The organism is Furfurilactobacillus sp. W61-4, from assembly GCF_057545565.1.
In genome coordinates, this window is the sequence record NZ_BAAJNZ010000002.1 from 1 (window position 1) to 57,671 (window position 57,671).

Genomic DNA, 57,671 nt, shown 5'->3' on the forward strand with positions numbered 1-57,671 from the left:
TGTATTGCTTCGAACCGAAGTTCAAAGACCCTACACATTTGATTCGTCGAAACGTTGTTCAGTTTTCAAAGATCTACCTGTCTGTTACCGAATTGGTCTGTATCAGACAACTTATTTAGAATACCAGTTTTTTGTTGCTCTGTCAACAACTTTCAATAAGTTATTTTCAAGCTGTATTGAATTGGTATATCCGCCGTTAAGAAGAAAAAACATTCATTTCCTTTTTGACGACGTTTATTAGAATACCAGTCCTGAACCTATGGGTCAATCATTTTGTTGCAATATCATTTGTTTTTAATGTTCCCCCATCAACTTCGACCAATCCCTTGTTGATTTCCAAGTAACTGCCCTCCCTCATTGTCCGACAAAACCATATCCTGAGACGCAAAAAGACACGCCTCAGCGTGTCTTTAAAAAAAAGGTACCGTTAATCTTGGTCAAGATTGTCTTCGGCTCGCATCGTTGGAAATAGTAGCACATCCCGAATTGATGGCGCATCGGTTAACAACATAACTAACCGATCAATCCCAATCCCTAAACCACCCGTCGGAGGCATACCATATTCCAATGCTTCAACAAAATCTTCATCAATCAATTGGGCCTCGTCGTCACCAGCATCATGTTCCTTCGCTTGGGCTTCGAAACGCTCGCGTTGATCAATCGGATCATTTAGTTCCGTAAAGGCGTTGGCGAACTCATTACCCATGATATAGAGTTCAAACCGGTCAGTAAACCGTGGATCATCTGGATTCTTTTTAGCCAGTGGTGAAATCTCAACCGGATGACCATAGATAAAGGTTGGCTGCACTAGCGTATCTTGAACCTTATCTTCAAAGAACTGGTTAATAATATGACCAACTGTCCAAAACGGTTCATAATGAATGCCATTCTCAGTGGCTAATTGGCGCGCCTGTTCAAGATCCATCGGCTGCCAAAAATTGATTCCCGTTTCGGCCTTAATGGCATCAACCATGTGGACGCGTTTGAATGGCTTGGCAAGATCAATTGTCGTTCCTTGATAGCTCACAACGGCATCTGCGGTCACCGCCTTGGCAGCAGCCTTAAAGATTCCCTCAGTTTCATCCATCACATCATGGAAGTCCCAATAAGCGACATAAGACTCTAACATCGTAAACTCAGGATTATGTTTGGTGTCAATACCTTCGTTACGGAACACACGGCCAATTTCATAAACCCGTTCCATGCCACCCACGATCAAGCGCTTTAGGTGCAATTCTAAGGCAATTCGTAAGTAAAGTTCAATATTTAACGCATTATGATGCGTGATAAATGGTCGCGCTGCCGCACCACCAGCAATATTATGCAATACCGGCGTTTCGACTTCTTGGAAATCCAATCCATCCAGATAATGACGAATAGCCGAAATGATTTTCGTCCGCTTCTTGAATCGATCAAAGCTATCATCATTAGCAATCAAGTCAAGGTACCGCTGCCGGTAAATTTGTTCTTGGTTGGTTAAACCGTGGAATTTATCAGGCAGTGGCCGTAGCGCCTTACTCAAGAAGGTTAACTCCTGGGCACGGACAGTCAACTCGCCCATATCCGTCTTAATGACATCACCTTTAATGCCGATAAAGTCACCGATATCCGCCCGTTTAAATACGTGGTACATCTCTTCGCCAATGACATCTTTACGAACATAAATTTGAATGCGTCCACTTCGATCCTTTAAATCGGCAAATCCCACTTTCCCCTTACCACGTTTAGAGACCATCCGGCCGGCAATCGTGACAACATGGTCTTCATCGGCTAGTGTTTCCTTGTCTTCTTCGCCAAACTGCTCATGTAATTGAGCAGCTAAATGCGTCCGATCGAATCGATGACCAAAAGGCTCAATCCCTTGATCGCGCAACTCTTGTAGCTTTTCGCGGCGCACGCGCATTTGATCATTCATCTCTGTATCTTGTTTTGCCACATTAATCCCTCACTTCTGTCAAATTAACACTGTCCCTATTTTACACTAAAAGTTAGCGCTGCCGAACACTTTCCGAAGTTTCCCGCGCTTGCCGATCAGCTAATTGCACCATAAATCGATCAAAGAGTTCCATCATTTCGCTTGCGGTTTCGGCATTATTCAAGGCAACTTTTGTTCGCGCGGAATGAGCGATCCCTTTCAGATAGTATCCAGCTTGACCGCGAAATTCGCGCGAACCGATGTGATCACCCTTTAGATCCACTAGTCGCTGCAAATGTTCCTTAGCGATGGCAATCTTTTTAGCTGCAGTGGGTTCTGGCAGCAACTCGCCCGTTTCCAGATAATGAGCCATCTGGCCTAAAACCCATGGATTACCTTCTGCGGCCCGGCCAACCATTGCCGCATCCGCCCCCACTTCTTCAATCATTTTCTTGGCATCTGCCGGCGTTTGTATATCACCATTGCCCATGAATGGAATATGAATCTGCTCGGCCACTTCGTGCAAGATATGCCAATCGGAATGACCTTCATAAAACTGATGACGAGTGCGTCCGTGCATCGCCAAGGCCGCAGCGCCACCACGCTCAGCCGCTAAAGCATTGTCCACCGCATAAAGATGATCGGGATCCCAACCGGTACGCATTTTGACGGTCACTGGCTTTTTAACCGCGTCTGTCACGTAAGAAACCATTTCATAAACTTTGTTGGGATCTAACAACCACCGCGCACCTGCATCTGTTTTAACGACCTTGTTAACCGGACAGCCCATATTGATATCGATAATGTCCGCCTCAGTCTGCTGGTCCACATATTGAGCGGCTTGGACTAAAGTTTCTTTTGTCCCGCCAAAGATCTGAATGCTCATCGGATGCTCAGCTTTCGAAACACTCATCATCGATAATGTTTTTTGATTCTGATACATAATGCCGCGATCCGAGATCATTTCGCAGACCACTAGACCGGCACCAAACTCCTTACAGATAACGCGAAAGGCTTGATTCGTCACCCCCGCCATTGGTGCAACCACAATTTGGTTGGGAATTTCAACGCCACCAATTTGCCATTTCATTTTCTCACCTCCACAATTCTAGGCCTGCTGTTCAGCAATAATTGCGGTCAAGTCTGCTTCACTAAACTGATAACGATTGCCACAAAAACGGCAGACCGCCTCAGCACCATGATCCTCATCGATCATGGCTTGCAACTCGTGAGCCGGCAAGCTACTCAAATCGGTAGCAAAGCGGTCTTTCGAACAGTCACACTGGAAAGCCACGGGAACTTTTTCCAAAACGTTTACCCGCGACTCGCCAAACAAGTCATTTAAAATATCTTCTGGTGTCTTCCCATCGCGTAGCAATTGGGAAACTAACGGCATATCTTTTAAAGATTGCTCGAGTTGAGTAATCGCCTGATCATCTGCCCCGGGTAGAACCTGAATCATAAAACCACCGGCCACCCCAATCGTATTGTCGTTTTCCACAAACACTGAGACACCAACTGCTGACGGGATTTGTTCCGACTGAGCTAAATAGTAGGTGAAATCATCGCCGATTTCCCCACTTACGAGGCCAACCTGCCCCGTGTAAGGTTGATCTAAGCCTAAATTTTTGGTGACTGATAGGAAACCATTGTGTCCCACGGCGCCACCAACATCGATATGTCCGGCCTCATTAAGAGGCAAATGGACGTGCGGATCGATAATATATCCTTTAACAGTTCCTTTGGCATCTGCATCGACCACAATTCCTTTTACTGGACCATCCCCAGCTACTTTAACGGTCATCGTTTCTTGCCCCTTCAATAAAGAAGTGCCGAGTAATAACGACGCCGTTAACGTCCGCCCTAACGCGGCCGAAGACGCGCTCCACGTGTCATGACGCCGTTGTGCTTCGGCAACGACTCCTGTACTGTTCACGGCATAGGCGCGAAAATTCCCGTCGTCAATTATACTTTTTACTAAATAATCGTTCATTTCAAACTCCCTCATTAATTGGCCATCACTCGCAGATGGCACCGCCAAAAATTTCTGAAAGCAAGTATACCGCACTCGATAAAAAAAGTCAGTTCCGCATGAACTAGTGCTTTGGTGATGCGACAAAAAAATATCCCGCCAAAATTGACGAGATATTTTTTCTGTAACCAACTTAAATTATTCGTTTGAATGTGAATCCGAGTCTGATTGCGCTGATGATGTTGGTGCCTCACTAGCAGATTCTGGTTGACTGGAAGCCGATTGTGGCGTGTTTGTCACCGTTGAATCACTGGTGGATGCACTGAGCGCATCATCATGAGCTGCTGCACGTTGCGCCTCACGCTGTTCGAGCGCACTCTTAGCTTGTTCAAAGGTGGCTGCTTCGGCATCAGCATTGGTCTGCTGAGCTTCTGGCATCTTACCCGTCTTAAACAAACTTAAGATCTGCTTCTCATCCAACGTTTCATATTTCAGCAGTGCTTCGGCAATCAACTTGTGCTGTTCACGGTGACTCTGAATGATATCGCGGGCTTCTTGATAACCTTCGCTCGTTAAACGACGAACTTCTTCATCAATCAGCGCAGCGGTCTCCTGTGAGTAAGGTGGTTGTTGACCATATTGAGCACCTAAGAATGGTTGACCATCACTTTCTAACGTAACCATCCCCAACTTATCACTCATCCCGTACTGAGTCACCATCGCACGAGCAATTCCGGTTGCCTGTTCGAAGTCATTAGATGCACCGGATGATTCAGAGTTGAAAATAATGGCTTCAGCAGCACGACCACCCATCAATCCGGCAATCTGCTCTTGGGCATCTTTTTTACTCATCAACATCTGGTCTTCGCGTGGCAACATAATTGCGTAACCGCCGGCGCGACCACGTGGGACAATCGTAACCTTATGCACAACTCGCGCATCGTTTAAGACCAGACCAACAATCGTGTGACCCGCTTCATGGAACGCCACCGTTCGCCGTTCTTGATCAGAGATAACCCGATCGTGTTTAGCCGGACCTGCAATAACTCGATCTTCGGCCTCATCTAAATCAGCGGCGTCAATCTGCGTCTTACCGCGACGGGCGGCCAACAATGCGGCTTCATTTAAAAGATTGGCCAAGTCGGCACCCACAAAACCAGGTGTCTGTTTTGCAATCTCTTTTAAGTCCACATTAGCGGCTAATGGTTTGCCCTTAGCATGTACTTTCAAAATTGCTTCACGACCCTTAACGTCGGGACGACCGACTAAGATCTTACGGTCAAAACGACCTGGCCGTAACAACGCCGGATCCAACACGTCAGACCGGTTTGTCGCGGCCATGACAATGACGCCTTCGTTGCCCGTGAATCCATCCATTTCAACTAACAACTGGTTCAACGTTTGCTCACGTTCATCATGACCACCGCCCATGCCAGTTCCCCGTTGACGACCAACTGCATCAATTTCGTCAATAAAGATGATCGATGGGGCACTCTTCTTAGCTTGGTCAAATAAGTCACGAACCCGGCTAGCTCCGACCCCGACAAACATTTCCACGAAATCAGAACCAGACATGGAGAAGAACGGTACGCCAGCTTCACCGGCAACGGCCTTAGCCAGCAACGTTTTCCCTGTACCAGGCGGGCCCTCAAGTAAGACCCCGGCTGGGATGTGAGCGCCTAGTGTCGTGAATTTATGCGGATCTTTCAAGAACTCAACCACTTCGACTAGTTCTTGCTTTTCCTCTTCTTCACCGGCAACATCACTGAACCGAATCGTATTACTCTTCGGGTCAGCAGGTTTAGCTTTGGATTTCCCAAAGCTTGCCACGCCGCCACGGCCACCAGCACCACCTTGGCCCGCCTGACCCATCATCATGTAAAAGAAGAAACCAATCAAGATGACAGGTAAAATTAAGCTGATTAAATTAATCCAAAAACCACTGGATTCTTCCGGCTTAGTATCCATCTTGACATTGTGCTTAGACGCCGCATCAGTTACCTGTTGGACACTAGCATTATTCTCCAAAATGGAACTGGTAAAGTTCTTGGCAGTCGTCGTTTGACTACTACCGATTCCTAGACCAGTACTGCCGGAACCAGAAACCTTTTGCGCCTTCCGGTACTCACCGGTGATTTTATAAACCCCACCGGCTGGTTGTACCTGAAAGTTTTTAACTTTGTTTTGCTTTAATTGTCGGACAAATTCGCTGGAACGAATGTTCTGGGTTTGAGATCCGGAGTTGTTGCCAAAAAAGAAATATAAAATTCCCATAAATGACAAGAAGATCACGATCCAAAACAAACTATTCCGAACCGGCCCATTTCGGCGTGTATTCATGCATTGCCTCCTGACGGCATAGACGTTATTCAGACCTCGTTCGAGGGTCTGAGCAGGGGTAATCCCTGTTGATGAAACATACTATATCACAATTGACCTATCTTGACCAAATAAAAATCACGCCTTTTTCGGCCAATTTTATCGGGTGCCAATTTTTTACTCGGGCTGGTCCCCTTCATACACAGATGGTTTTAAAACACCTACATATGGCAAATTGCGGTAAAACTCTTTGTAATCAAGGCCATAGCCAACCACGAATTCCTTTGGTAATTGAAAACCCACATAGTCGGCTTTAGCCGCTACCACTCGACCCTCAGGCTTATCAAGCAACGTGCAGACCTTGATATCCTTAGCCTGCCGCTGCTTCAACAGATCAATCAAGAACTGTAGCGTACGCCCAGTATCGATAATATCTTCCATAATGATGACATTACGCCCAGCGACATCAGCGCTAAGATCGTGGACCAATTGAATCTCACCGGCTGAAGCAACACCACCGTGATAACTGGAAACATCAATAAAGTCCACTTCGGCCATAATGTCCATCTCGCGCATCACATCAACCGTCCATAAGATCGCACCCTTTAGGACTGAAATTAAAATTGGCCGCTTATCTTGATAGTCCTCGGTGAGTTGCTGCCCCAGTCGGTGAGCCGCTTCCTTAATGTCCTCAACACTATAGAGTGTTTTTTCAATATCGTTATTCATCTGCTACTCCCCGTCTAGTTTTATCGACAATTCAATTAATGCGCCATCGGTATCAACAGCCACTTTTCGACCAACTAACCACAGCGGTCGTCCGGTGTTAGTCGTCACAATTAACTGCGATTGGCGTTGCTCCACAGGTACCTTTTGATCGATCAAAATTCGGCGAACCTGTTGATGATGTCCACCGTGCAAAGCCAACTGATCATTTTTCTTCGCCAACCGAATAACTAATGGCCACTCAGATGCCTTGACGCGAACATGAACGCTGTGATGCTGTGGTTGCATCGTCACGACTTGCTGGGCATCAACAGCGACCAGCCAGCCGCCAGTGTTTAAGGACTGTCGTTTGTTTAATGTTACCATAGTTTTATTTTCAAATTGAAGCGGCCGGTCAATTTTCTCAAGGCTTGTTCCTCGTCTTTGAAAGAAATAGTGGTCATAACGACGGACAAGTTGCCAATTTTTGTCTAAATTGAAATGGGTCTGCGGCGGACCACTAGTCAATCCGCGGGCGGCATTTTGCCAAGCACCAGTGGCAATATCAACCGGGCCTTGCTGTCGTAAGAAATCTTGTTTCAATAAAAAACTCGTCGGTAACTCATGGTGCACAACTTTGTCCACCTGACCACTGATTTCAGCCAAAATTGTTTGAGCTTGACCGCGTAAATAAAGCGTCATCTGCTGCTGATCCGCAATTGACTGACTAAAGTCGGCAACAAAACGCGGATTTTCTTGTTCGATCAGTGGCATGAGTTGATGGCGCACTCGATTGCGTGTCGCCACCAGCTCTTCGTTTGTCAAATCTTCAAAACTCCTAATCTGGTGATCGTTCACAAACGCCCTAAGTTTCGCCTTGGGCACACCTAACAAGGGGCGAATCAAATGTCCACTCGCAAAAGGACGTCGCCATTCAATGCCTAAGGTACTCGTAAATGACCGGCCCTCAATCATCGCCATCAGTGCTGTTTCAACTTGTTCATCTTGCTGATGCGCCGTTGCTAAAACATTGGCTTGATACTGCGACATAACTGTCCGGAAAAAATGGTAGCGCACCTGACGTGCAGCCGCTTCCAAGCCTGATTTAGGATGTGCTTGTTGTGGCCAGTGCTCGACAACTAACTTAATCTCACTACCAGCTAAGTACCGACGCAGATAGTCTTCTTCGAGGTCACTTTGAGCCCGTAACTGATGGTTGACGTGCGCCACCACTAACTGTGGCCGCTGTGATTTTGGTAGTTGACTGAACAGTGCCAGCAGGGCCATCGAATCAACACCGGTAGACACGGCTAAGACGACCGTATCCGTCGGCTGCCACAGATGATGTGTGCGATTAGCTTGCAAAAACAACTGCATCACTTCGTCGATATAGCTCCCCTCCTCAAATTATCTTTAGAAAAAAAGCATCACGGTTTTAAAAACCGCAACGCTTCAGTACACTGCTATTGCTTTAGCTACGGCGCCCACCGCGACCGCCTCGTTTGCCTTCAGTGTTGTGCTTTAAAGTTGCCAAGCGCTGCTCGCTATCCTTTAAAAAGCTCGCCATCATTCCATCGAAGCTGCTGTCAACCGGTTGCGACTTACGTCCACCCCGACTGCCATGCGCGTTGGCACTGTTTGACCGCTTAGGTGCTGAGGCATGAGGCCGGTCATGATGCGACTCAGTATTGGATGATTGTGTTTCAAGTGCTTTCATTGATAAGGCAATCTTGCCCTTGTCCATTGACATGACCTTAACACTAACCTCATCACCAACACTCAAGACATCATGAATGTCTTTGACATAATTATTCGAGACTTGACTAATGTGAACGAGGCCACTTTGATGATCGCCTAAATCGACAAACGCACCAAAATTAGTAATCCCCGTCACTTTCCCTGTCACCTTACTACCAACTTCCACTGCCATAGAAAAAATAGCCCTCCTGAGCACCTAAACCTACCGGTAAAATTAAAATTATTTTAACATAAAACAGTCGCAGGTATTCACTGCGGCTGTCGGTTTGCCCATTTTCAGTTAATTTTATTTCGAATTACTCGGCAGATTGTAGACAATTTCGCCGTCTTTCGAATATAAATATTTCGACCGAATCAGTTGCGTTAAATAGTCGTCGTTATGCAGCTGCTTCACCCTTTGATTCAGTTGACCATGTTCAGCCTTGGCAGTGCTCAATTGCTTTTGCGCGACCGTCGTTTGCTGATTAATTTGGTGAAGGCTGGCCAAATTTCTCCCATAGGCCCATACACACAAGACTAACGCGACAGCAAAACCAATTAAAATTCGAATAGCCCGAACACGACGTTGTTTACTCAAGGCTAATTTTTGAGCCTGATGAGCCACTTCACTAGCGCGTAAACGCTGTACATAATCGTTATTCAACTGATGAACCGTCTGTTTATCTTGCATGTCATGCCCCACCGTCAATGGTCAACTTCGACTACATTCAATCAACTTATTAACTAGAGTATAACAACGGCTAAAATAGATGTAAATGACAAAACCATTACACCTCAACGTTTCAAGGCATTTCTAGGGGAACGTACTTTCGTGATGCAATTAAAATTGTAATTATGATTCTTCATTAAAGTCTCGAGCATACGCCTCATCGATGACTTTATACATCTTATCAGCATCATCTTTTTTAACAATTTCCATCAAATTTAATACTTGGATGGTCAGGGTTTTATTGCCAAACGAAATAACTAACTTATCATTCACATTAACATTACTGGATGACTTCGCTTTGTTTCCATTAATTGTAATTCGGCCTTGGTCAGCAATTTCCTTCGCCACTGTTCGCCGTTTAATTACACGTGATAATTTCAAAAATTTATCTAATCGCATCTTTCACCTCGTCAAATTCTGACTTAATTTCGTTTTGCTAGTTTTAACAATCGTCTTCCGCCGGGCAAGGTTAACCACTCTCGCATCGAAAACAATTGGCCCCACAACGCTAGTCCAACAAACACGCTTATCCCCAGTGTCACACAAATTGCCACCATCAAAATAGCTGACCCACGCGTCAGTGGCAGCCATGACTGGCACAGCCAACTGGTCAAACCTGCCAGTCCGCCCATTGCCCCCACAATCCCCGCTAATTTGCGAACGAAGCTGCCCTGGGTCAACGCTAGTCTCATCGATGTTGGACTACCTAACCATAATATTAACATCATTGTCGCCAAACTAATCACGGTCAGCCAACTAGCGCCATTAATTCCCCACATGAAAACGGCCCAATAGTTGAAACAGCCCTTGACAATGAGGCCGGCAATCAACGCAACTAGCGACAGTCGATACTGATTCATACTCTGCAAAATGCTATTATACGTGCTGATTAAGCTCGCAAAAATGATACTGATACAATAAATCGCTAAGGCTAGGCTACCAGTCTCACTGCCAAAAAGGACTAAGTTTATGAGTGGCATGAGCACGACTAGCCCGATTGTAGCAGCAGCGGATAGTGCCAGGCTAATGTGGATCAACATGGTTAGCGTCGTTTGAATAGCTTGTTGCCGTTGTTGGCGCCAGGCAACGCTTAAAGCTGGTAATAAGGTGGCCGAAAAACTAGTTGCGACAACCAAGCCTAACTGAATCAGTGGTTGGGCCCGATCATAAACCCCTTTTAAGGATTTAGCAGCTGGATCAGTAAGTCCACCCGCAACTAGACCACGCTTCACGGTAAACGAATCAACGAGCTGCAAAAGGATGACCACCGCTGCGAACAAACAGATCGTGCCGCCCTCTTGCCACAAACGTCCCATCAAAGTTCGCCAGTGATCGCTGCTGGCGACTGGTTCCGCTGCAGATGAGGGCCTAAATAGCTTTCGATATGTTTGTCCAAAGACGAGTAGGGCGGCAACCGCCCCGAATAATGCCCCGCTCATGGCCCAAGCACCCATTCGATAAACATTCCAATGCTGATGTGCAGCTAGCCAGGCGACAACAATAATGACCACCACCCGCACGACCTGTTCCAACACTTGTGAAATCGCGGTGGGCCGCATATTAAACTGACCTTGTGCAAAACCGCGGCCGACAGCCAAGAATGGCAAAAATAACGCCATGCCGGCAACCACCTGAACCAGTGGTGTTAAACCAACGTCACCCATCGCTGCGGCAATGCCATAACTCCCCATAAACAAACCGATAAACAAGCATAAGCCAAAACCAGCTAAGATCACAAAGATTCGACGGGCAACTAACTGTTGGCGCCATGGGTCTGCCACCTCAGCAATTAATTTCGAAATAAATACCGGTAGGCCACTTAATGCGAAGGTCATGGCAATTCCATACAATGGATAAACTTGCTGATAAACATAGAAGCCCGTATTCCCAACTAAATTTTGCAATGGAATTCGGTACACGGCGCTGAGCACTTTAGCAACAAGCGCCGCTAACGAAAGTAATAACGCACCATTGACTAACCCACGACGAGCTGTTTGGGTAGGCTTGTCCGTCGATTTGGCTTGTGGATGTATCTTCATGCGGACTCCTTTACTCAAAGATTCTGTAGCCAAAGCTTAATCGACCGCGTCCGTCGACGCCGCTTCAGCGGTTCTCATTTCCGTTTGAGCAGTGACCGTTTCAGCTAATGCCGTCACAAAGGCGCTCAGTGATGCAAGCCACTGGGGCTCCGTCATCTTAGGTTGAATAACTAACTTGACGACCAATTGTCCCGCATGATCACTTACTGTGGCGCGTAATTTTGTTTCGGATAAGGCTTTAAAAATCGCCTCTCCCGACAAAATGCGACTACCTTCTGCAGACAAGGTCACCAAAATCACATCATCGGTACGCGCAATCTTACTGATAAGTGCCGCATCAGCAGTCATCTTTAAATGACCAGCGGCTAGTAAGTTAGCAACCGCTTGTGGATAATCGCCAAAGCGATCAATTAAGTCTTCATCAACTTCCACGTACTGAGCTTCATTGTCTAATTCACGAATTCGTTTATAAATTTCAATCTTCTGCCGTTCGTCAGCAATGTATTCAGAAGGAAGATATGCTTCAATGCCCAATTCAATTTCTGTATCTGACCGAACTTGAACAGATTGCCCACGTTTTTTGGCAACGGCTTGCGAAAGCATCTGAGTATACAAGTCATAACCAACCGAGTCAATAAAGCCGTGCTGCTGCTGCCCCAACAGGTTTCCGGCACCTCGAATAGACAAATCACGCATTGCAATTTTAAACCCTGAACCTAATTCAGTGAAATCACGAATCGCTTCCAACCGCTTTTCACTTTCTTCGGTCAAGACTTTATTAGGTTGGTAAGTAAAGTAAGCATAAGCCACCCGATTGCTGCGACCGATTCGTCCACGCAATTGATACAACTGAGACAATCCCATATGATCCGCATTCTCAATAAACATGGTATTCACGTTGGGAATATCAACACCCGTTTCAATAATTGTGGTGGTGACTAACACATCGTACTCACCGCGAATGAAATCGTATAGAACACTTTCAAGCTGTGTTTCTGTCATTCGGCCATGGATATATGCCACCCGAGCATCTGGAACGAGTTGTTTCACATTGTCGACCACGCGTTCGATATCGTCAATGCGATTATGCAGATAAAACACTTGACCGCCGCGGGCAAGTTCTCGGTTGATGCCATCTTGAACGGCGACCGGATTAGCCTCCATCACATAGGTTTGAATGGGGTACCGGTTCGCAGGTGGCGTCTCAATGACGGATAAATCGCGAACACCAATCATCGACATATTCAAGGTTCGCGGAATCGGCGTTGCCGTCAACGTCAAGACATCAACAGACGCGCGCATTTGTTTAATCCGTTCTTTGTGCTTAACGCCAAAGCGTTGCTCTTCATCGACCAATAACAATCCTAAGTCCTTAAAAATGACATCTTTGGATAACAAGCGATGTGTCCCGACGACAATGTCGATTTCACCACTCGCCACACCAGCAAGGGTTGCTTTCATTTGCTTGGGGGTATCAAACCGAGACAATATCCCGATTTTAACGGGGAACCCATCGAAACGCGCCGTCATCGTATCATAGTGTTGCTGTGCCAAAATTGTCGTTGGGACCAGAAAGGCCACCTGTTTACGATCTTCAATCGCCTTGAAAGCTGCTCGCAAAGCCACTTCTGTTTTGCCGAAGCCGACATCGCCGACTAGCAAACGGTCCATTGGCTTGGGCTGTTCCATATCATGCTTGATTTCATCAATACTCCGCAGTTGATCTGGTGTCTCAACATAAGGGAATGCCGCTTCAAATTCCGCCTGATAAGCATCATCAGGGGGGAACGCGTGACCTTTTTGCGCGGCTCTGGCAGCATATAGGTCAACCAGCTCGTCGGCAATATCTTCGATTTTACTGGCAACTTTACGTTTCGTCTTCGCCCACTCGGTTCCACCGAGCTTATTCACCCGTGGTTTTTTATCTTCAGACGAAACATACTTTTGAATCAAATTTAACTGCGTGACGGGAATGAAAATCTTCGCATTATCTTGGTAATCGATCGTAATGTAATCTTGGTGAACCCCATCCACTTCCAAGGTTTGCATTCCTTCAAAGCGGCCAATCCCGTGGTTGATATGAACCACATAATCGCCAGGTTTTAATTCTGTATAACTCCGTAATCGTTCGGCATTAGCTAATGTTTGCCGTCGCGGTCGCTTTTTGGTGACTTTGGCAAACATTTCATTCTCAGTCACGACGACCAAGCCAGCAGCCGATAACTCGAACCCATTTTGCAAAGTGGCCGGCACCACTTGAACAGCGCCCTGGGTCAAGTTGCTGACCTTATCTAAACTAGCTTTAATCTCAAAATCATGTAAGGTGTCATTGACCTTACTGATCCGGTCTTGGTCATTGACCATGATAACCACGGTCTGGTGTTGTTTTTGCCAACGTTCAATTTCCGTCTTTAAAACCGGTAACTGACCGAAAAATTTCTGCATATCCCGGCTAATAAAATTCGTCAACTGATCAAAACGCATATTGCCCATGCCTTTTTGAAAAAGCGAGAAAAAGACCTGCACTTGTTTGATCTCACGGATCGTTTGCCGAAAATCATGGCCTAGTGGTTGATCCGGTAACATCGATTGGGTGCGCAAACGATCCGTGATCCAGTTGGCTTCATCTGTCGAAATTTGCCGATCCGTTTCAATTAACCGATTGTAATCATCGAATAAAACAAGCCCATCATTTGACAAATAATCTAACAACCCTGCTGGCGCTTGATAAAACAAAGACGCATACAGTCCTAATTCTGGCACCGTGCTTGGTTGAGCATCATCTACCAGTAATTCCTCAAAGTGGGTCGTTAGCTGTTGGCGCTCATCGCCGCTTAATGTTTCCGCGTAGCTATCGACAAGCTGCCTTAGTTTCGCTTTACCGCTGCTTAACTGAGTCGGCGTCATCACTAGTTCTGTAGCTGGTAACACTGTGATCTGATCGATTGTTTCGATACTGCGTTGATTCTCCGGATCAAAAGTCCGCAACGAATCAATTTGGGTATCAAAAAAGTCTACTCGAACTGGATAATCAGCATCCAACGGATAGATGTCAAAAATTGATCCACGAACAGCGAAGTCACCAGGACGGGCAACCAATTGCTCATGTACATACCCCATCTGATGAAGTTGGTTTTGTAAGTCGCGTAGTTGATAATCTTGACCCGTTACTAAAGTAAAGCTCGCCGCGGCAAAATCCTCGGGCTGTGGTAAATATCGGCGCAACCCAGCTAAATCACTGATCACGACAACCGGCGTTTGCCGCTGTAGCGCATGCAAGGCACGAACCCGGTCAGCACGGGCCTCAGGTGAACTTACTGCAATTTCAGTGGCTAACATTTCTTCGGCGGGAAAGTTAAACACCTGCTCATCGGGTAGTACATTGGTTAAATCGTCGGCCAACTGTCCAGCATGAAAAGCTGTATCCGTCACCATCAGTAACGGCTGCTTTAAATCAGCCAGTAGTGTGCTAAGCAAAAGCGAACGGGCTGAACCTGCCATGCCAGTCACTAATTGACGACGTTTGTTGGTTCCAGCCAGAATTTGTTGATATTCTGGCGCCGACCGCATAAAATCTTGTAATTCCATAATCTTCCTTCCGTGTGGCAATCATTAAACCGCACCAGCCGTTGACGCTTAATTAAATGAATTCATCACCTGATCAAATTTCGTCCCTGACAACCAGGCTTCAACGGCTGCTTGAGCATCATCCATTCCAGCGCGAATTCCCAAAGTTTGCGCCGGGGTAAAGCGCCCTAAAACGTAGTCAACGACACTCGCTGAGGCAGGATGATCAATGCCAACGCGAACGCGTTTAAACGCTGGTGTACCTAAATGGGCGATCAAACTTTTAATGCCATTATGACCGCCGGCCGATCCTTTTTGCCGCAGCCGTATTTTCCCGACTGGTAAATCCATGTCATCGTGAATCACGACTAAATCATTTAAATCCACGTGATAATAGTCCATCAATGGTCGAACGGCGCGCCCTGAATCATTCATATACGTGGTTGGCTTAACCAATAATACTTTCTCATGACCAATTAATGCACTGCCTACGAGAGCTTCTTGCCGTGCCCGTTTAAACGTGACGCCATATTCATCAGCCAATTGATCAACAACCATAAAACCGACATTATGCCGCGTCCGTTCATACTCAGCACCAATATTTCCTAACCCGACGACCATCTTCATTTATCTGTCCTTGCCCCACTCTTAATTACTAATGTTGTCTTTCTTGCTATGCAAAAGGGCTGATCGATTGGCTTCCCTCTCAATCAGCAATATTCGCTTCAGTTAAAATTGATTTCAGACTCGTATTATAGCACATCCTCGTCTCAAAGCGCCTAGTCGACACTGGTCTAGGACGACTTAATGCGGTATTTCACAAGAGGTCCATATGTTATACTTACAGCGGTTACAAAATAAAAATTTAGTTATAGAGAGGATGATTATTTTGGCTACAAATCATCAAAAGGTATTGCTTGTTGGTGACGGAGCAGTAGGTTCAAGTTATGCTTTCGCCATGGCTCAGCAAGGCCTCGCAGAAGAATTCGTCATTGTCGACGTCTTGAAAGATCGGACTGAAGGGGACGCCTTAGACCTTGAAGACACCTTGGCATGGCTCACGCCAAAGAAGATCTACTCTGGTGAATACAGCGATGCTAAAGACGCTGATCTCGTTGTGATCACAGCTGGGGCACCACAAAAGCCCGGTGAAACTCGTTTAGATTTAGTGAACAAAAATTTAAAAATCTTGTCAACAATCGTTAAACCAATTGTTGACGCTGGTTTTAGCGGCATCTTCTTAGTTGCTGCTAACCCGGTCGACATTTTAACTTATGCAACTTGGAAGTGGTCAGGCTTTGACAAGAGCCGGGTCATCGGTTCAGGTACTTCATTAGATACTTCTCGCCTACGGGTTGCATTAGGCAAGAAGTTCAACGTGGACGCGCGTGACGTTAATGCTTACATCATGGGTGAACACGGTGACTCCGAATTTGCTAACTTTGACGAAGCAACGATTGCCGGCAAGCCATTACTACAAATCGCCGAAGAAAATGGCGTTTCACGCGATGACTTAGCCACAATTGAAGATGAGACGCGGCACAAAGCCTACGAAATCATCAACCGTAAAGGTGCTACTTTCTACGGCGTTGCAACTTCATTGATGCGGATTTCCCGGGCCATTTTACGGGATGAAAACGCGATTTTGCCAGTTGGTGCACCGCTAGACGGCGAATACGGCTTAACGGATACCTTTATTGGTTCACCAGCTGTCATTAACGGTCAAGGAATTGATCGGGTAGTTGAAGTCCCACTATCCGCTGATGAAAAAGAAAAGATGGCCGCTTCTGCAGCAACCTTGAAAGAAGTTCGGGAGAACGGCTTCAAAGAAACTGGTCTATAATTTAAATCAGCTCATTAGTATCATGAATAATGGTATTCTACCCGATGTCTAACTTAGGCATCGGTTTTTTAGACGACTTTTTTAATTTAAATCTGTTCTGACACCATCCTTGCTGCCCGATTGCAGCTAAGGTGTGGTATGATGAAAACAACATTCTTACCATTTTTTAATTTTTGGAGGTTGCTGCATGTTATTAAAGACGCTCGTTAAACCTTACGACAGTATCACCACAGTGCGCGAGGATGTCACTTTAGAAGAAGCCCTAAAAGTATTAGAAGATTCCGGCTTCCGTTGTGTGCCGATTTTAGACGAAACCGGTAAAATTTTCCGCGGTAACATTTACAAAATGCATATCTATCGACACAAGTCACGTGGTGGAGACATGAGCTTGCCAGTTACAACCCTGCTCAAAAATGCCACGAAGTTCATTTCCATCAATGATGCCTTTTTTAAAGTCTTTTTCTCAATCAAGGATTTGCCTTACATTGCTGTATTAGATGAAAATAATTATTTTTACGGTATTTTAACGCATACGCGGTTGCTAGACATGTTGTCACAGAGCTGGAACTTCAACGTGGGCAGTTATGTCTTAACCGTGGTCTCCCAAGGTGAACGCGGTGATTTAGCCAATATCTCAAAAATCATCACGAAATACACCTCGATTGCGTCGTGTATGACATTGGACGTGCAAGCGGGTGAATTGGTCCATCGAACCCTCTTCACCCTACCGGCCGACGTTGACGAGGAACGCTGTCAAAAAATCATCAAGGCATTGAATCGTAAGCAATTCCGCGTTTCTGAAGTGGAAAACTTACAACTAGAATAATCAATTGTATAAAAATAAAAATCAGAGCGAAGCCAGCCAGGTGGTGTCGAGCACTAGTTGAAGTTGACTAGTTGGCGACTTTTGTCAATTAGTCTGCCTTGGGCTAGGTCCAGACAACAGGCTGGTGTAACTCCATAAAAATCGGCATCACTCAGCCTACTTGTTCAAGCTGAGTGATGCCGATTTTCATCTGTTCATTTACAGGCAGGGTTTAATCACGTTCGACTAAGCCAACACTAATACCTAAGGCTCGATTGACCCGATTCATCACTGCATCATCTAAATGCGTCACGCGATCCCGAAGACGTTGCTTATCAATGGTGCGAATTTGTTCTAATAAAATCACCGAATCCTTGCCAATGCCATTACCTTTAGCCGGCACACCAACATGGGTTGGCATCTTCGGCTTACTGATCCGTGCGGTGATCGCCGCAACGATCACCGTCGGGCTGTAATGATTGCCAATATTGTTTTGCACGATTAGCACCGGTCGCATACCACCCTGTTCTGATCCCACCACGGGGGACAGGTCGGCATAAAAAATATCCCCGCGCCTTACTTCCACGTTTGCCAACTACCTAAGAACCTCTCTTTAAGTCAATATGTAAATGGAGCGACTGCTCCATTGCTACGAAGACAGACTGCTTACTTAACGGTCTAAGCGAGCAACCTCTGCCTCCGTTGCGGAAAATTCATCAGCGATTTCCTCATTCAATTGACCCATGGCCAAGTAGCCTTGCGCTAATTGATTAAAATCAGCTGATTGGTGATTCTCCAGAAAGTGACCGAGAACAGAATTAATTAATTCATTCGGGTCCAAACTGAAAAATTCACAGTATGCATTGAGCTCAGTTAGCGTCGCATCATCAAAACTAACTGGTACCTGACGTCCATCCTTTGCCATGCTGACTCCCCCGCATCCATCCTTCTACCAATCGCTTGGTGCCTACATTTTAGCATGTTTTAAGTAAAAATTATCAATTACACAGAACTGTAATATTTGACAGTCGTCAGCTAGCTTTCATAAACCCGTTGGATGCGCATATTGAGATTAGTCGCAATCTCATAATGAATGGTTCCCGCATATGAAGCGATGTCTTGCATTGTAATTGTCTCTGCCCCATCTTGACCAATTAACGTCACCAACGTTTCAACCGGATATTTGTGAGGCAGTCGGACCATTAATTGATCCATGCAGACGCGGCCAACAATTTCGCAGCGTTGACCGTCCACTAAAACATAAAACCCTTGCATCCGTCGCGGATAACCATCCGCATAGCCAATTGGCAAAGTTCCGATCCATTCATCCTGCTTAGCGGTATAGGTCGCCCCATAACTGACCGAATCCCCAGCCGCCAAACGTTTGACAAAAGCTAGCCGCGTCGTAAGACGTAACGCCGGTTCTAACGGATATGGGCTGGTCAAACTGCCGCCTGAAGGATTTAAACCATAGATACCCACGCCAAACCGAATCATATTGCCATTACAAGCTTCATGCCATAATGATGTGGCGGTATTAGACACATGCACATAACGTGGACGTTGCGGTAGGACCGCCATCATCGCCTGCCAACGCTGCACTTGATGATCAAAATAACGATGATCAGCTTCGTCGGCCGTCGCAAAGTGAGTAAAAACCCCTTCGAAATTAAATTTGTTCGAATATTGGGTTAAAACAGTCAATCCATCAGCTAATTCAGTCGGCTTCTGAAAGCCAATTCGGCCCATCCCCGTATCTAAAGCAAGGTGGACGCGCAATTGCCCGTTAAGCATTGGGGCCGCATCAGTCAACCACTGCTGATCACCAACAGTTAGCGCAATATCCTGTTTACAAGCCAGCTGCGCCCAGCTGACCGGTGTAATACCCAATACCAAAATGGGCGCTGTGATACCAGCTTCACGTAAGGCCAACGCCTCATCTAAGATGGCCACACATAGCCCGGTAGCGCCAGCCGCCAATGTTGTTCGCGCCATTTCAACTAGTCCGTGACCGTAGCCATTGGCCTTGATAACAGCAAACATTTCGGTGCCTGGTTTAGTACGCCGCAATTCGGCCTGAATGTTGTGTTTAATCGCGGCAAGATTGATGTGCGCAATGGTTGGTCGATGCTGTCCAATAATCTGTGACATCGTTGTATCTGTCAAAAGAATTGCCCCATTTCAAAAATCTAAAAATCGTCCGATCTAATCCTAATGGGTTTCGGGCTGTTCAAGAATCACTTGAGTCATGACTTGCGTAGCCGTGTGAGAGATAGAAATGTGTGCTGGTCCGTTAAAAGGATGCATCGTCAACATTGGCTTACCCAACTGATCGTCAAGAATTTCAAGGTCCTGAAATCCGACCGCATGACCGAGACCCGTTCCTAGTGCTTTACTGTAAGCCTCTTTAGCAGAAAAACGGCCCGCTAAGAACTCCAGTTTACGCTGACCTTTCAGTGTCGTCATCGCCAATTGTTCATCCGCTGTGAGCACTTTCGCCGCAAATTTTGGAAACCGTTGATTCAAATCCGCTACCCGTTTGATATCTGTTAAATCAATTCCGGTACCAAAAATCATGCTATTCGCTCCTGTCTCTCGTTAACTATCAATTATACCTACACTAATGACGTCTAAGCGAAATTATAGCATAGAACTGCCGACCAATTCGGTGCCAATGTTGTAAAAATCAGAGCGGAACAAGCCGGACTAGGCACAGACATCAGGCTTAGCGAACATAAAAAAGCCCCTGTCGGCGATCAACCCGAGCAGAGGCATGAATGAATATTAACAATTAGTTATGCTTAATGGAGTAGCTACGCTTGCCACCGCCGTTGCGGCTGCTATTACCATTGCGTGAACCGGAACGATGATCATAATGTCCACGATTACCATTTTCACGTTCACGCGATGAGCGACTGTTGCGACCATTGCGGCTGTTATTACCACCGCGATAATTGCGGCTACCGCCATTACGGCTCCGACCACCGCCGCCACCATGACGACGTGGTAATGGCCGTTCAGGCGTAATATGAACAGGCACATCGTGTTCATCGCCTGGCGTTAGATTACTGAGCAAGGCGGCAACCAATTCATTGGCATCGTAGTGCGCTAATAAATCAGCCGCTTCTTGATCAAACTTTTCCGTATCTGCATGTTCAACCAACTCAGCTACTTTCGTTTCAGCAGCGGCCAATTGACCAGCAAATGCTTCGGCAGCCGAAGGTGGCTTCAGTGGTAACATCCGCACCTTCGTTAGCTTTTCAATCTCACGCAGATAGTCCATTTCGTTTGGCGTTACAAAGGTCAAACTAGTGCCATGGTGTCCGGCACGGCCAGTCCGGCCGATTCGGTGAACATAGCTTTCAGGATCCTGTGGAATGTCGTAGTTATAAACATGGGTTACCCCAGAAATATCCAACCCACGAGCAGCCACATCCGTTGCAACTAAGATATCCAGCTTACCATCACGGAATTGTTTCAATATTTGTGAACGCCGCTGTTGGGTCAAATCGCCGTGAATCCCGGCGGCATTATATCCTCGGGCTTCCAAACCTTTCGACAATTCATCGACCCGGCGTTTCGTTCGACCAAAGACGATCGTTAGATCAGGATCCTGAACATCAAGTAACCGCGTCATTAAGTCAAACTTTTCATATTCTTTTGACTTCACGTAGAATTGATCGACTAAATCGGTGGTTAGTTCCTTAGCCTTAATCCGAACTTCTTTAGGGTTACTCATGAATTGAACCCCAATACGACGGATCTTGTCTGGCATCGTGGCTGAGAACAACAAAGTCTGCCGCTTTTCAGGCACCATCTTGATAATACTTTCAATATCGTCAAGGAAGCCCATATCTAGCATTTCGTCAGCTTCATCTAAGACTAACGTTTGCACATGGTCTAAACGAATCGTCTTTCGATTAATATGATCAAGCAACCGTCCTGGTGTACCAACAACGATCTGTGGATGGTTCTTCAAGCTGTTAATTTGGCGACGAATATCTGCGCCACCATAAACCACTTGCACCCGAGCTCGTTCATATTTACCCAAGCGATATAATTCTTCTTGCGTCTGAATCGCCAATTCCCGTGTTGGTGACACGATCAACGCCTGCACGTTTGGGTTTTCGGTATCGATACGATCCAAAATTGGTAACCCAAAGGCGGCCGTCTTCCCCGTCCCTGTTTGAGCCTGACCAATGACATCATCACCAGCCAAAACCAATGGAATGGTCTGTTCTTGGATCGGGGTTGCTTCTTCATAGCCACTTTCATCAATGGCTTTTAGCAGGTCTTTATTCAGACCTAGTTCTGCAAACTTCAAATTAGTTCCTCCTCAAATCAAAAGGTTTCGTCAACACTAGCAAAAATCCGTCTGCTAAAGCGTGAAAACGGCCGTCCTGATTCGTTTTTTCTTGTGTGATATTCAATTTTTAACACGTGCACGTTTAAAAAACGCAACTGTAATAGTTTAACGCGTTACGCAGTGATAAGCAAATGTTTCAGCATCTGAACCAGGCCAATTTAAGTTTGCTGAGTTATGGCAATCGCGTTAATGTGCGAAATTAAAAGAAAACAATGACATCCCCAATAGTGATGTCATTGCGACTGTAAAACTCAATTTAATTTTGCAACGCCGTCAAAACCGTTTCCAAGTGCAAGCCATGACTAGCCTTCAAGACAACCTCATCGTCGGCAGTGACGTTGGCCAATAAGTCAGCAGTTAGCTGATCTTTATCTGCCGTTGAATAGTAGTGAATAGCTGTTGCCGAATAACTAGGCGTCAATGTTTGCGCTAGTGCTCGCATATGCGGACCAATCAGATAAACTTCCTCAATTTGATCTGGGACTAATGCCTCAGCCACAGATGCATGCAGCGCATCAGCATCTTGACCTAATTCAAGCATGTCACCAAGAACCGCAATGTGGCGACCCTTGGTTGGTGTTTGCGCAAACAAACGAAGGACATCTTTCATCGCGGTCGGATTGGCATTATAAACGTCACTTAAAATGGCCTCACCTTTGGCACCAGTCAACCATTGTGTCCGATTCTCGGTGATGGCTACCGTGCCTAACCCCTTCACGAGATTCGCTGTCCGAATGTGAAATAACTGGGCGATGGTCAAAGCTGCTAGTGCATTATTAACGTTATAATCACCCATCAATGGAATCGTAAATGTTTCGTCAGGCCATTGGTTCACAGTAAACGTCGTTGTGTGCAAATTTGAATCTTGGTTAATTTGCGTTGGATATAAATCGTTAGCGCTTTGTTGTCCAAATGTCCGCTGTTCATTAGCGATGCTTTGGGCACGACTCACGAGTAGCGGTTCATCACCATCGTAAACAAAGCGCCCGTCAGCCTTCAGTCCGTGAGTAATTTCCATTTTTGCATCGGCAATCTTGTCTCGCGTGCCAAAAAACTCAATGTGTGCTTCGCCAATCATCGTAATCACCGCGACATCCGGTGCGACTAATCGACTCAATTCATCTAGTTGGCCGAAACGATCCATCCCTAATTCAACGACCAAAACTTCTGTATTTGCTTCCATTGAGAGGACCGTAAATGGCACACCGACTTCATTATTATAATTAGCGTAAGTCTTAACAACATTGTATTCTGTGCTAAGCAAACTAGCCGTCATATCTTTGGTTGTTGTTTTTCCGTTGCTGCCAGTAATTGCAACCACTTGTGGATTAATCTTAGCCAACCAATAAGCGGCCAATTGTGTCATCGCGATTAGCGGATCATCCACAATTAAAACTGGAAAATCATGTGGTGCCTGGTCGGCTTTATCCGCGGCCCACAAGCTCGCTATTGCCCCATGTTCGCGCGCACTATCAATAAACTCGTGCCCATCGTGCTCGCCGCGAAGCGGTACAAATAGCGACTCGGCAGTCAGTTGGCGGCTGTCAAAGTGGACCGACGTTACCGTAATATTGGCTGACTCGCCTAAATCATTTTGTGCATCAACTGCTTTCGCAATTTCTGCTAACTGCATTTTCATGATAAACCCCTCATATCACACCATTTAACTGGCTGTGTTCACGCCATTTCAACTAAATTGCATGATAAACTACATTAGTCAATCAATCACAATTGTTTATGATTATACCATATCTCATAATCCAACTAAATTTCTTGCAAGACGTCATTCAACACGGCACAATTAAATTAAATTCTTTAATGGAGGTTCTCATGCAAAACGTGCTGTTCGTTTGCCTCGGCAACATTTGTCGATCGCCAATGGCTGAGGCCATGTTCCAACAACTTATCAACCAAGCTAATTTACAAACTAACATCCAGACTGAATCAGTCGCCACTAGCAACTGGGAGGAGGGCAACCCGCCCCACCCTGGTGCACAACATATCTTAGCTGAACACGGGTTATCAATTGCCAATCATCGGTCTCGCCCCATCACCACTGCTGACTACGAGCAAGCTGACTGGATCATTACGATGGATCGCCAAAATGTCGCCAATTTACGAGAATTATTGCCTACCAACCAACATCATAAAATCCATTTGGCCTATGATATCATTCCCGCCGAAGTCGGCAAAGAAATTCCCGATCCATGGTATTCACACAACTTTGCCTTAACCTATCGTCAGCTGGCCGAAGTGCTCCCGCTATGGCTAGCTAAAGTTCAAGAAAGTTTGTCATGACCCACCACAGTTTTTCAAACTATCCTGCTAGTCCCAAGCTGAACATTTTATAATGTTCAGCTTGGGACTTTTCGTTGCCCCCTGGTAAACGTCTCACTCAATGCTGTTCGACTGTACTTCACCTTATTGTCACTGCCTATTGGCCACCCCACTTTTCTAATCTCCAAACTCCCAACAATTTGTGAAGAACAAAAGTTGTATCCATTATCCATTATTTGTACCCTTATCTTATTACTACTATGAAGGGGTCTTATCATGAAAAATGGCATTTTGTTTGAAAAGAAGCGATAAACACGGGGATTCCCACTGGTCGATTACGACCGAGGTGCCTCTACCAATCATTTAACTATCTTATTAATTGTCACAATTTTGGCCTCGCTCATGATTGTTTTCGCAGATCCAATTAAGAATGTATGGCTCAATTTTATCTTTGAAAATATCGTGCCCTTTATCATATTTATCATCGCCTTTAATACTCTGTCTGGTTCTAAGATCCGCCAATTGTTTAGGCGCTTAACTTGGCGCGATTTGGGATTCGGACTGGTCATGCTAATTGCTGGTTCAATTTATAGTATTGGAGCGATTAACCTGTTAAAGGAGCTCCACTATCACACAGTAGCCGACTCGACGACAAGTGTCCTACTTCACACAGCTAAAAATGTCATCCTCGAAAAGTTTACAGTATTGGAAATTGGCGACCTTCTAGAAACTTTTTCTGAAGAATTTTTTGCTCTATTTTCATTTTTAATTGTTGCAGCTCTTATCCAAAGACATACACGGCTGTCGAGAAATAAAGCTCTTGTAATCTCCTGGATCATTTCCATGTTCATATTTGGCGCAATGCATTTTAAGGCCTATGATTTCCATTTCCTCGAAATGTTTTTTGCTGTTGGCGTCTCTCGTTTCTTCGATACCGGTGTTTATATTCGAACCAAAAATATTTTTATCACTTTCCTATCACACTTTTTGTTTGATTCATTTGGCTTTTTAGCTGTAACGCTTAGAGTCTTGACAGGGCTTTAAGTAGTTATACCTTGCAAAATTTCAAACACCTTCGCTGCTAATAATGCATGCTTGGGTGTTTTTATATCGTTGACAAAGCCAGGCGAATACCAGTCCTTGTCACGAGCCACTTACAATTTGATCTTGAGAGTTTCTAATCATTTTCGTTGGTTAATACTAATTGACCGATAAAATCTGCTCCATGATATTTGTAGAACCAATTAACTAAATTATCGCTGACTGGTTTCATAGTTGAAGGAGCCAAAAAATCAAACTTGTGTAATGCAAAAAAAAAACAAACAACGGCGTCTGCCATCATTTGCTTCAACATAGACATGACCGATATTTCATCAGCCAGTTTAGTTTATGCTAACTTAGTTAAGTTTACTTCAAACCATACTTCTTGTTGAACTTGTCAACCGCACCATCGGCTTGAGTGAACTTCTGCTTCCCAGTGTAGAATGGGTGAGAGTCAGAAGTGATTTCAACCCGGATTAATGGGTAGGTGTTGCCATCTTCCCATTCAGTGGTTTCTTGAGAAGTTGCCGTTGAGCCTGAAATGAACTTAAAACCAGTGGTTGAGTCCATAAAGACAACTTGGTGGTAATCTGGATGAATGCCTTGTTTCATGAGTGTAATCTCCTTTGCCATGAGTCATTTGCTGAGTCATAGTTACATGTAATCAACCCAAACAATATACCATGAATGAACCTAACGCGCAAGGTTACTAATACTCAAAGACGCCAGCATCGGTATCTTCAATAATCTGGACTTGTGCGCCTAATGCTTTAAGCTTTTCTGAAATGCGATCATAGCCCCGTAGAATGTTTTCTGCGTTGTTAATGGTCGTTTTACCATCTGCCATCAAAGCAGCGATAACTAACGCTGCACCAGCACGAATCTCACCAGCCGCAACCGTGGTACCAGTCAAGCGGTCACAGTGATTAACCACGATCATCTTATCTTCCAACGTGATGTTCGCACCCATGCGATTAAGCTCAGCAATGTGTTTGGTGCGCTCTGGGTAAATCGTGTCGATAATCAGACTAGAGCCATTTGCTAAACCCATCAACGGGGTAATCGGTTGTTGCAAGTCGGTGGCAAATCCTGGATAGGGCATCGTTTTGACTTGAATTGGCGATAAGTCACTCGATTTATGGACATAAATACTATCTTCACTGATATCCAACTTAACCCCAAGCTCCTGTAACTTGGCTGTGAACGCCTCAAGGTGTTCTGGAATGACATTTTGAATATTAACCCCTGACCCGATCGCTGCGGCCATGGACAAGTATGTCCCAGCTTCAATTCGGTCAGGAATAATTGTGTGGGTGTTCGTCGCTTGAAGCGTTGGTACGCCCTCAATTCGAATCACATCTGTCCCAGCTCCGCGGATTTTTGCGCCCATATTATTTAAAAAGGTCGCCAAGTCAATGATTTCTGGCTCTTTGGCCGCATTTTCGATCACTGTCAACCCGTCAGCTTTCACCGCTGCTAAGATGATGTTCATCGTTGCACCCACGGAAACCAAATCCAAAAAGATCCGTGCCCCATGCAGCCCTGCACTAGCATCAATATGCACCGCGTCATCAATTTCTGTGACTTGGGCCCCTAACGCTTTAAATCCTTTAATGTGTTGATCGATTGGTCGCGGACCGATATTGTCGCCACCAGGGAACGACACAGTTGCCCGTTTAAAACGACCTAATAAGGCCCCCATAAAATAATATGAGGCCCGCAAACTCTTAATTGCTTTGCCAGGCAAGGCGTTTTCTTCAATCTGGGTTGGGTCAATGTCGAGTACGCCATTTTCAAAATGGGAAGACACGTTCATTGAATCGAGAATTGCCATTAAATTATGGACATCCAAGATGTCAGGCACCGAATCAAATTGAACCGGTGTATCAGCTAAAATTGCTGCCGGGATCAAAGCAACCGTGCTATTTTTGGCACCGCCGATAGTCACCTCACCAGATAAATGGTGACCTCCTTGGATGATCATTGATTTCATGCGTTATTCCTCTCTCAGCACATCAGCTGCTCCAAGCAACCATGTGTTTACACTTAAATTTATCTACTGCTTCATTTGCTCAACCGCCAATGGGGAGCACGCAATTATCTTCAATACTAATGAACGAACCTTTAAAACACAATAAGAGGATTCGCTTCTCAGTGTATTTTTAGAAAATGTTTTAGAACCAAAAACATCCATTAAGTGATCGAATAAGCCAAGCTTTCAATCGAACCTAATGGATGTTATTAATTATCGTAGAAATTCAACTATTGACGACTAATGTGTTCATCATCAGCAGCTTTCACAAAGGCTTTAAAGAGCCCTTCTGGACGATCAGGACGGGATAGAAATTCAGGGTGATATTGCGCGGCCACAAAGAATTTGTTCGTCGGCAATTCGACCACTTCCACCAACCGGTTATCCGGAGATGTTCCTGAAAAGACTAAACCATGTGCAGCCATCTGTTCACGGAAAGCATTGTTAAATTCATAACGGTGACGATGGCGTTCAGAAATAACCTCTTCGTTATCGTAAGCGGCGGCTGTTAATGTCCCCGGCTTTAATTTGGCTGGGTAGGCACCAAGTCGTTGTGTGCCACCTAGGTCCTTGACATTTTCTTGATCAGACATTAGATCAATCACTGGGTATGGTGTGTCTGGATCAATTTCCGTCGAGTTAGCGTTCTTTAAGCCAACAACATCGCGAGCAAATTCGACACAAGCCATTTGCATCCCTAAACAAATGCCTAAATATGGCACATCATGTTCACGCGCATATTTGATGGCCAAAATCTTGCCTTCGGTTCCACGGCCGCCGAAGCCGCCTGGCACCAGAATTCCGTCCGCGTCAGCCAATAACTCATCCACATTATCGGCGTTAATCTGTTCGGAATTGAAATGATTGATTTTGACATCCGCGTCGACCACGTAACCGGCGGATTTCAAGGCTTCGTTAACCGAAATATATGCATCTTGAAGATCGGTATATTTCCCAACCAAGTCAATCGTAAGCGTCTTGTGTAGATTTTGAACGTGTTGTTCTAATTGCCGCCATGCGGTCATATCGGCGGCGGGTGCATCAACTTGGAAGTGGTTCAAAACGATGTCATCCATATGTTGATCTTGCAGTGCTAATGGCACCGTGTAAACCGTTGGCACATCCATCGACTCAACCACGGCGTCAGGCTCAACATCACAGAAAGAGGCGATCTTGTTACGCATCGATTGCGTAATTGGTTTTTCCGTCCGGACAACTAACATGTTAGGCTGAATTCCTAAACCGCGTAATTCCTTAACACTGTGTTGGGTTGGCTTTGTTTTCATTTCACCAGCGGCCCGCAAGTATGGAATCAACGTCGTATGAATATAGAAAACATTGTCGCTACCAACTTCAGTCTTCATTTGTCGCAACGCTTCGATAAATGGTAATGACTCAATGTCACCAACCGTGCCACCGATTTCAGTAATCACGACATCGGCATCGGTAGTCTGACCGGCTCGCATGATTTTTTCTTTAATCGCGTCGGTAATATGTGGAATGACTTGGACGGTGGCCCCCAAATAATCCCCACGGCGTTCCTTTTGTAAAACTTCTTGGTAGATTTTCCCCGTTGTAACGTTTGAGTATTTATTCAGGTTAATATCAATAAAACGTTCGTAGTGGCCTAAATCCAAATCAGTTTCCGTACCATCATTGGTGACAAAGACTTCACCGTGCTGATATGGGCTCATCGTCCCTGGGTCCACGTTAATGTATGGGTCAAACTTTTGAATCGTAATCTTTAACCCACGATTCTTCAGCAGCCGCCCTAACGAAGCTGCAACGATCCCTTTCCCAATTGACGAAACCACACCACCGGTGACAAAAATGTATTTGGTCATCTAAATAAATGCTCCTTCTCTTATTTTGCGGGGAATACCTAACAACGAAAAAACTCCCAATTCAAAAGAATTGGGAGCCTTGATTACAACTTAACTGTGCCCGTTCACTGAACGGTGCCCAAAAAATATAATACCGACTTTATGCATGTGGGTCAAGAAAAAAGATCAGAGCGTGAGCCAGACTGGTTGAGACCGAGCAACAACGGACAATCGTAATTGGGCGGTCTTGGCCCGGTTACGGTTGTTGGTTGTGCACAGGACTCAAGTCTGGCGAGCGCGTTTAGAAAGAGTGTGAGCCAGACCGGGTGAGTCCGAGCAACAACAGACAACAAAAAAATAGCGTCTACAGCCATCGCCATAGACGCTACCTTCTAAATGAGACATCCGCACAACTAGAGGCTCCTATTCAGGATCTTCCTCATCATCGTCGTTTTCTTCGTCATCCTCATCGTCGTCATCATCATTTAATTCGGCGAGTTGACCCTCGATGCCATCTGGTAACTCTTCGTCGGTGTCATCATTTTCGGTATCATCATCGTCATCGTCAAAATCATTGTCTTGCGTATCTGGTCCATCCTGACTGTCATCATCATCTGATTGGCCAAAGTCGTCATCTTCTGGATCGTCATCGTCGTAGTCAATGACATCATCGTCATCAGCAGCGTCCGCCAAAAAGGCATTAACCTTACGGCGCTTTTTACGTTTTGGCTGATCTTCGTCTTCTTCACCATTAATGGTGGCTTCATCGATTGAGTCAAATGGGTACCACGTCCGCAGACCCCATGTGTTATCTCCGAGGGAAATGAAGCTGCCATCAACGTTTAAGTCAGTATAAAATTGTGCCAAACGTGCGCGAACTTCTTCATCACTAGCACCGAGGTACGTTTGAACCTCGTTGGTTAGGTCAGCAAAGCCCATTGCTTCACCGTGCTGTGAGAGAATTGCGTGAGCAACTTCAATCATCGACAATTCTTTTTTATTTTGACCTTCGAAAATTTTAAGTTCCAAAATCAGGCCCGTCCTTTCGAGAGTGTACATCTTATCATAAGGTCTTAGACGGCAAATTGCAATCTAATTTGATAATCCCCAATCAAGCTTTTCCCAGCCATTAATTCATAATCGACTGCGATGCGACCAGCGCTTAAGTCATCATTGAGCCGCACGTTTAATTGCGCCGTGGCTACCTCAATGGACATCGTGCCATATGGTGTTCGATAACTGGTCGTCACTGCCTGACCATCCAGGAAATGTAACCGCAATCCATTATCGCCACTACGCGTCAGCGTAATATCCTCTGAACTAGTCAGCTTAAATGTCACTGGCGTCGGCGTCCCGTTATCATCCTCCACATAGCGTAAATAAAGCGTATCGTTAACCATAACCAATCGGCCGGGCAAGGTGAAATCAAACTGTTCCGTTTCACCAGCCTGCGTGATATTTGTTTGCAAATAAACTGTGACTGTCTGTTCAAACTGTTGTGCCACCTTGACCCCCACTTTCTGCTAACCGTTTAACTCCAGGACTAAATTATACCTTAATCTTAACCAATTCGCTCAGATGACGTTCCAATTAAACCTTCAACCATGGTAACCGTGCAGACTTGGCGTTGTTTCGGTATAATAGTCGCAGTGATAAAAACGCTATCATCCTTAATCCTTATGAGAAATCAGGTGTTTTTAATGACCGATGCTCTAAGCCTCGCCCAAACGACTATGCTTCTGTCACAACATTTCGCCAAGCATGAGGGCTTAGCCACTTTTGCGAACATGAATGCATTGCTAAGTCTAATTGAACACGAATCCCAACCCTTGTTACACTTTTGGATGCTCGACAACAACGTGATTATGGGCTTACGGGATGCCGATTTACCCCATCTCGAACAAGCCTACCCGATTTTAGAAGAACACGGTTACGTTGGTTTTGTGCGCAACTCTGGCGGTCTGGCGGTGGTTTCAGATCCCGGCGTCTTAAACGTCAGCTTATTCTTTCCACCTAGTTTGCTCAAAATGGGCGTCAATGAAGCTTACGACCAAATGAAATTGCTCGTGGATCGTGCGTTTCCTGAATTGCCCATTGAAGCGGGAGAAATTCCGCGTTCTTATTGTCCTGGCACCTATGACTTGAGTGTCAACGGACATAAGATCGCCGGAATGTCACAACGCCGCCGCAATGGTGGCACTGTGATCATGTTATACCTCAGCGTCAATGGCAATCAGAATGCCCGGGCCCAGTTGATTCACGATTTCTACACGGTCGGGCTCGGTCACGAAGAAAATAAGTGGGATTTTCCAGATGTTGATCCTGGCACGATGATGAACGTTGGTGATTTGTTACCCCAATCGTTAACCATTGAAGAAGCCCAGGCCCGCTTTGTCAAAGCCGCTCAGATAAGTGGCACTCAGTTAGCCAAACAACACTTGGCCGATCTGATGGTGGAGCCAGAATTTGGTGCTCAAATTGACTTTGAAACCAAACGCTTATTGCAACACCAACCAACATTTAATCAGCCGGATCAGACAGCAGACTAACTCAAAATTCAGTTGTTTCAAGGAGAATGCATGGACTATCAAAGTCAGTTACTACCTCGTGAAAAAGTCTTTCGCGATCCTGTTCATAACTATATTGCTGTGTCGCATCAGGTCATTTTGGATCTGATTAATACCAAAGAATTTCAACGACTTCGCCGCGTTAAGCAACTCGGCGTGGCCGAAGAGGTGTTCCACGGTGCTGAACACAGCCGTTTTGGCCACTCCTTGGGAGTCTATGAAATTGCCCGACGGATCTGTGATAACTTTAAAAATGACTATCCAAGCCAAACACCGGGCGACGGTCTGTGGAATGATGATGAACGGTTGGTTACGTTGTGTGCTGCTTTACTTCACGACATTGGTCACGGTGCTTACTCGCATACGTTTGAACACATCTTTCACACGAATCATGAAGCGGTCACCGCGCAAATCTTGACATCCCCCAGCACTGAGGTCAATGCGGTTCTGCGCCAAGTCAGTCCGGAATTCCCCGCACAAGTGGCTAGCGTGATTCAGCACACCTATCCAAATCCACAGGTCGTTCAAATTATCTCGAGTCAATTGGATGCTGATCGAATGGACTACTTATTGCGCGACGCTTACTTTACCGGAGCCGATTACGGCCGTTTTGACCTAGCTAGAGTGTTGCGCGTTATGCGCCCTTACGAAGGCGGAATCGCCTTCACGATCGACGGCATGCACGCTGTCGAAGACTACATCTTAAGTCGCTTTCAAATGTACCAACAAGTCTACTTTCACCCAGTGTCTCGCGCCATGGAAGTTATTTTGGATCACTTACTTTTACGTGCCAAAGACTTGTACGACAATCAGCCAATTCGCCAAGAGGGCTTTCGGCCACTTTTACTAGAGCCGTTCTTCAACCACGATTGGACGTTAACCGACTATTTAAAACTTGATGATGGCGTCTTAAATACTTACTTTCTCCACTGGGCCGATAGTGATGATGATATTTTGCGCGATCTGGCTCGGCGCTTTTTAAACCGCAAACCGTTAAAATCCGTTGAGTATGACAGTGATACGACAGACTTACTGCCGATTTTGCGCAATCAAATTGAAACTGTCGGCTACAATGTTACCTACTACACGGCTACCAACGATAGCTATGACCTGCCCTATAATGCAAACCCGCACCACTCCCGCAAACCTGCCGCGGAGATTCAACTGATGCAAGCAGATGGCTCTACGATTGAATTATCTGCGCTCAGTACCTTGGTGGCAGCCATTACTGGACGCGAATCCGGGGATCAGCGGTTTTTCTTCCCTCGAGAAATGCTCAGCCAACATGCTGAAAGTGACCTTTTTAACCCTATCTATCAAGAATTCCAGACTTATATTAAAAATGATCAATTGATTCATCCATAAGGAGCCTAACCCATGACTATTAAATTAATTGCGATCGACATTGATGGCACACTACTCAATGAAAATGGTGATCTGAATCCAGCGACTATTTCAGCAGTTCAGGCCGCCCGCGATGCTAATATAAAAGTTGTCTTGTGTACTGGACGACCGCTAACTGGCGTCGCAGGTTATTTGAAACAACTCGGCTTATCCGGTGACGATCAATACGTCATTACCTTTAATGGCGCGCTTGCACAAACCATCAGTGGTCGGATTCTCGTTCACCATACGCTGGATTATCAACAATACCGCCAATTAGAAAGCTTAAGTCATACCTTAGGCACCCACTTTCACGTCGAAACAGATCAAGCGATTTACACAGCGAATAAAGATATTAGTCCGTACACCATTGGCGAAGCTTATTTGGTCAACATGCCCATTCGCTATCGGTCGGTCGATGAAATGCCGACCGATCTAACCCTATCGAAGGCGATGTTTATTGATGATCCAAAACTAATTGAAGCCGCTTATCAGGCGTTGCCTGCCGAGGCTAAACAGCAATTTTACTTTGTTCGCAGTGAACCTTATTTTCTTGAGGCGATGAATCAAGCCGCTTCGAAAGGCAATGCCATTACTGGACTAGCCAGCGACCTTGGTTTAACGATGGCGGAGGTCATGGCGCTCGGTGATCAAGGCAACGATTTGTCCATGATTCAAGCCGCCGGACTAGGTGTCGCCATGGGCAACGCGATCCCTGAATTAAAGGCAGCAGCCCAAGCGGTCACTTTGACTAACCGTGAAGATGGCGTGGCCGCCGCCATTCAAAAATACGCACTAAATCAGGCATGATTGCGCCAAAGTAATCTTCAATTTAATGAATTCAAATTAAAAGGACCACTATTCGCAGTGTGTAACGTGAAAACATTGCAATAGTGGCCCCTTTTAATTTTTCGACCGATATTTTACATCAGCTTACAAGGTTAGGATAACCGCTAAGCCGATCAAAATCAGTCCACTAACCCACAGCCAACCATTCCAAGCTGATACCCGCAACGGTTCATTCTTTTTTAAGGCAATATCCTTTTGATCAACACGGTCATCTGGTTGTGGCTGCTGCTTTTCTTTATATGTCTTTCGACGCCGACGAAATCCCGTAAATAAATGGGCATGGGATAACTGCATCACTGCACCAATGACAATCAAAAACAAACCGATCATAAAATACGCGTCGGAGATCTTAACCAAGGGGACATGGCTTACCCAAGCGACCACCCCAGCGATCAAAAATAGCCCCAGTCCACCTAATGACCATCCGATGGGTGTGTTTTTTGGCTTCATTTCTGTTCCCCCAATCTTTTATCATGATACAAAAATACCGCAATTACTTGCGGTATAAAAGTCTTTTAAAAATTAGCATCAACCAATCCTAACTAAGGCGTCGTCAATAGATTGGTCACTTGTTGGGTATTGGTATCGTATCGATAAATTCCCGTCAAGTTGCTAACCTCCGGATCTGGCGCTTGGGAACGGACATCAATTTGATACTGTTGGTGACCCAAGTCCGATACTTGGTATTGCCGACTGCCATCTGTTTCCTCAAAGCCCATCTGTTGGCGAAAGGCACTTAAAATTGTTGTTTGGTTAACTGAGGAGGGCTGTGTTACAGGCGCACTCGTCTGATCTAGCTGCGACTGAACAACAGCTGATGACGACGCCTGACTGGTTACAACTGAGCTGTTAGCGTTACTTTGTTGAGCAACATTTGCCATGCCGGCTGTTGAGCTTATTTGGGCAGCGTCATTCGTTTTAGCGCTGACTTTAGCAACCGCATGGCCTGAACCAACCACCGTCGCGTCCGCGTTGACGGAGCGATCAGTACCCACATTATCCACATTGCTTGTCTTCGCTACCGAAGACGAATTCGTGGCTGCTGGATCAGCTGAGTGTAGCTTTGTCTGACTCATTGGTGACGTCTTAGCCACTTTACTAGTTGCCACTTGCGCCGTCGTGTTCGTTGGCGACGCACCAGTACTACTGCAAGCCGCTAGACCTGTCGTACTGATGACGATTAAACTACCAACGATCATTTGTCTAAGTAATAAATGTTTCATTTCTCATACCCCCGGCTTGACTAACTTGAAGCCCTCTCACTAACCTCAGTATACCATTCAATGACAAATATTACGTTAATATTTCTATCATGTTACAGCACATTAGGAAATCTTAACTTTGACCGCAACCAAATAGCCCCAGCTGATGGCCGTATTATGGCGAAATCAGTTGGGGCTAAAGTGATGTTATTGTGTCCACTAATGCGTGCGGCCATCACGATGGAAACGCGTCTTGAATAATGGACTAACCGGTTTGTTTTCGTTGATGCGTTTGATGGCATCCCCGACTAGTGGTGCAATGGAAACCTTGACCAGTTTGTCAAATTGCTTTTCGGCAGGTAAGTTTATCGAGTCTGTCACGACAACCTGTTTAAACGGTGATTCTTTGAGACGCTCGACCGCCGGCCCTGAAAGTACCGCATGCGAACAACAAGCGTACACTTCCTCGGCGCCAGCCTCCATCAAAGCCCGCGCACCTAACGTAATCGTGCCAGCAGTATCAATCATATCATCGATCATGATACATTTTTTACCTTTAACATCACCGATGATATTCATAATCTCAGCCACATTAGCCTTAGGACGGCGCTTATCGATAATCGCAATCGGTGCTTTCAAGAACTCTGCTAGTGCCCGGGCCCGTGTCACCCCACCGTGATCAGGTGAAACGACGACGGCATTTTCAGCAATATGGTTCGTGATGAAATAATCTGCCAACAACGGTGCGGCCATCATGTGATCAACTGGAATATCGAAAAAGCCTTGAATCTGAGCGGCATGTAAATCAAGAGCCAAAAGTCGCGTGGCCCCAGCTTTTTCAAACATATCCGCAACCAATTTAGCAGTAATTGGTTCACGCGACCGCGCCTTTCGATCCTGGCGCGCGTAACCATAATAAGGGACAACCAAGTTGATCGTGTTCGCACTAGCCCGGCGTAAAGCATCGATCATAATCAATAATTCCATCAGATTGTCGTTAACCGGTGCTGAAGTTGATTGAATCAAATAAACATTGTCGCCACGGACACTTTCTTCAATGTTGATGCGAATTTCGCCATCGCTAAATCGATCGACGGATGTTTTGCCTAATTCAACACCAACTTCTTCAGCAATTTTCTCCGCCAGCGGTCGGTTTGAGTTTAGAGCAAAGATTTTTAGCTTTGGGTCAAAGTATTGAGTTGCCATGTTTCCTCCACGCGGATGATGTGATCACAGTCTTTTGTCGTTCTAATCGTACCCATTAACTTGCTTAGACGCAAGCATCTACTGTCCGGATTTAATTAAGCATCTTCTGGCTTATGGGGTAAGCGATCCCAGTAATCTGGTTTATTGGTCTGCCGGGCTCTGGCAATCGCCATATCATGGAAAGCCACATCTTTGGTGATTGTGGAACCAGCTGCAATAAAGGAATGATCCGCCACTTGTAAAGGCGCAACTAGATTTGAGTTACTTCCGATAAAGGTGTGATCGCCGACGACCGATTCGTGTTTAGCAACCCCATCATAATTGACAAAGACCACACCACATCCCACGTTGATGTCCGTTCCTAAGGTGGCATCACCAACATAAGTGAGATGCCCCACCTTCGTCCGATCACCGATATTAGCCTTTTTAATTTCCACAAAGTTCCCTAAGTGAACGTCATGACCAATGTGCGCTTGAGGACGCAGATGGCTCATCGGGCCAATGTTTGAACCGGATTCCATTTCGCTATCTTCAATTAAGGAAGAAGTCACCGTGACATGATCATGAATCAGACCATTGCGAATCTCAGAATTGGCACCAATGAGACAATCCTCACCAATTTCAGTGTGTCCTTTTAATTGAACGTTTGGTTCAACAATCGTATCTGCACCAATTTTTACGTCAATATCCACATAAGTATGTTCCGGATCAATAAAGGTCACGCCATTAGCCATGTGTGCATCATTGATTCGTTTGCGCATGACCTTCGTCGCTTCAGCAAGCGCTTGGCGATCGTTAACCCCCATCGACTCACTAAAATCACTCATCCGGTAAGCACCGACACGCTGACCCGCCTGTTTCAAAATGCCAATCACGTCTGTTAAATAATACTCGCCTTGCGCATTATGATTAGTGACTTGATGCAGGGCTTTAAACAGTGCCTGATTATCAAAGACGTAGACGCCGGTGTTAATTTCGTCAACCGCGGCTTCTTCAGCCGTTGCATCCTTTTGTTCCACGATCTTTTCCACCAAGCCAATATCATTACGAATGATGCGGCCGTAGCCGGCTGGATCGGGCGCAATGGAAGTCAGCACTGTGCCAACATCACCCTTAGCTTCATGATAATCAAATAGCTTTTGCAACGTTTCAGCTCTAAATAAAGGCGTATCCCCACTTACAATCAGAGTCATCCCGTCTGCATCACCAAGGATCGCTTCAGACTTTAAAACAGCATCGCCTGTTCCTAGTTGCTGTTCTTGTAAAATGTATTTAGTCCGATCACCCAACTCATGTTGCACCTCTTCGGCACCAAACCCAACCACGGTTACAATTTCATCCATGTTGGTTTGCTCAACCTGAGTCAAAACATGATCAACCATTGTTTTACCGGCCACCCGATGCAAAACCTTGTATAACTTGGACTTCATCCGGGTGCCTTTACCTGCTGCCAAAATAATTGTATTCCGAGAACTCATGCTAACTCCTTTAATTAACGTTCGTTGCCAAAGACCCGGGCAAGATAATTGCCGGGAGTGGCTTTAATTGGTTCTGATTCACTTTGCAAAGTTTCCACGTGCAGTAACGAAGTAAAGCGCTCCGACTTGCGATCGCCATTAAAACGACCTTCACCAAAGACCGTGATCCCGGCCACTTCACTATCTAGTTCACGTACCAAACTGGCTAATCCAGAAATCGTGCCGCCGCCTTTAACAAAGTCATCAACAATCAAGACCCTTGAACCCGCCGGCAACGCTCGTTTAGCAATCTGCATTTTTTCGATTGCCGTTGATGAACCTGAAACATAATTGACACTAACCGTTGCGCCATCGGTAATCGCGCCATCTTGGCGAGCAATCACAAATGGCACGTTTAGCTGTTCGGCGACAGCCTGAGCGATCGGAATCCCTTTCACTGAGACAGTTAAAACTAGATCAATTGTCTGGTTCATATACTGCGTTGCAATCAGACGGCCAATTTGCCGTAACACTTCCGGTTGACCCAGCAAATCAGAGAGATAGACGTAACCTCCCGGCATTACCCGATGTGAATCAGACACCATTTTGCATAAATTATTAATATAAGTTTCGGCATCTTCTTTCAAAATATATGGAATAAATCGTGCACCACCAGCCGCTCCCGGCAAGGTTTCTAGCAAACCAGTTCCACGTTCTTGAAAGGTCCGTTTTAAAATGGTGAGATCCTCACTAATGGAGGACTTTGCCGACTCATAGCGCTCAGCAAAAAAAGACAGCGACACCAAAGTGCGCGGTCGTTCCAGTAAATACCGGGTCATATCGATTAAGCGATCTGATCGTCTAACTTTCACGTTGAATTACCTCATCCTCGTTCTAAATTTATGCGAACAAAAAGCGTTCTTTCCTTGGTTAATAATAGCACAACGTTCGGCTTTGTTCTTGATAAAATTTGCGTAAGCCCGAACTGACCGTTCAACCCCAGTAGCGAGTTTCTCAAACTTTTTAAAGCAAACGGCCTATCAGTTTCTAGACCATCGACTTAAAACCAAAAGAAACTGTCCTTTTCATGATGAGAGGACAGTTTCTGATGTGCAAACAAGATTAATCATGGGTAGCTAACCGATTGACACCTAACCCAATAAAGTAAATAACAACCTCAATCGTCGCAATAAAGAATGACACAGGCCAATTCGTCCAGTAGCTCAAGGCCAATCCTAACCACACACCAATGAGCGCAAAAATCATGGACAAGCCGATCATTGTACCAACGCCATGAACGAAATATTTAGCAGCCGCAGCCGGAAGGGTCAATAGAATAAAGATTAGCAGCGAACCCACGATCTGGGCGGCAACGCTGACGGAAAAGGCCAACGCAACCAAGAAAAGAATCGAAAGTAGCGTTCCATGTACGCCAGCCACCCGCGCACCAATCGCATCAAACGAATCGAATTTAAGCGAACGATAGACAGCTAGAATCACGATCATCACAACGATTGCCAAGATAGCGACTTGCACGACTGAAGCACGGCTGATTCCAATTACTGATCCAAATAAGATGTTGGTTGCTGAACTGGCATTTTGATTTGATAACGCTAGAAACAAAATGCCCAGCCCAATAGCTAACGCGGAAATGGACGTAATCGAGGCTTCGCGCCGAGAGGCTTTCTCGCTCAATTGACCAACCGCCACTGAACTGACTGTGGTGAACAATAGCATTCCTGCCAATGGGGTCCAGCCGATAAATAAACCAAATGCGGCTCCAGCAAATCCAATTTCTGATAGCGTATGGGTCAGAAACGACATGTTACGAGCCACCACAAAGACCCCTACCAAGCCACTCACCAGCGCGATCAGTGTTCCAGCAGCGAATGCATTTTGCATGAAAGGATAATTAAGCATGGGCTGCCTCCAATACTGATTCCTTCAGATCGGCTACCTGGCCGAGTTGATACCCCCCGGCTTGCATAAGTAAATAATGCGACGAGAAGGTCTTCGTTAATGGAATATCGTGGGTGACAAACAGCACCGCGGCTTGGGTTTCTTGCTGGTAGCGTTTTACCAGATTCAACAATTCATACTTCATATTGTTATCTAAACTGGCTGTTGATTCATCTAAAATCAACAATTGTGGTTTCCGAATCAGGGCCTGCGCCAGATAGGCTTTTTGTAATTCACCACCAGAAACTTTTCCCAGTGGCGTCCGCGCAATGCGCGTTAAATCGGTGGTGGCTATGGTTTCGTTTATCCGCTGTTTCTCGGCATGACGCCACCAAGGCCGCCAATTATGATCTAGCGCTAGACCAACAAAATCACGAACCGTTAGTGGATATTCCGCATCAATATTGCGAAATTGCGGCACGTATCCAATTGTCACACTTGCTCGGTTTGGATGCCAAATCACTGAGCCGCTGGTTTGTCGCAATTGATGCAATAAAATTCGAATCAGGGTTGTCTTCCCGACGCCATTCTCACCTAAAATACTCAGGAATTCTCCTTGATGGAGCGTAAACGACAAATTTTTAAAAACTGCCTTGTTCGGAAACGTCATCGCTAGATCCTCAACAGATAGCAGAGACGCGGCATTATTTTCCACTGATGTCACTCAATCGCCTCTTTTTAGTTAACCGTTATCCTTGATCATTGGCCAAGTATCGGATTAACATTCAAATTTAAAAAGTAATGATTACAGTTTAATAGTGTAGCGAATCTCAATCGTGAATGCAATTAAGAAATTAACTGGATTTCAGTTTGAGCCCTCATCAATCAGTAAAGGTCTAACATGGCGACATTAGCCAGTGAACGTTTTGTTGTCGACCAGAAGACCTCACATGCAATCCGAAGCCCGGCTAGTCAAGACGGGATCACTTTCTGGCGCAAACGTGCTCACCAGACCTGAGCCCTGTGCACAACCAACAACCGCAACTGGGCCAAGACCGCCCAATTACGATTGTCCGTTGTTGCTCGGCCTCACCCGGTCTGGCTCACGCTCTGTTAAAAAAGATTGACGACATTTAGCTTTCACGTTACAGTTAAGCCAACAAATTTCGATTTAAAAGAGGAGGACGTCCGCCAATGCGCAATTAAGCCTGTCGTCATAAAAAAACAAATACTGGCAAGTCGAGTACGCTAATTTAGAGCGACGCGACCGTTCATGTTTGTTTTTTGGGTGATTGAGGCTTTAGCGTGGGGACGTCTTTTTGTGTACCCTTTTTCATGAGCTTCAATCAACCCGCAGCTGTCATTAAAGGAGTTGATTTAATGTTCATTTTACAAGCAACTAAGTTACAAATCTCGCGTCAACGCGAACTATTGACTGTCGACCAATTAGTCATTAATCCCGGTGATCATATTGGTTTGATCGGTGCTAACGGTGTCGGAAAAACGACACTACTTGACGTCCTGACAGGCTCCTTAGCTCCCCAAGCTGGCCATGTCGATCGCCGCGTGACACCAACGATTGTGACACAGCTACATGACCTTTCAGTGAAAAGCGGCGGTGAGCAAGTCAAACAAGCTTTAATTGCCGCCTTTCGTGATCAACCGACTTTCTTAATCCTAGATGAGCCGTCCGCCAATTTAGATCAAACCAATCGACAATGGCTTATTGCCCAACTGACTCGTTATTCAGGAACGCTCCTCATCGTTTCCCATGATCGACAGCTATTAAATGCCATCACGACGACAACTTGGTCATTAGCCGATCGACAGCTAACCACCTTTGCTGGAAACTATGCTGCCTTTCAAGCCAATCAGACTGCCCGGCGCCAACATCAACAGGCCGCCTATCAAGCACAGCAACGGCAACAACGGCGCCTCGCCAAGGCAGCTGAACATCGTGAACAAAAAGCCGCCCGTGTTATCAAACCCAATCCGCATAAACACAGCAAAAATGAACTCAAAGACTTAAAATCAATTTTGAGAAACAATCAAGGTAAACTCAGCAAAACGGCCAGTCGTTTGCAAGCTCGAGCCACGTTTGAGTCAGTTTCAAAGCCAAATTCCACGCCAACTGTTACCTTGCGCATTCATCAATTTGCGTCATTAGGTCGTCATACACCGCTTGTGATTGAACATTTTACCTTGTATGCCGCTAAACACCAGCTAAGTACAAACCTTAATTTGACGGTAAAAGCAGGCGAACGTGTTGGCATAGTTGGCCCTAATCAAGTTGGCAAGACCACATTGTTACGCGCAATTTTAACGAACAATGACCGGGGAATCACTGTCAATTCGGCGGTTAAGTTTGGTTATTTTGCGCAAAACATGAGTCAGCTTGACTTAAAAAAATCAGTTTGGAAAAATGCGGTTGCCCATAGTGAGCAGCCGCGAGCAACTTGTCAAACCGTTCTAGCTCAGTTTGGCTTTACCGATAGTCAGTTGGACCAGGTCGCGTCACACTTAAGCGGTGGTCAGCGTGTCAAACTCGCGTTAGTGGCCGTACTTCTCAGTGACGCCAATGTCCTGTTATTGGACGAACCCACCAACTTTTTGGATCTGCCGACCTTAACCGCCCTAGAAAATTTTCTAGCCGATTACCCTGGCACTATTTTATTTATTTCACATGATTATGAATTCGTTAAGCATATCGCCACTCGCCAATATGAACTAACTGCCGACGGACTCACCGTTCAACCCCTGGCTAACCAACGGGTGAACCCTGAACCGACAGCCAACCAAACACTGTTGGATAAATTCCATCATGAACTGTCCATCATTCACCCAGACAGCGCTACTCACACCATCAAATAGGCCAAAACGAGGCCGTCAACGACTGTTCAAATGTAGACAGTCATTGACGACCTCGTTATTTTTGATATCCAATTCTGGTTTAATGATCCAGCGATCGTGTTAAAAAGGCGATCACTGTTCGACGATAACGGTCTGGATGGGTGCGAATGGCGCGAATATGCGGCGCTTGTTCATCAATCATCAGTTGCTTAGGATCATTGGCCGCATCATATAATGCATAAGCATCCTGCACTGGAACGGTTTGATCCTGACCACCATGAATCATTAGTATCGGTAAGCGATTTTGACTAACTTGTGCCAAAATATTACCTTCACGAAAGGCATAACCAGCTAGGTGTTTAGCAAACGAATTGGCAATCGGCATTAACGCCGTGCTGGGCACATGATATTTATGCCAAAGTCGAAACTTGCCTTCTTGAAAGACCGACCGGTAACCACTATCCTCAATGATTGCTTTGACGTTTTTAGGTAATGCTTGACCGCTAGTCGCCATGACCGTTGTTGCGCCCATGCTAATTCCTAATAACACAATTGGCACGGCTGATCCACATCGTTCAATTACCGTATTAATCCATTGTTGATAATCTTTCCGGTCTAACCAACCGTAACCAATCACGTTCCCATCGCTGCGTCCATGAGCGCGCGCATCTGGCATCAGCACACTGAAACCTTGCTCAATCATCAATCTGGCCCAAGGAATCCATCTGTTCGCGGGCATGATGTAAGCCATGCGCTAAAATGACCACCCCGTGAGATGGTTGATAACCAACAATAAATGTCGCGCGTAATGTCAGTCCATCAGGCGTCTCGATCGACCACGCTTGTCGTTGCTGATTTAGATACCACTGATTCTCGTCAAGAGTATTTTCTTTTAAGGAAGCAGTAATCCCTGCTCGCTTTTGCTTAGCTGACCAATTCATGGCTAAGTAGAAGACGCCATAGCCAGCACCGACTAAAGTTGCATAACTACCGAGACCAACCAACGCGGTTCGTTTGATTAATTGTCTGACGTTATTCATTGGTTAATCCTCCGTTGAACAAGGGGTCTCACTCAATTGCACTGCTGTGCCCAATCGGATTGGTCGCACCACATAAACCTCGCGACAAAAACCGGCCAATCCGTTAGCCACCCGCTGCGCCCGGGATCGTTTGCGACAAATTCCATAGACCGTTGGGCCGGTGCCAGTCATTTCTGCCGCATCAGCACCAAAGCGCAACATTTGTGTTTTAAGCCGTTGGACCACCGGATAGCGCCGCGCCGTAATTGGTGTTAAAACATTTGCCGTCGCCTGACAAATGCCATCGTAGTCGCCAGCATGAATCGCAGCCAGCAATTGCGGCGTCGAGGCGTGTTCTAATCGACCGTAATTAATTTGGCGCAAAATTGAAGGTGTTGAAACACTCGTTTGTGGCTTAGCAATCACTAACCACATTGGCGGCAGTTCCGGTAACGGTTCCACCTGTTCACCACGCCCCGTTACATGAGCGGTCTGGCTCCAAACACAGTATGGAACATCCGCGTCAATTTTCAAACCTAGTTCACACAATTTCGCCGGCGTTAAATTCAACGACCACAATCGATTAAGCCCTCGTAATACTGCGGCCGCATCGGCAGAACCACCACCCATTCCCGCAGCTACAGGAATATGCTTTTCAATCGTGATGTTCACCGCTTCTTTTTTGTGATAAACATTGGCCAGTAATGCTGCAGCTTGATAGGCTAAATTCCGTCGATCATTAGGCAGAAAACCAGTATCTGTCATGACCTTAATTCGTCCATTGCGACCTAAAGTTTTAATTGTCACTAAATCTGCTAGGTCAACCGAAGTGAGGACCATATCCCACTCTTCACTACCATCCGCGTGATGAAACGGCGTATCGAGTAATAAGTTAAGTTTGGCAGGCGCCTTTTCCAAAATCTCCGTGGTGTCACCCCCAGTTAACCGAATTGTTATTTTTTCTATTTTACCCCAAACAAAAAACACCTTCCACTAGGGAAAGTGCTTCATGCGTGAGTTCGCCGTGATGATTACTGTTCATCAAAAGCGATTTCAATATTTTTAGTTAACACATCTGTGTAACTGTAAGAGACTCGTTCGAATGAGTTCTCCTCCTGATCGAGGTCAACCACAAAAACAGCCGGATACGTTTCCCGCAGAGTGCCGCGACGCTTAGTCACCTTTTTGCGACCCGCCTGAGCGACGACCATCAGCTTTTGGCCTAATTTGGCGTCCAACTTAGACTTGATACTTTGTAATGTTGCTGGCATGCAATTCACCTCACATGCACAATAGTATAGCATGGTCAAGCAAAAATTACAATTGTATCAGAGCGTGAGCCAGACCGGGGTGAGACCGAGCACCAACGGACAATCACAACTGGGCTCCCTCTGCCCGGTTGTGGTTGTTGGTTGGGCACAGGACTCAGGTCTGGCAAGCGCGTTTAAAGAAAGAGCGTGAGCCAGACCTGGATGAGACCGACCACCATCTTAAAAAACGTCGTGTTCATGTAACCCATTGGCTAATGCAATAAACCCCGCCAATGACAGTCGCTCTGCCCTAATACTAGGCTCTAACCCCAAAGCGGCCAGTGTCTCAGCCATGGCCGCTTTGGTCGCTGGCGCTTTACCAAATAGGCTTTGCAAATTATTCCATAAACTCTTTCGTCGATGAGCAAAACATCCCTTAATCAAACGAAACAAGGCCGCCTCATCAAATGATAATTCGGCTAATGGTGCACGCGGTGTCAACTTAACGATCGCTGAATCAACATTAGGTTGCGGAATAAAGGCCGTTCGCGAAACGGTAAAGGCTAAGTTCGCTTGCATCCGATAATCCACCGCCAAGGTCAATGCCCCATAGGCCTTGGTACCTGGTACCGCGCTCAACCGTTCAGCGACTTCTTTTTGCATCATGACAACAATCGTCGCAAAGTCAACGGAGGCATTCATGAGTCCCATCAGAATTGGGGTGGTGATATAGTATGGCAAATTTGCCACCACCTTAACCGATGTGGAGTCCGGCAAATGTTCAGCAATCGCCGCCGCCAAATCAACCTTTAGAATATCTGCATTCACAATGGTGACGTTCGGATAAGGTGCCAGTGTGTCAGCCAATACCGGCAACAGCTGCTGGTCTAATTCAAACGCTAAAACACGATTGGCCCGCCGTGCAAGTTGCTCGGTTAATGCGCCAATGCCTGGTCCTACCTCAATAACATCATCTGCTTCTGTTACCTCAGCCGCATCAACGATCTTGGTTAAGATATTGGGATCCGACAAAAAGTTTTGTCCAAGGCTCTTTTTGACCGCGATGCCGTAAGTATTCATGATTGCACGCGTTCGCAGCGGTGTCGCAATGTCAGGTCGTTTTTGTCTATCGCTCATGCTGATTCCCTTCTAGTTCTTGATCAAGTTGTGCCACTGCCTCGAGAAAATCTGCACGAGGAATTTGAAATAGCTGGAGTCGTTTTAACAACTGCTTTCCATTCACATACCCTAAGTTAAGCAACTCACCCAACCGTTCCCGCCGCTGTCGGGAAGTTTGATCCCCAATTAAATGAGCAGCCAGTAGATCGCTTTGAAAAATAACGGCTTCAAAGTGATCGGTACCAGTGGCAACGTGTGACAAGGCCGCTTTAATAACTGCTGGATCGGCATGTTCAATTCCTAAGCTGCCGCCAGCGTTTTCTGGTACGCCCTGTTTACGAGTAATAAACGCGTGCTTGGCTTCTGGAACCGCTCGACTAATGAGCTTGCGTAAACGCTCACCATTAAAATCCGGATCCGTCATCACGATAATGCCCCGCGTTGCTTGCAATTGTTTTAACTGAGCTAACATCGTTTGACTTAACGCGGATCCATTTGTCTCAAACGTATCCACTTCAACCGCCTGTAAAATTCGTTTCGTATCATCCTTGCCTTCAACGACAAGGACTTCTTTTAACTTCGTCATCAATCTTCAATCCTAAAAAAGTCATTGGCATTGTCATAAGTTGCCGCGGCAATGCTTAGTGGATCAACATCACGCAATTGCGCAATTGCGTTGACTGTGTCGACAATTCGGGCTGGCTCATTTTGTTCACCGCGATGTGGTGCTGGAGTCAAGTATGGCGCATCCGTTTCAACCATCATGACCTCAAGTGGCGTCACTTTGACTGATTCGTGCACTTCATGCGCGTTCTTAAAACTGGCCACTCCTGAATAAGAAATATGCATGCCTAAATCTAAAAAGCGTTTGAGCCATTCCGGATCGCCATTGAAACTGTGCATGACCCCGCCAATATCACGAATGTCAGCCGCTTTTAAGATCGCATAGGTATCCGCAAATGCATCACGGTTATGAATGATGACTGGCAACTGAAGTTCTTTAGCAATCGCGACTTGTCGCGCAAAAATTCGTTTTTGATCCTCAATGTGTTGGTCAAGCTGATCCACATGGTAATCAAGGCCAATCTCCCCTAACGCGCGCACCCGGTCATCTTGTAACTGCCCAATTAACGTTGCTTCCGCGGCATTCGTGTATTGATCGGCCATTTCCGGATGCCATCCCACTGCCGCCCACATCGTCTCGTAGCGGTGGGCAAGTTCAATACCACGTTCATTCAACACGGCATCTGAACCGACATTCATCATTCGCTCAACGCCAACCGCTTTCGCGTGCTGATTAAATTCAGCGGCATTCTCGTAAAACGCATCGTCATTTAAATGGGTATGTGAATCAAAAATTTCCATAAATCCCTCTAAGTTGTTCGATCAGAATCTTGTGTTTAGCCTAGAACATCCCCGTTATTGAGCTCATCTGGAACAATAACCAATGTTACTTGGCCCTCGTGTTCGGTTGATAACAACATGCCTTGACTAATCTGGCCGCGCATTTTACGGGGCTTCAAATTAGTCACCGCTAAGACTTTTTTGCCCGTCAGCTTTTCATAATCCGGATACCATTCATGAATGCCCGACAAGATTTGCCGATTTTGTTGATCACCGGCATCTAGTCTAAATTGCAACAACTTATCGGCGCCTTCAACAGGCTTAACCTCAACAATTTGCGCGACCTTGATCTCAACTTGATCAAAATCTTCAAATTTAATGGTCGGCTTCGTTAAATCAAGTGTCACATTTTCTGGCTCCCATTGAGAATCGGCGGCTGCAGCCATTGCGGCCCGCCCCTTCTGCTTATCGGTTTGCGTCATTTGTGCTTGAATAAAGTCGATTTCGGCTTTGGCATCTAACCGTGGGAAAATCGGGGTTCCCTTAGCCACGACCTGTGCTTCTTTTGGTAAGTCGGCCATCGATAATTGTTGAATCTGCATATCTTCTGGTTCGGTCGATAACCCAAGCTGGCCCAAAATGGCTTTCGGTGCATGCGTCATAATTGGCTGTAACAGTAGCGCAATCACTCGTAAGCTAGCCACTAAATGGCTCATTGCTGCCGCCAAGCGCCGATCATCGCCGGCCTTTTCACCCTTGGCTAGTACCCAGGGTTCGGTTTCATCAATATATTTATTGGTCCGTGCCACTAGTCGCCAAATAGCACTGAGCGCATCAGCATAATGCAGCGAAGCCATTAACTCATGATAACGACTGATCGTATCAGCGGCCGTTTGTTCAAGATCCATATCTGGTCCATTAACGCCACTTTCAAACGTTGGCACAGTACCCTTGAAATACTTGTTAACCATTGCAACTGTTCGGTTTAACAAGTTACCAAGATCGTTAGCCAGATCATAATTAACCTTGTCGACAAAATCCTCCGGCGTAAATAGGCCGTCATTACCAAATGGCATCGCTTTTAACAAGTAATAACGTAAGGCATCAAGGCCATAGCGTTCCACCAGCGTTTCTGGATAGATGACGTTACCCTTTGATTTACTCATCTTGCCATTTTTCATCAACAGCCAACCATGACCCACGATATGTTCCGGCAATGGTAAACCCAACGCGTGTAACATAATCGGCCAATAAATCGCATGAAAACGGACGATCTCTTTACCGACCACTTGGACGTTAGCAGGCCAAAACTTTTCGAAGTTAGTCGTGTCTTTGCCATCGTATCCTAGTGCCGTAATATAGTTAGATAGCGCGTCAATCCAGACGTAAATCACATGACGCGGATCAGATTTAACCGGCACACCCCATTTGTAACTCGTCCGCGAAACCGACAAATCCTCTAACCCTGGCTCAAGAAAGTTCTTAATCATTTCATTCATCCGGGCGTTGGGGATCAAGAAGTCAGGATGAGTCTTGTAATAGTTTAACAACCAATCTGCATACTTGCTCATCTTGAAGAAGTAAGATTCTTCATCTGTCCAGACGACCTCATGACCAGATGGCGCCTTTCCACCAGTCACATTGCCTTGCTCGTCATGAAAAACTTCAGCTAACTGGGATTCAGTAAAGAATTCCTCATCATCAACCGAGTACCAACCCTCGTAACGCCCTTTGTAAATGTCTCCTTGGGCTAAGAGTTGCTCAAAAATTGCTTGTACCGCTGCTTCATGATCCTTATCCGTCGTGCGAATAAATTTGTCGTTACTAACCTCTAGCAATTTCCAAAGGTCTTTAATTTGCGTTGCCATCTGATCAACATAGGTTTTCGGTTCTAAGCCTAGTGATTCAGCTTTTTCTTCGATTTTTTGACCATGCTCATCCGTTCCCGTTAAGAAAAAGACATCATTACCCATTAATCGACGATAACGTGCCTCAGCATCAACGGCAATCGTGGTATACGAGTTACCAATATGTAGCTTTCCCGAAGGATAATAAATTGGGGTTGTAATGTAATAAGTTGGCTTTTTTTCTGCCATGAAACAATCGCTCCTTTGACTCGATGAAACCACGTGGTTCCCGAATAATTAACAGTCAGTATACCATACTATCACTCAGTACGAAGTAGCCTAGGTGACGCCAAATCTTAACAGGCAGAAGCAAACTGACGATTTTTGACCAATTAGTTTCTGTGGGCTAGGTGGTGGCGTCGATTCTGCACCGTCTGACAAAGATCACTCGGTGTGAACTAAAACAGCTGTCGCTAAGCGTATTTGCCTAAAACAATTCAATTTGGGTTGGCCCTAATCCGGTAAAATGTAGGCCTAATTCATCACGCAACATCTCCGCGTTAGCAGCGGCATCTCGGTGACCATTATTATTGAAGATGACATAAGTTTGTTCAACCTGCTTGGCAACAGTGCTAATTGCTTGCCCAAGTGCTTGAATTTCTTTTGTCGAATAATGGTAGTTGGTCCGCTCGTGCTCCCAACTTCCTTCCCGTTGCAGCCACCCCCGCCGATTTTGCCCATGAAGGCGAAAATAAGCAGCAGTTGGCGTGGTCACAATTGGCGTAAAGGGAACGCCAGCATTCCCATCGAACGGCTCGTCCGCAATCACGTAGGTTAGGTCGAGTGATTTTAAATAATTGAAAACATCTTCGCTCAACCCACCTTCATACCAACTCGGGTCTCGAAATTCAACACCAACTGGCAAATCAGCCATTTGGATCCGCACCTCCCGCAAGTATCGAATATGTTCGAGCGTACGGGTGAAGAACGGTGGAAATTGGAATAACACCATCGCTAATTGTTCACTAACCACTAGCGGCTTAATCGCCGTTTTAAAGGCCTTGAACGTCGCCATTCGCTCACCTTCTGAAACTGGCGTGTGACCGTCATCGTGATGCGTCATGGTTGAGTGGGCTTTCAAAATATACTTAAACCCATCCGGCGCCTGACGAATCCATTTTTTAATCGCAGACGGGCTAGGAATGCCATAAAAAGACGTATCTAATTCTACCAACGGAAAGACGCCTGCATATTCGTCAAACCGTACTTCTCGCTGTTCATCGTGGATCAGATGTGGATGCCTTGTCCATGTTGATAAACCAATCGAAATCATTATGTCTCCTCCAAACAGCAACCTCAGGCGTAACTAGCCGAATTCTTGCGGTTATCCACCTCAAGTCAACGACCGTTAAAAGCGCAAAATGGCAGCTTACGTTGCGTCGCAAGCTGCCAATCACAATTCTCAGTTTTAGACTAATCGCGTAATGTGCTACTTAAATTGACGCACAACCGCTGTTTCTTCATCAGATAACCGCATGCCCTTCAAATGACTAATCAGGGCCCGCCCTTGCCGTCGATAATTACCGCGAATGCCGGAAAACGACCAGCTAATCAGCGCAAAGAGCATCGTGACAACCCCGGCATTCGTGCGACTCATGGCCACGCCGAACATCATGGCCGGCTGCGCGCCAAAAAAGACCTGCCAAGCACCATAAAACATTAGAAAATCAAAAATCAGTTGAAAGCGATTCATCCACCGCATCTGTGCTAGTAAATTACCAAGTCGAGCAAAAATATCCTCGCGAGCCAAGCCGACCACCTGCCTTCCTATTTTTAACTAAGTTAATTGTAAAAAAATCTCATGAAAAACGCAATCAATACGACGCAACGTCCATGACCTCACTAAAAAGAAAATGTCATTGACAAACACCAACATTTGCCGTTAATCAACTTTCAATTTAGTAAAGAACTCCCGCGCTTCACCAGTGATTTGGGCGGTGACATCCCCAGCTGAAATTGGCTCGTTATTGGCCACTAATACCTTTGTCTCTGGTCGGCGGTAACTGATTAGTCCGGCGAACGGATAGACCTTGAATGAGGTGCCAACGATAACTAATAGATCAGCTGCCGCCACCGCCTGGACAGCTTGTTTTAAAACAGCATCATTGATTCCTTCGCCGTATAAGACGATATCAGGCCGAATGACCCCGTGATCTACTTGATGATACATCGACTGCAAATACGCTTGCCAAGCTACTGGCTCGCCATCTAAAGTGCAATAGCAACGAAATAAATTCCCGTGGAATTCCACGACGGTATCATTACCGGCACGACGATCTAGGTTGTCAATGTTTTGTGTGATCAATGAAGCTCGACCCGTACGACATAAGGCCGCAATTTTCTCATGAATCACATTTGGCTGAGCGTCGGGAAAATACATATTCTCTTTAACAAAGTCATAAAATAGCTCGGTTTGTCGTTCAAATAGCTCGTGACTCAACAATGTTTCTGGTGGTAGGCCATGAAATTTTGACGAATAAAGTCCAGCCTTTGAACGATAATCAGGAATTCCTGAGGCTGTAGAGACCCCAGCGCCCGTCATGAACGTCACATGTTGGGCTTGATCGAATAATGCTTGATAATCAACTGCCATGCCAAACTCCTTTCGTGTTGCTTCGCATCGCCTAGGTGCCGACTCACCGAATGATATAAGCAATTTTTTGTGCGTCAAAGAAGTCTTTGACCGGCATATCATACAGTTGTTTAAAATAGCTAGCCGTATCTGCTTGGGCTGCCTCCGGAATTGCCAACACAAATGAGTTTTGCCGATCAGATCGGTTGAGTCCGACATACGCGCGTTCGCCGGTTTGCGGGTTCTTCAAATCAGAGTGGAAAATTTCAAACAACTGACGCAGGTTCAAGCGCAATTGACGCTCACTGAAAACACTTGAAATGGTGGTAAAAGCGGTACTATTCAACGGGGGTAATTGCCAGGCCTGCAGTTGTTCGTCAAATGCCTTAAATAATTTCACAATGGTCCGTCGCATCCCAAAGGGAGTATCGGCTGTCTTCTCAATCATTCCCGTATATAATTTTTCTGCGGCTGCAAAGGTCATTGGAAAATTCGTCGTTAACTCTGTCCGATGACGTTCAATTTCATCACCAAAAAAGACCAAAGCATCTAACATCACTAATAATCGTAGGGCATTTTGTGCATCATCTTGTTGTCCAGTTTCTGGCTGGATCGTCGCAAAAATACCATCGTAGTATTGACTTTTAATCGTCTCATCAATCAATCCATGGCCCGCCAGTGCCGGAAAAATAACGAGATGATTGGCAATGTTGAAAAGTTGCGTCGACATCGCCATTAATTGCGTATCTAGTTCATCATCACCAAATGTCAGATTGAAGTAGATTTGTGGGAAACCTTGTAAGAGCATCAACAGATGGCTTAATTCATGGGCCGCCGAATATTGGGGCGCCGTAATATCATCAACCCAGATTAATAATCGGTCTTTTAACAGTCGTTGTTCGACCTGGTCGTCGCGTACATAACCGGCGTGTTGATCACCAAATTGAACCATCACGGTACCAGGAAATAGGTCATTGACCTGATCTAACAACGCTTGTACTGTGGGAATTAATTTAATTTCTGCCATATTGCCTCCCTATTTTGAGTCGTTTAATAATTCTGCCAATAGTCGTTTGGCGTCTTCAAGTGATGGTCGCGTTAGTGCCGTTAATTGGGGCACTAATTTAACCACTTGTGTTGGCGTCGCACCAGCAGCCAACGCTAGATTCCGATATTGCAATGCCATATGACCAGGTTGGATGCCTTCGGACACTAAGGCCCGTAATGCAGCTAAATTTTGGACGAGACCCAGTGCAACCGCCAATTGATTCAATTCGGTAACCGTCTGAACGCCAGCAATTTGATGATTGATTTTCGCCAACGGTAACGATGCGGTCGCCCCGCCGACCAATCCGAGATGCATCGGCATCGTAAGCTCACCCAGCAATCTATTTTCGCCCAATTGCCAAGTCGCCAAGCCACGGTACTGGCCTGCTTTCACCGCGTAAGCGTGTGCACTGGCCTCCACCGCGCGCCAGTCATTGCCAGTTGCGACAACAAAGGCATCAATGCCGTTCATAATCCCTTTGTTGTGGGTCACCGCCCGACTGACATCACGTTGAGCCAGTTCGCTCAAGCTAACAATTCTTTGAGCCACCCCAGCCCCAGTCGCGGCATCCCCCTTAGCTAAACGGGCGAACGACACCTGCGTGGTAACCTTGACGAGGCTGGCCTGACCATCATTAGTTAAAATTGCTGTCAATGGTTGATGCCCCAAATGTTGAGCTAATTGCTCACCCAAAGCATTTAAGAGGTCATTCATCGTGTTGGCTCCCATGGCAGCACCGGTGTCCACCGTCAAATCTACACTAGCAAAGCCATCTGCTAGATCACGAACGACCAACGTCTTAATCTGACCACCATGATCGGTTAGACTCGGATGTCCAGCCAATGATCGGCGCTTTAACTCATCTTCATTAGCGTCCACCAGCGTCCGTAATTGTTCAAAGTTAATGTCTTCAAACAAAATTTGTCCAGTCAGTGCTTGACCTAAAGTCTGTGCGATCAAACCACCGCTGTCCGTCGTCATCAAACCACCATAGCTCGCTGCGGCAACAACAGACGGTTCTTCAGTTACCATGGGTACCTGATAGGTCCGCTGATTCATCAGCAAATTAACGGCAACTCCTTCTGGAAGTCGGTAAGTTGTCAGATAGTTTTCGGTTAAAAGCGCTTCAGCATCGGTAGCATTGTGCTTGACAATGGCAACTTGATTAGCACTCAGCGCTCGCTGCTGCGCAATGCGTTGCCGTCGCTGGGCGGGGGTTAAGAAACGAAACGCGCGTTCTTCTTGGTCCACCACAAGGCCTCCATTCTTTACCAGTCAAAATTAAGGATGAACTTGATATTTAGGATGTTGACTGACGTATTCGGACACAATGCCCTCGCGCACGCCACTTTCCGAGAAAATCACTCGGTCTGAATCCAATAATTGCAACAACTCAACGAGCGGTAACATCCCACCAACGATAATATCTGCTCGATCATATTCAAGGCCATCGATCGCTTGTCGTTGTGAATTATCTTTGGAAATTAACCGGTCAAACGTATCAAAGACGGTCTCAGTTTTTAAGCGGTAGCCATGAATGTCTTCGACACGCACCATCTTTTGCGCTTTACGGTTAATGCGGGCTAACGTACGATTGGCGCCACCAAGCAAGACAATTGGTAAATGCATGGCATCATTGAGCCACCAAATATCTTGCAAACGTTTACGCACAAAGACTTGTCCAGAGAAGAGGTTACCAGCGGTAATAATGTTTTCAAAATGAAATTGTTCAGATAAATTAACAGCACCAAACGGCACACTGATCAAATTCTTGGCTTTGCGCTTAGCGACATGAATTAGTTCACAACTGGCACCACCGGTATCTAAAATAATGCAATCATCCAGTGGCAATGCATTGACGGCACCTAAAAAGTCGTAATAGGCTTCGTCATCACCAGATAATACCTGCAATTTTAGACCAACCTCTTTTTGAACCCGACTAAGAAATTCGGCTTGGTTAACCGCTTGCCGCACTGCCGCCGTTGTAATGGCCCGCACCGTCAGATTCGGCAGCTCAGCATATAACTTTTTGAAACTAATGAGGGCTTTAATGGTTCGATCCATCGCCACTTTCGTCAACTTTTTTTCGACACCCATGCCTTCTGAAATACGGGTGTCCTCTTTAACCCGCTTAACTTCTTTAAATGTCCCGTCATTTTCGATTTGGGTGATCCCCATGCGAACAGAATTCGAACCCAAATCGACAATCGCTAAATTTTCCATGCACCTTCGCCTCATCTTCAACGCATCGCGATTCTTACTTACGTTGCGTAAAATAATTAATCCCCATTGCGTCACGCACTTCAGTCAGCGTTTGATTAGCCACTTCGTTAGCCCGGGCTGATCCTTGTGCTAGGACATCGTACACATAATCAAGATTGGCAGCGTACTCGGCCCGGCGTTGACGAATTGGGGCTAGGGTTGCTTCTAAAACTTCATTTAGGTAACGCTTTATTTTAACGTCTCCCAGACCCCCGGCCTGATACTGCGCTTTTAGTTCTGCAACGTGCGCCTGATCAGGATCAAAGATATCTAAATAGGTGAAGACCGTGTTGCCTTCAACATGACCTGGATCACTGACCTTGATGTGTTGTGGGTCGGTATACATCGACATCACTTTTTGTGTCACCGTGTCTGCATCGTCCGCTAGGTAAATCGCATTATTCAGCGATTTACTCATTTTAGCATTGCCATCTAATCCGGGAATTCGCCCCTCGCCCTTAGGTGGAAAGACGCCAGTTGGTTCAACCAACACATCCGCATTATAGGCGCTATTAAACGCCCGGACGATTTCACGAGTCTGTTCCAACATGGGTTCTTGATCATCACCAACCGGCACTGTGGTCGCTTTGAAGGCGGTAATATCGGCAGCTTGACTGACCGGATAAGTTAAAAAGCCAGCCGGAATACTTTGGCCAAATCCTTTTTGAGCAATCTCTGACTTCACGGTGGGATTTCGTTCCAATCTCGCCAATGTCACTAAGTTCAAATAAATCATCGTCAGTTCATTTAACGCTGGAATCTGAGACTGCACCAAAATTGTAGATTCCTTGGGATCAATCCCAACGGCTAAATAGTCTAACGTAACTTCCGTCAAGCTGCGCCGAATTTTTTCTGGGTCACGTGCATTATCAGTTAATGCTTGCATATCGGCGATCATAATAAACGTGTTATATTCGCCGGAGTTTTGCATGGCCACCCGATTACGCAATGAACCAACATAGTGTCCGATATGTAACTTCCCGGTTGGACGATCACCTGTTAAAATTACCTTTTTTGTCTCTGCCATCTAATTGGCCTCCTCAATGACTGGCCTCGCTAAAATAAAACCGCCCTATCATGACCGCTTCTCACACGAAAAGAAGGTCATCATAGGACGGTTACCCGCGGTGCCACCTAAATTGGATCGCTGACGATCCCACTTAAAATTTATTTTCGATGAAAACGACATCCTAGCCCACTTCGTCACCTTAGCTGACTCTCACCATCTCAGCCTTGCTGTTTTACGGTCGCTACTTCACTACGATGCTGATTGTTTCACACAACTTGTATCTATTAAGTATACCGGCTTTTAAAAGAGCTGTCAAAGCGCATTAGCTAGCGATTTAAAACAGTAATTCACCATGATTGACAGCGCCGTTTTTGCCGGCTAAGATGGTCAAAGTTTATTAATGCTGCGACTGACATAACGGTACCTGGAGGCATCAACTTGAATAACAAGGAACAGCAACAAGAACAACAACGACTTGATCAGGTGATGACCGAAATCACACGTCAACAAAAAGACGGGCAACAACAACTCACCCGTGCCCACGAAGAAACCAGCGCCGTGCAGAAAAACTATGCGGATAATGCTTCGGTCAACACGTTTGAAATTGATGATGCGATGGAAACCAACGCGCAACTGCAGCAGCAGCGTCAATTGGTTTACCTAGCAGTAACTAATGAGGCGACCATTGGCCAACAGCTAGATCAACTTGATCAACTCCACAAGTCAGCGTACTTTGGCCGCATCGATATTCAAGATGTCGATGAGGATCATCCGGATACACTCTATATCGGCACCTTTTCCTTGACTGATGCTAATCAAAACTTCCTCATCTATGATTGGCGGGCTCCCATCGCCAGTATCTACTACAACGGTACGTTAGGCTCGGTCGACTACACGACACCAGCCGGTCGCCAGACCACAGAACTAACTAAAAAACGCCAATTCACCATTAAAGACGGCCAAATTATCAACATGTTTGATACCAATGAGACTGTTGGTGATGAAATGCTACAGACCGTGCTTGGCCAGCAAAACGATGCGGTCATGCAAAACATCGTGGCAACCATTCAAAAAGAACAAAATGATATCATTCGCGACACTACCTCAGACTTACTCGTTGTCCAAGGTGTGGCCGGATCAGGCAAGACTTCTGCAATTCTCCAACGCATTGCCTATCTGTTGTATCATAGTCGTACAGCCACAGAGCATGCCTTACAAGCAGATCAGATGGTCCTCTTTTCGCCAAATCGGTTGTTCAGTCACTACATCTCAGAAGTTTTGCCGAGTCTTGGCGAACGCAACATGCGCCAAGTCACGCTAGCTGATTTTTTGACCCAGCGGCTTCAAGGTCTAAATGTTGAAACTTTATTTGAGCGTTACGAAGCTGACGCAGCCAAAACCAATGCGCTATTTACCGACGTCCGCGATTACTTAGAAAGCCCCACTTCTGTCAATGACCTGTCGACCTATTGTCAAAATTTAACGCCAGCAGAACTACGCTTTAACGATATCTTGTTAGACGGGCGCCTCTTTTTCACGAAGGAGACCATCGCCGCT

54 protein-coding genes (1 of these 54 running past the window's edge) are annotated in these 57,671 nt (G+C 45.9%); 9 read left to right on the top strand and 45 right to left on the bottom strand.

From position 1 onward, the window contains the following. Window positions 1-427: 427 nt before the first annotated feature. The 12 genes from lysS to pth all read right to left on the bottom strand — a co-directional run bounded on the left by lysS (window position 428) and on the right by pth (window position 15,611). Window positions 428-1,915, bottom strand: a complete 1,488-nt coding sequence (gene lysS / locus AC27FN_RS03300) for a lysine--tRNA ligase (RefSeq protein WP_487166769.1) — start codon at window positions 1,913-1,915, stop codon at window positions 428-430. Between the two features lie 73 nt (window positions 1,916-1,988). Next, window positions 1,989-3,005, bottom strand: coding sequence for a tRNA dihydrouridine synthase DusB (gene dusB, locus AC27FN_RS03305; RefSeq protein ID WP_487166596.1), 1,017 nt, complete (start codon window positions 3,003-3,005; stop codon window positions 1,989-1,991). 18 nt (window positions 3,006-3,023) lie between these two features. Beyond that, window positions 3,024-3,908, bottom strand: coding sequence for an Hsp33 family molecular chaperone HslO (gene hslO / locus AC27FN_RS03310; protein WP_487166597.1), 885 nt, complete (start codon window positions 3,906-3,908; stop codon window positions 3,024-3,026). A 177-nt stretch (window positions 3,909-4,085) separates the two neighbouring features. Then, on the bottom strand, window positions 4,086-6,227 hold the full coding sequence (gene ftsH / locus AC27FN_RS03315; protein ID WP_487166598.1) for an ATP-dependent zinc metalloprotease FtsH: 2,142 nt from the start codon (window positions 6,225-6,227) through the stop codon (window positions 4,086-4,088). Between the two features lie 156 nt (window positions 6,228-6,383). After that, complete coding sequence (gene hpt / locus AC27FN_RS03320; RefSeq protein ID WP_487166599.1) at window positions 6,384-6,935, bottom strand: hypoxanthine phosphoribosyltransferase; 552 nt, start codon at window positions 6,933-6,935, stop codon at window positions 6,384-6,386. Window positions 6,936-6,938: 3 nt separating this feature from the next. After that, window positions 6,939-8,288, bottom strand: coding sequence for a tRNA lysidine(34) synthetase TilS (tilS, locus tag AC27FN_RS03325; protein ID WP_487166770.1), 1,350 nt, complete (start codon window positions 8,286-8,288; stop codon window positions 6,939-6,941). 94 nt (window positions 8,289-8,382) lie between these two features. Continuing rightward, entirely contained in the window at window positions 8,383-8,841 is a 459-nt protein-coding gene (locus tag AC27FN_RS03330; RefSeq protein ID WP_487166600.1) for a S1 domain-containing RNA-binding protein, read from the bottom strand. Window positions 8,842-8,955: 114 nt separating this feature from the next. Next, window positions 8,956-9,339, bottom strand: a complete 384-nt coding sequence (locus tag AC27FN_RS03335; protein ID WP_487166601.1) for an FtsB family cell division protein — start codon at window positions 9,337-9,339, stop codon at window positions 8,956-8,958. A gap of 162 nt (window positions 9,340-9,501) precedes the next feature. Further along, entirely contained in the window at window positions 9,502-9,777 is a 276-nt protein-coding gene (locus tag AC27FN_RS03340) for an RNA-binding S4 domain-containing protein (RefSeq protein ID WP_487166602.1), read from the bottom strand. A gap of 23 nt (window positions 9,778-9,800) precedes the next feature. Then, the gene (locus tag AC27FN_RS03345; RefSeq protein ID WP_487166603.1) at window positions 9,801-11,417 is read right to left on the bottom strand and encodes a putative polysaccharide biosynthesis protein; all 1,617 of its coding nucleotides are present in this window, start codon (window positions 11,415-11,417) and stop codon (window positions 9,801-9,803) included. Between the two features lie 36 nt (window positions 11,418-11,453). Continuing rightward, a complete protein-coding gene (gene mfd, locus AC27FN_RS03350; RefSeq protein WP_487166604.1) occupies window positions 11,454-15,005 on the bottom strand; it encodes a transcription-repair coupling factor in 3,552 nt (1,183 codons plus the stop codon). Window positions 15,006-15,053: 48 nt separating this feature from the next. Next, complete coding sequence (gene pth, locus AC27FN_RS03355; RefSeq protein WP_487166605.1) at window positions 15,054-15,611, bottom strand: aminoacyl-tRNA hydrolase; 558 nt, start codon at window positions 15,609-15,611, stop codon at window positions 15,054-15,056. A gap of 253 nt (window positions 15,612-15,864) precedes the next feature. On the opposite strand from pth, the gene AC27FN_RS03360 reads away from it, so the two are divergent. Next, window positions 15,865-16,827 (top strand): L-lactate dehydrogenase, encoded by a 963-nt coding sequence (locus AC27FN_RS03360; RefSeq protein ID WP_487166771.1) that lies wholly within the window; start codon window positions 15,865-15,867, stop codon window positions 16,825-16,827. Between the two features lie 187 nt (window positions 16,828-17,014). Continuing rightward, complete coding sequence (cbpA, locus tag AC27FN_RS03365; protein WP_407883401.1) at window positions 17,015-17,653, top strand: cyclic di-AMP binding protein CbpA; 639 nt, start codon at window positions 17,015-17,017, stop codon at window positions 17,651-17,653. 211 nt (window positions 17,654-17,864) lie between these two features. On the opposite strand, the gene AC27FN_RS03370 is transcribed toward cbpA, so the two are convergent. The 6 genes from AC27FN_RS03370 to AC27FN_RS03395 all read right to left on the bottom strand — a co-directional run bounded on the left by AC27FN_RS03370 (window position 17,865) and on the right by AC27FN_RS03395 (window position 23,637). Further along, window positions 17,865-18,227: a type II toxin-antitoxin system PemK/MazF family toxin gene (locus AC27FN_RS03370; RefSeq protein WP_487166606.1), complete on the bottom strand. Its 363-nt coding sequence runs from the start codon at window positions 18,225-18,227 to the stop codon at window positions 17,865-17,867. A 75-nt stretch (window positions 18,228-18,302) separates the two neighbouring features. Then, window positions 18,303-18,557: an antitoxin gene (locus AC27FN_RS03375; protein WP_407883397.1), complete on the bottom strand. Its 255-nt coding sequence runs from the start codon at window positions 18,555-18,557 to the stop codon at window positions 18,303-18,305. A 110-nt stretch (window positions 18,558-18,667) separates the two neighbouring features. After that, the gene (gene alr, locus AC27FN_RS03380; protein WP_487166772.1) at window positions 18,668-19,783 is read right to left on the bottom strand and encodes an alanine racemase; all 1,116 of its coding nucleotides are present in this window, start codon (window positions 19,781-19,783) and stop codon (window positions 18,668-18,670) included. 60 nt (window positions 19,784-19,843) lie between these two features. Next, window positions 19,844-20,209: a holo-ACP synthase gene (gene acpS / locus AC27FN_RS03385; RefSeq protein ID WP_487166607.1), complete on the bottom strand. Its 366-nt coding sequence runs from the start codon at window positions 20,207-20,209 to the stop codon at window positions 19,844-19,846. Between the two features lie 214 nt (window positions 20,210-20,423). Further along, window positions 20,424-21,956: a degradosome RNA helicase CshA gene (gene cshA / locus AC27FN_RS03390; RefSeq protein WP_487166608.1), complete on the bottom strand. Its 1,533-nt coding sequence runs from the start codon at window positions 21,954-21,956 to the stop codon at window positions 20,424-20,426. A 298-nt stretch (window positions 21,957-22,254) separates the two neighbouring features. Next, window positions 22,255-23,637 (bottom strand): UDP-N-acetylmuramoyl-tripeptide--D-alanyl-D-alanine ligase, encoded by a 1,383-nt coding sequence (locus AC27FN_RS03395; protein ID WP_487166609.1) that lies wholly within the window; start codon window positions 23,635-23,637, stop codon window positions 22,255-22,257. A 191-nt stretch (window positions 23,638-23,828) separates the two neighbouring features. Here AC27FN_RS03395 and AC27FN_RS03400 point away from each other — a divergent pair, with 191 nt between their 5' ends. Both AC27FN_RS03400 and AC27FN_RS03405 read left to right on the top strand, forming a co-directional pair. Next, window positions 23,829-24,296 (top strand): low molecular weight protein-tyrosine-phosphatase, encoded by a 468-nt coding sequence (locus tag AC27FN_RS03400; protein ID WP_487166610.1) that lies wholly within the window; start codon window positions 23,829-23,831, stop codon window positions 24,294-24,296. A 381-nt stretch (window positions 24,297-24,677) separates the two neighbouring features. Next, window positions 24,678-25,319, top strand: coding sequence for a CPBP family glutamic-type intramembrane protease (locus AC27FN_RS03405; protein WP_487166611.1), 642 nt, complete (start codon window positions 24,678-24,680; stop codon window positions 25,317-25,319). A gap of 363 nt (window positions 25,320-25,682) precedes the next feature. Here the strand turns inward: AC27FN_RS03405 and AC27FN_RS03410 are convergent, their stop codons facing one another. The 5 genes from AC27FN_RS03410 to AC27FN_RS03430 form a co-directional block, all read right to left on the bottom strand. Further along, a complete protein-coding gene (locus AC27FN_RS03410; protein WP_487166612.1) occupies window positions 25,683-25,928 on the bottom strand; it encodes a type B 50S ribosomal protein L31 in 246 nt (81 codons plus the stop codon). A gap of 97 nt (window positions 25,929-26,025) precedes the next feature. Then, window positions 26,026-27,309, bottom strand: a complete 1,284-nt coding sequence (gene murA / locus AC27FN_RS03415) for a UDP-N-acetylglucosamine 1-carboxyvinyltransferase (RefSeq protein WP_487166613.1) — start codon at window positions 27,307-27,309, stop codon at window positions 26,026-26,028. Between the two features lie 269 nt (window positions 27,310-27,578). After that, window positions 27,579-29,192 carry a CTP synthase gene (pyrG, locus tag AC27FN_RS03420; protein WP_487166614.1) on the bottom strand — a complete coding sequence of 538 codons (1,614 nt, stop codon included), beginning with the start codon at window positions 29,190-29,192 and terminating at the stop codon, window positions 27,579-27,581. 402 nt (window positions 29,193-29,594) lie between these two features. Beyond that, window positions 29,595-30,200 carry a DNA-directed RNA polymerase subunit delta gene (gene rpoE / locus AC27FN_RS03425; RefSeq protein ID WP_487166615.1) on the bottom strand — a complete coding sequence of 202 codons (606 nt, stop codon included), beginning with the start codon at window positions 30,198-30,200 and terminating at the stop codon, window positions 29,595-29,597. 44 nt (window positions 30,201-30,244) lie between these two features. After that, the gene (locus AC27FN_RS03430; protein WP_487166616.1) at window positions 30,245-30,676 is read right to left on the bottom strand and encodes a YwiB family protein; all 432 of its coding nucleotides are present in this window, start codon (window positions 30,674-30,676) and stop codon (window positions 30,245-30,247) included. Window positions 30,677-30,871: 195 nt separating this feature from the next. Between AC27FN_RS03430 and AC27FN_RS03435 the strand changes: the two genes are divergently transcribed. From AC27FN_RS03435 to yidA, 3 genes are read left to right on the top strand one after another with little or no spacing between them, the layout of a single operon-like run. After that, window positions 30,872-31,720, top strand: coding sequence for a lipoate--protein ligase family protein (locus tag AC27FN_RS03435; protein ID WP_487166617.1), 849 nt, complete (start codon window positions 30,872-30,874; stop codon window positions 31,718-31,720). A gap of 30 nt (window positions 31,721-31,750) precedes the next feature. After that, window positions 31,751-33,103: an HD domain-containing protein gene (locus tag AC27FN_RS03440; protein ID WP_487166618.1), complete on the top strand. Its 1,353-nt coding sequence runs from the start codon at window positions 31,751-31,753 to the stop codon at window positions 33,101-33,103. A gap of 12 nt (window positions 33,104-33,115) precedes the next feature. Then, window positions 33,116-33,931: a sugar-phosphatase gene (yidA, locus tag AC27FN_RS03445; protein ID WP_487166619.1), complete on the top strand. Its 816-nt coding sequence runs from the start codon at window positions 33,116-33,118 to the stop codon at window positions 33,929-33,931. Window positions 33,932-34,054: 123 nt separating this feature from the next. Here yidA and AC27FN_RS03450 read toward each other — a convergent pair whose 3' ends face one another. The 7 genes from AC27FN_RS03450 to AC27FN_RS03480 form a co-directional block, all read right to left on the bottom strand. Continuing rightward, window positions 34,055-34,420 (bottom strand): DUF3899 domain-containing protein, encoded by a 366-nt coding sequence (locus AC27FN_RS03450; protein ID WP_487166620.1) that lies wholly within the window; start codon window positions 34,418-34,420, stop codon window positions 34,055-34,057. 92 nt (window positions 34,421-34,512) lie between these two features. Beyond that, complete coding sequence (locus tag AC27FN_RS03455; RefSeq protein ID WP_487166621.1) at window positions 34,513-35,193, bottom strand: hypothetical protein; 681 nt, start codon at window positions 35,191-35,193, stop codon at window positions 34,513-34,515. A gap of 198 nt (window positions 35,194-35,391) precedes the next feature. After that, on the bottom strand, window positions 35,392-36,378 hold the full coding sequence (locus AC27FN_RS03460; RefSeq protein WP_487166622.1) for a ribose-phosphate diphosphokinase: 987 nt from the start codon (window positions 36,376-36,378) through the stop codon (window positions 35,392-35,394). Between the two features lie 95 nt (window positions 36,379-36,473). Beyond that, window positions 36,474-37,856 (bottom strand): bifunctional UDP-N-acetylglucosamine diphosphorylase/glucosamine-1-phosphate N-acetyltransferase GlmU, encoded by a 1,383-nt coding sequence (glmU, locus tag AC27FN_RS03465; protein WP_487166623.1) that lies wholly within the window; start codon window positions 37,854-37,856, stop codon window positions 36,474-36,476. 14 nt (window positions 37,857-37,870) lie between these two features. Further along, complete coding sequence (gene purR, locus AC27FN_RS03470) at window positions 37,871-38,707, bottom strand: pur operon repressor (protein ID WP_487166624.1); 837 nt, start codon at window positions 38,705-38,707, stop codon at window positions 37,871-37,873. A 250-nt stretch (window positions 38,708-38,957) separates the two neighbouring features. Beyond that, window positions 38,958-39,755: a metal ABC transporter permease gene (locus AC27FN_RS03475; RefSeq protein WP_487166625.1), complete on the bottom strand. Its 798-nt coding sequence runs from the start codon at window positions 39,753-39,755 to the stop codon at window positions 38,958-38,960. Further along, window positions 39,748-40,404, bottom strand: a complete 657-nt coding sequence (locus AC27FN_RS03480) for a metal ABC transporter ATP-binding protein (RefSeq protein WP_487166773.1) — start codon at window positions 40,402-40,404, stop codon at window positions 39,748-39,750. Before AC27FN_RS03480 ends, AC27FN_RS03475 begins: the two co-directional genes overlap by 8 nt. Before the next feature lie 710 nt (window positions 40,405-41,114). On the opposite strand from AC27FN_RS03480, the gene abc-f reads away from it, so the two are divergent. After that, window positions 41,115-42,605 (top strand): ribosomal protection-like ABC-F family protein, encoded by a 1,491-nt coding sequence (abc-f, locus tag AC27FN_RS03485; RefSeq protein WP_487166626.1) that lies wholly within the window; start codon window positions 41,115-41,117, stop codon window positions 42,603-42,605. Window positions 42,606-42,684: 79 nt separating this feature from the next. Here the strand turns inward: abc-f and AC27FN_RS03490 are convergent, their stop codons facing one another. From AC27FN_RS03490 to trpS, 15 genes are all read right to left on the bottom strand, one after another. After that, window positions 42,685-43,287, bottom strand: a complete 603-nt coding sequence (locus tag AC27FN_RS03490) for an alpha/beta hydrolase (RefSeq protein WP_487166627.1) — start codon at window positions 43,285-43,287, stop codon at window positions 42,685-42,687. Beyond that, entirely contained in the window at window positions 43,280-43,624 is a 345-nt protein-coding gene (locus tag AC27FN_RS03495) for a hypothetical protein (protein ID WP_487166628.1), read from the bottom strand. The genes AC27FN_RS03490 and AC27FN_RS03495 overlap by 8 nt, the downstream gene beginning before the upstream one ends. A gap of 3 nt (window positions 43,625-43,627) precedes the next feature. Continuing rightward, window positions 43,628-44,554, bottom strand: coding sequence for a 4-(cytidine 5'-diphospho)-2-C-methyl-D-erythritol kinase (ispE, locus tag AC27FN_RS03500; RefSeq protein ID WP_487166774.1), 927 nt, complete (start codon window positions 44,552-44,554; stop codon window positions 43,628-43,630). Between the two features lie 80 nt (window positions 44,555-44,634). Continuing rightward, window positions 44,635-44,874 carry a Veg family protein gene (locus AC27FN_RS03505; RefSeq protein ID WP_407883351.1) on the bottom strand — a complete coding sequence of 80 codons (240 nt, stop codon included), beginning with the start codon at window positions 44,872-44,874 and terminating at the stop codon, window positions 44,635-44,637. Between the two features lie 219 nt (window positions 44,875-45,093). Then, window positions 45,094-45,990, bottom strand: a complete 897-nt coding sequence (rsmA, locus tag AC27FN_RS03510; protein ID WP_487166629.1) for a 16S rRNA (adenine(1518)-N(6)/adenine(1519)-N(6))-dimethyltransferase RsmA — start codon at window positions 45,988-45,990, stop codon at window positions 45,094-45,096. Next, window positions 45,980-46,558, bottom strand: coding sequence for a ribonuclease M5 (gene rnmV, locus AC27FN_RS03515; protein ID WP_487166630.1), 579 nt, complete (start codon window positions 46,556-46,558; stop codon window positions 45,980-45,982). Before rnmV ends, rsmA begins: the two co-directional genes overlap by 11 nt. Beyond that, window positions 46,558-47,337, bottom strand: a complete 780-nt coding sequence (locus AC27FN_RS03520; RefSeq protein ID WP_487166631.1) for a TatD family hydrolase — start codon at window positions 47,335-47,337, stop codon at window positions 46,558-46,560. The genes rnmV and AC27FN_RS03520 overlap by 1 nt, the downstream gene beginning before the upstream one ends. 35 nt (window positions 47,338-47,372) lie before the next feature. Continuing rightward, window positions 47,373-49,412 (bottom strand): methionine--tRNA ligase, encoded by a 2,040-nt coding sequence (gene metG / locus AC27FN_RS03525; protein WP_487166632.1) that lies wholly within the window; start codon window positions 49,410-49,412, stop codon window positions 47,373-47,375. Between the two features lie 238 nt (window positions 49,413-49,650). After that, entirely contained in the window at window positions 49,651-50,496 is an 846-nt protein-coding gene (locus AC27FN_RS03530) for a DUF72 domain-containing protein (RefSeq protein WP_487166633.1), read from the bottom strand. A 156-nt stretch (window positions 50,497-50,652) separates the two neighbouring features. Further along, on the bottom strand, window positions 50,653-50,973 hold the full coding sequence (locus AC27FN_RS03535; RefSeq protein WP_407883339.1) for a hypothetical protein: 321 nt from the start codon (window positions 50,971-50,973) through the stop codon (window positions 50,653-50,655). 132 nt (window positions 50,974-51,105) lie between these two features. Beyond that, window positions 51,106-51,816, bottom strand: a complete 711-nt coding sequence (locus tag AC27FN_RS03540) for an NAD-dependent protein deacylase (protein WP_487166634.1) — start codon at window positions 51,814-51,816, stop codon at window positions 51,106-51,108. A 43-nt stretch (window positions 51,817-51,859) separates the two neighbouring features. Then, the gene (locus AC27FN_RS03545) at window positions 51,860-52,822 is read right to left on the bottom strand and encodes an IpaB/EvcA family protein (RefSeq protein ID WP_487166635.1); all 963 of its coding nucleotides are present in this window, start codon (window positions 52,820-52,822) and stop codon (window positions 51,860-51,862) included. Window positions 52,823-52,831: 9 nt separating this feature from the next. After that, window positions 52,832-54,094 (bottom strand): hydroxymethylglutaryl-CoA reductase, degradative, encoded by a 1,263-nt coding sequence (locus AC27FN_RS03550; protein WP_487166636.1) that lies wholly within the window; start codon window positions 54,092-54,094, stop codon window positions 52,832-52,834. A 30-nt stretch (window positions 54,095-54,124) separates the two neighbouring features. Further along, entirely contained in the window at window positions 54,125-55,066 is a 942-nt protein-coding gene (locus AC27FN_RS03555) for a Ppx/GppA phosphatase family protein (protein ID WP_487166637.1), read from the bottom strand. Between the two features lie 34 nt (window positions 55,067-55,100). After that, entirely contained in the window at window positions 55,101-56,132 is a 1,032-nt protein-coding gene (trpS, locus tag AC27FN_RS03560; protein WP_487166638.1) for a tryptophan--tRNA ligase, read from the bottom strand. A gap of 414 nt (window positions 56,133-56,546) precedes the next feature. Here trpS and helD point away from each other — a divergent pair, with 414 nt between their 5' ends. Further along, window positions 56,547-57,671 carry the beginning of an RNA polymerase recycling motor HelD gene (helD, locus tag AC27FN_RS03565; protein ID WP_487166775.1) on the top strand. 1,197 nt of this gene lie beyond the right edge of the window, so only the first 1,125 of its 2,322 coding nucleotides appear in the window; its start codon is at window positions 56,547-56,549; the stop codon falls past the right edge of the window.

Bases quoted from the DNA above. Each gene is read 5' to 3' on its own strand.
- lysS (WP_487166769.1), bottom strand. From the start codon at position 1,915: ATGAATGATCAAATGCGCGTGCGCCGCGAAAAGCTACAAGAGTTGCGC.
- dusB (WP_487166596.1), bottom strand. From the start codon at position 3,005: ATGAAATGGCAAATTGGTGGCGTTGAAATTCCCAACCAAATTGTGGTT.
- hslO (WP_487166597.1), bottom strand. From the start codon at position 3,908: ATGAACGATTATTTAGTAAAAAGTATAATTGACGACGGGAATTTTCGC.
- ftsH (WP_487166598.1), bottom strand. From the start codon at position 6,227: ATGAATACACGCCGAAATGGGCCGGTTCGGAATAGTTTGTTTTGGATC.
- hpt (WP_487166599.1), bottom strand. From the start codon at position 6,935: ATGAATAACGATATTGAAAAAACACTCTATAGTGTTGAGGACATTAAG.
- tilS (WP_487166770.1), bottom strand. From the start codon at position 8,288: ATGCAGTTGTTTTTGCAAGCTAATCGCACACATCATCTGTGGCAGCCG.
- AC27FN_RS03330 (WP_487166600.1), bottom strand. From the start codon at position 8,841: ATGGCAGTGGAAGTTGGTAGTAAGGTGACAGGGAAAGTGACGGGGATT.
- AC27FN_RS03335 (WP_487166601.1), bottom strand. From the start codon at position 9,339: ATGCAAGATAAACAGACGGTTCATCAGTTGAATAACGATTATGTACAG.
- AC27FN_RS03340 (WP_487166602.1), bottom strand. From the start codon at position 9,777: ATGCGATTAGATAAATTTTTGAAATTATCACGTGTAATTAAACGGCGA.
- AC27FN_RS03345 (WP_487166603.1), bottom strand. From the start codon at position 11,417: ATGAAGATACATCCACAAGCCAAATCGACGGACAAGCCTACCCAAACA.
- mfd (WP_487166604.1), bottom strand. From the start codon at position 15,005: ATGGAATTACAAGATTTTATGCGGTCGGCGCCAGAATATCAACAAATT.
- pth (WP_487166605.1), bottom strand. From the start codon at position 15,611: ATGAAGATGGTCGTCGGGTTAGGAAATATTGGTGCTGAGTATGAACGG.
- AC27FN_RS03360 (WP_487166771.1), top strand. From the start codon at position 15,865: ATGATTATTTTGGCTACAAATCATCAAAAGGTATTGCTTGTTGGTGAC.
- cbpA (WP_407883401.1), top strand. From the start codon at position 17,015: ATGTTATTAAAGACGCTCGTTAAACCTTACGACAGTATCACCACAGTG.
- AC27FN_RS03375 (WP_407883397.1), bottom strand. From the start codon at position 18,557: ATGGCAAAGGATGGACGTCAGGTACCAGTTAGTTTTGATGATGCGACG.
- alr (WP_487166772.1), bottom strand. From the start codon at position 19,783: ATGTCACAGATTATTGGACAGCATCGACCAACCATTGCGCACATCAAT.
- acpS (WP_487166607.1), bottom strand. From the start codon at position 20,209: ATGATTTTTGGTACCGGAATTGATTTAACAGATATCAAACGGGTAGCG.
- AC27FN_RS03395 (WP_487166609.1), bottom strand. From the start codon at position 23,637: ATGAAAATGCAGTTAGCAGAAATTGCGAAAGCAGTTGATGCACAAAAT.
- AC27FN_RS03400 (WP_487166610.1), top strand. From the start codon at position 23,829: ATGCAAAACGTGCTGTTCGTTTGCCTCGGCAACATTTGTCGATCGCCA.
- AC27FN_RS03405 (WP_487166611.1), top strand. From the start codon at position 24,678: ATGATTGTTTTCGCAGATCCAATTAAGAATGTATGGCTCAATTTTATC.
- AC27FN_RS03410 (WP_487166612.1), bottom strand. From the start codon at position 25,928: ATGAAACAAGGCATTCATCCAGATTACCACCAAGTTGTCTTTATGGAC.
- murA (WP_487166613.1), bottom strand. From the start codon at position 27,309: ATGAAATCAATGATCATCCAAGGAGGTCACCATTTATCTGGTGAGGTG.
- pyrG (WP_487166614.1), bottom strand. From the start codon at position 29,192: ATGACCAAATACATTTTTGTCACCGGTGGTGTGGTTTCGTCAATTGGG.
- AC27FN_RS03435 (WP_487166617.1), top strand. From the start codon at position 30,872: ATGACCGATGCTCTAAGCCTCGCCCAAACGACTATGCTTCTGTCACAA.
- AC27FN_RS03440 (WP_487166618.1), top strand. From the start codon at position 31,751: ATGGACTATCAAAGTCAGTTACTACCTCGTGAAAAAGTCTTTCGCGAT.
- yidA (WP_487166619.1), top strand. From the start codon at position 33,116: ATGACTATTAAATTAATTGCGATCGACATTGATGGCACACTACTCAAT.
- AC27FN_RS03450 (WP_487166620.1), bottom strand. From the start codon at position 34,420: ATGAAGCCAAAAAACACACCCATCGGATGGTCATTAGGTGGACTGGGG.
- AC27FN_RS03455 (WP_487166621.1), bottom strand. From the start codon at position 35,193: ATGAAACATTTATTACTTAGACAAATGATCGTTGGTAGTTTAATCGTC.
- AC27FN_RS03460 (WP_487166622.1), bottom strand. From the start codon at position 36,378: ATGGCAACTCAATACTTTGACCCAAAGCTAAAAATCTTTGCTCTAAAC.
- glmU (WP_487166623.1), bottom strand. From the start codon at position 37,856: ATGAGTTCTCGGAATACAATTATTTTGGCAGCAGGTAAAGGCACCCGG.
- AC27FN_RS03475 (WP_487166625.1), bottom strand. From the start codon at position 39,755: ATGCTTAATTATCCTTTCATGCAAAATGCATTCGCTGCTGGAACACTG.
- AC27FN_RS03480 (WP_487166773.1), bottom strand. From the start codon at position 40,404: ATGACGTTTCCGAACAAGGCAGTTTTTAAAAATTTGTCGTTTACGCTC.
- abc-f (WP_487166626.1), top strand. From the start codon at position 41,115: ATGTTCATTTTACAAGCAACTAAGTTACAAATCTCGCGTCAACGCGAA.
- AC27FN_RS03490 (WP_487166627.1), bottom strand. From the start codon at position 43,287: ATGATTGAGCAAGGTTTCAGTGTGCTGATGCCAGATGCGCGCGCTCAT.
- AC27FN_RS03495 (WP_487166628.1), bottom strand. From the start codon at position 43,624: ATGAATAACGTCAGACAATTAATCAAACGAACCGCGTTGGTTGGTCTC.
- AC27FN_RS03505 (WP_407883351.1), bottom strand. From the start codon at position 44,874: ATGCCAGCAACATTACAAAGTATCAAGTCTAAGTTGGACGCCAAATTA.
- rsmA (WP_487166629.1), bottom strand. From the start codon at position 45,990: ATGAGCGATAGACAAAAACGACCTGACATTGCGACACCGCTGCGAACG.
- rnmV (WP_487166630.1), bottom strand. From the start codon at position 46,558: ATGACGAAGTTAAAAGAAGTCCTTGTCGTTGAAGGCAAGGATGATACG.
- AC27FN_RS03520 (WP_487166631.1), bottom strand. From the start codon at position 47,337: ATGGAAATTTTTGATTCACATACCCATTTAAATGACGATGCGTTTTAC.
- metG (WP_487166632.1), bottom strand. From the start codon at position 49,412: ATGGCAGAAAAAAAGCCAACTTATTACATTACAACCCCAATTTATTAT.
- AC27FN_RS03530 (WP_487166633.1), bottom strand. From the start codon at position 50,496: ATGATTTCGATTGGTTTATCAACATGGACAAGGCATCCACATCTGATC.
- AC27FN_RS03540 (WP_487166634.1), bottom strand. From the start codon at position 51,816: ATGGCAGTTGATTATCAAGCATTATTCGATCAAGCCCAACATGTGACG.
- AC27FN_RS03545 (WP_487166635.1), bottom strand. From the start codon at position 52,822: ATGGCAGAAATTAAATTAATTCCCACAGTACAAGCGTTGTTAGATCAG.
- AC27FN_RS03555 (WP_487166637.1), bottom strand. From the start codon at position 55,066: ATGGAAAATTTAGCGATTGTCGATTTGGGTTCGAATTCTGTTCGCATG.
- trpS (WP_487166638.1), bottom strand. From the start codon at position 56,132: ATGGCAGAGACAAAAAAGGTAATTTTAACAGGTGATCGTCCAACCGGG.